The organism is Halobellus inordinatus (genome assembly GCF_024464655.1).
Taxonomy (GTDB): Archaea; Halobacteriota; Halobacteria; order Halobacteriales; family Haloferacaceae; genus Haloquadratum; species Haloquadratum inordinatus.
Genome location: NZ_JANHAV010000010.1, coordinates 57,672 through 115,342 on the forward strand (window position 1 = coordinate 57,672; position 57,671 = coordinate 115,342).

The window sequence follows — 57,671 nt, forward strand, 5'->3', positions numbered from 1 at the left end:
GCCATAGCCACGATACGATACTACGCCTCCGTCGTTAGGGCTCAGACCGGCGAGCAGATCCCCGTCGATAGACAGTTACACCTGTACACTCGCAGCGAACCGTACGGGGTCGTCGGGCAGGTGACGCCGTGGAACTTCCCGTCGTGGGCCGCGGCCTGGAAACTCGCCCCGGCGCTCGCTGCGGGCAACTGTGCCGTTCTCAAACCATCGGTGCACGCCCCGCTGAGCACCCTTCGAATGGTGCAACTCTCGAAGGGAATTCTCCCCGACGGGGTCGTGAACGTCGTCACCGGGCGGGGGTCGACGACCGGTTCTCACCTCGTCGAGCACGGCGACGTTCGAAAGGTCTCTTTCACGGGGAGCGAAGGGGTCGGAGCCGAGGTGATGCGTGCTGCCGCCGGACGGATCGCGCCGGTGACTCTCGAACTCGGCGGAAAGTCGCCGCTCGTCGTCTTCCCCGACGCCGACCTCGAAACGGCCGTCGACGCCGCCGCCGACGGCGTCTACTACAGTAGCGGCGAGATCTGTGACGCGCTCTCGCGGGTGCTCGTCCACGAGGAGATCCACGACGAGTTCGTCGGCCGGTTCGTCGAGCGATCGCAGGATTACGTTCTGGGCGATCCCTTAGAGGAGTCCACGACGATGGGGCCACTGACGACCGCCGAGCAGTTCGAGACAGTTGTGGAGTACATCGAGACGGGAAAAACCGAAGGCGCATCCCTCGCGGTCGGTGGTGGACAGCCCGACGACCCGGCGCTCGGGGACGGGCACTACGTCGAACCGACGGCGTTCACCGACGTCGACAACGGGATGCAAATCGCACGCGAGGAGATTTTCGGCCCCGTCCAGACCGTCCAGTCGTTCGAGACCTACGAGGAGGCGATCGAACTCGCCAACGACACCGAGTATGGACTCGCCGCCGGAATCGCAACGGAGTCGACCGACCGCGTCCACGCGGCGGCCGCAGACGTCGATGCGGGCGTCGTCTACGTCAACGGCTACGGTCCGATCCGACCCGAGGGACCCTACGGCGGGTTCAAGCGGTCCGGAATCGGCAGAGACCTGGGGGAAGAGGCGATCGAACACTACCGGCAGACCAAGACGGTGTACGTCAATCTCGACGACCCGTCGCGGTGACCGCCGAAACAAGATACCAACAATGCTAGACTACGATTTCAGCGGACAGGTTGCGTTCGTCACGGGTGCGGCCCGTGGACAGGGACGCTCACACGCAGTCGCGTACGCAGAACACGGCGCAGACGTCGTCGTCACGGACATTTGTGAAACCCTCGAAACATCAGACTACGAACTCGCGTCAAGAGGCGATCTCGACAAGACGGCCGAATTGGTCGAAGAGACTGGACAGGACGCGCTCAGAATCGAGATGGACGTCCGCGACGAGGCGCAGGTACAGGCCGCCGTCGAACAGACCCTCGAGGAGTTCGGCCGGATCGACATCCTCGCGAACAACGCGGGGATCTGGAATCTCGAATATCTCCACGAGATGAGCGAACAGACGTGGGACGAGATGATCGATACGGATCTGAAAGGCGTCTGGCTCTGCTCGAAGCACGTCGCCCAGCATATGATCGAGCGTGGCGAGGGCGGGAAGATCGTAAGTACCGCCTCGACGGCTGGACACGGCGCGAGCTATCGCGGCGGTCACTACACGGCCGCGAAACACGGTGTAGTCGGCCTGACACGGTCGTTCGCTATCGAACTCGGCGAGTACGGCATCAACGTCAACTGCGTCTCACCGACCGGGATCGACTCCCCGATGACGAACGGCCTGATCGAGAAGTACGGCGAGGAAGCGATCGGAGAGTTGAACGAGTACACCGGCAGTTGGAACGTGATGGACGACGGGCCGGTCACGCCCCAAGACGTGACCGAAGCCTATCTGTGGCTCTCTAGCGACGCCGCACGCTACGTCACGGGGACGGCGCTGGCGGTCGACGCTGGTCTGATGGCAAAGTAACGAGGCCTGTCGCAACGAAGCGGTCAAATCCCCAGCAATTTTTTCTGTGAGAAGCGAGATAGTTCGATGGGATCGACAATGAGTGTCATTAACACGCTCAAAGAGAAGCTCAATCAAGAGACATCCACAGACGAGGACGCTGGAATGGAAAAGCCGCAGGGTGTGACCAGGCTGTTCTTCGCGACAGACGTCCACGGATCGACCGCGTGCTGGAAGAAATTCATCAACAGCGCGGATTTTTACGACGCGGACGTGCTGGTCCTTGGTGGCGACACGACCGGGAAGGCGATTTTCCCGATCGTCGACGAGGGCGACCGCTACACCTACACGCGACAGGGTGACGAGCACACGATCACCGAGGAGAGCGAACTCGAGGATCTGTTGGAATCGCTTGAGAACACGGGCTATTATCCGTACGTGATGGATCAAGCGGAGTATGAACAGCTCCAGAGCGCCGACGATGATGAGCGGCAAAACGAGATCTTCCTCTCGGAGATGAAAGCGCGAATCGAAGAGTGGATCGACTTCGCGGAGGCACGATTGGACGACACACCGGTGTACGCCTGCCCGGGCAACGACGACCCCATCGAGATTGATCAAGTGTGGGAATCCGCGGGCTGTATCGAACTCGTCGAGGGCGACGTCGTCGAGATCGGGGACCGATACGAGATGGCCAGTTCCGGGTGGACCCATCCGACGCCCTGGGACACCGACCGAGAGGAATCCGAAGACGAACTCCGCGAGCGCTTAGAGGCCGTCGTGGGGAAGGTCGACGACTACGAGCACGCGATTTTCAACTTCCACGAGCCCCCGTACGATTCACAGTTAGACGAGGCACCAGAGTTAGACGAGGACCTCCGGCCGAAGTTCGGTGCACAGTCGACCGAGCCGGTCGGGAGCGAAGCCGTCCGCGAAGTCATCGAGGAGTACCAGCCGCCGCTGTCGCTACACGGGCACATCCACGAGTCACGCGGACAGACCGAAATCGGCGAGACGACGGCGATCAACCCGGGGAGCGTCTACTCCGAAGGCTCGCTCCAGGGGGCCGTCGTCGATTTGGGTTCGAACGTCGACGTCGTCGGGCTCGTTCGGGGATAAGTTTACGTTGCTTGATGAGTGTTATCACACCGAGAGGTGAAAGCCCCGTGAACGAGCCCGAACCGCGGCCCGATCCGATCGAGGAGGGAAAGCGCGTCGTCGAAGCGGCCGACGAGCGGGACCTGACGGTCAGGTTGATCGGCGGAACGGCGATCAATCGCCACGCCGAAACCGCACGTGAGGAGCCGTTCAAGCGGGGATACAGGGACGTCGACTTCGTCGGAACGCGCGAGGAGGAACCGGAGATCGTCGAGATGATGCTCGGTCTCGGCTACGAGGCGAACGAGCGCTTCAACACGATGCGGCGGTTCCGGCTCGAGTTCTTCGATCCTGTCAACGAGCGCAAGGCGGATTACATCATCGACAAATTCGACTTCTGTCACGCCTGGAGCCTCCGCGACCGGATCGATCAGGACTACCCGACGGTTCCAATCGAAGACCTCCTGCTTTCGAAGCTCCAGATCGTCGAAGTGAGCGACCGCGACGTCCGTGACATCCTCGCGATGCTCACAGATCACCCGGTCGATTCGACCGGGGACAACGAAGCTATCGACCCGACCTACGTCGCTGAACTCTGCAGCAGCGACTGGGGACTGTGGCGTACGGTGACGCTGAGCCTCGATCGGGTCAGCGAATACGTCGAGACAAACGACCTGCCGATCGACGAACGCGAAGTGCTCTCGCGGGTCGAAGCACTGCGAGACGCGATCGACGACCGGCCGAAGACGCTTCGATGGAAGCTCCGTTCGGTCGTCGGCGAACACAAGCAGTGGTACAAGCGCCCAGAGCTCGGGTGACCGGCACGATTCGAGAAACGCCGGTCACCGTGAGGCGTCGTCAAAAAAAGAAGACACGAGTTTTCAGTGGCGTCATAGGGATTATCGTAAGCCCTGCTAGATGCCTCGCCGGACGGTACGGCGAGGATCTCCGAACAGTGACGATAATCCCTATCAGTCTTTGGGGATTTCCGCGTGGAGGGTGTCGAGGTCGACGCCCTCCTGTGCGCGGTAGTACTTCATCCCGACGTAGAGGATCGCAGAGAGCAGATAAAGCACGCCGAGGAAGCCCATCGATCGTAGATTGTTGAGGCCGTAGACGCTCTCGGTCGCCCAGAGGTAGAACACCGACAACAGGATGGCCGCATACACGCCGGCGACGATCGAGATGACTGGAACGCCGGCGACCTCGTACTTCGAGACGGGGTTTTTCGAGAACAGCTCGGGTCGACGCCACGGGAATAGCATACACGCGATCGTCGTCCCGAAGAAGGTGACGGCGATCGCGAAGGTGGCCGCGAGTGTCAGCGTCTGGAAGCCGGGCGCGAAGAAGTAAATCACCGTGAGGATCGCGGCGGGGATCGCCATCAGCAGGATGGCGTTGAGCGGCGTGTTGTAGCGCCCTCGGACTTCGGAGAACACCTCGGGGATCGTCCGGTCGAACGCCGTCGCGAAGATGACCCGCGTCGACGAGAGGAAGACCGTTCCGGACCACGCGAAGAACCAGCCGCCCATCAGAATCGCCATCAGTTTCGCGAGGACGCCGTTGCCCATCGCGATCGCCGCGATCGTCGTCGGGGCGGACAGCCACTGCTGTGCGCCGGCGCCGACGAAGTAGTTGTAATTCAGCGCCTGATAGAACGTGTAGCCGACGGCCGCGTCGAACAGCGGCCAGAGGACGATCGCGAGGCCAGCGGCGGCGAGGAGCGCGCCCTCGAAAACGCCGAACATCTTCTTGACCTCACCGGCTTCGCGCACCTCACCGAACAGCGTGGAGCCCCACACCGTCCACATAATCCAGAACAGTAACATCGGGAAGAGCTTGTACGATGCCCCCCAGTTGAGATTCCACAGCGGGGCAAAGCTCACAGAGGTCCCCTGGATGATGCCGTTGTAACTGGTGCCTGCCATTCCCCACGCGTCCATCTGGGTGTTGAATGCAGTCTGGAACTGCGAGGGCGACGTGGTGAGTAACCCGCCGATGAAGATGAGCAACCCGAGGACGCCGACGTAGAACAGCGCCTGTTGGATGCGCGCGTACCACTTCATTCCGAGGCTGACGTAGACGAACACGAACGCGACGACGACCATCGAGGAGACGAACAGACCGAGACTGGAGTTCCAGAAGTTCGCCAGTTCGACGAATCCGAACAGCGCCGAAACCGGACCCAACACGAGCCACGAGAGGATCGATCCGTAGATCGGGACCCACAGCCACAGAATGAATACCCAGCCGGGCCACGAGAGGAAGAACCCCCAAAAACCGCTCAACAGCCGGCTCTGCCAGACGTAGTCGCCCCCGACACGGGGCATCGACGCGACGAGTGTCGCGTACACGAGGTTCTGAAGCGTGAGCGCGACGACAGCGATGAGCGTCGCCAGTATCGGGCTTCCCTGGGGAATGAACGCGTTGAACGTCCAGATGTAGAAGCCCAACGTGACGATGTTCACTGACAGGAACGCGTAGATTCCTGCGTCGTACGATGACCAGTCTCTGACCAATCCTGTCGCTTCTCGGACGAATAGGGTATCGTCCCCTGACATTTCTCGTACCTCCGTGCTACAACTACTCACGGCAATACTTAACATTAAGGGAGTCATTTATATAATTGAAGCTGCTTGCGGGCGCTCGACCGGAACCGCACACCTTGCAATAACACGCCCAAGCCGAAGCGAAGTGGTCGAACGCGGCAGTGGTGTGGCATCTGAGCGGAGTCGGGGCTGCAGTACGCCAACTTATCGGCCTTCAATATTACCTAATATTATGATATTATTTTCCGTTCGAACTTGAGTTTTCAGGTCGCAGTTAATGTACAGTCAGCGCTAGCACCGTACTATCTACGCTAGAGGCTAGTTGTGGGACTCAAATTTCACCAAACTCTACGTATTCTAATAGTAGAACTCACATTTTAGAAATCAAGTCTAGGTATTCATAGCTGTTCTGAGTAATATCTGATACGCAAGAGCTCTTTCGCCTCGGCGGACGCATACATTGAACGGCGACAGGCGATTCCCACCGCTTATATCAGCTCAGGAGAATGATGCGGTATGGTACATCGCTGGCGGTGTCCACACTGCGACTTCTCGTCGTGGGCAGCGAGTCGGGAGCAAGCGGCCGAGTCAGTCAAATCACATCTCCTCAGCCACTACCACGGGAACATCGGGCAGGAGGATTTCAGTTACAGATGGTCGTGTCCGTACTGTGAGGGGGAAAATCACCATCACGAACGCGATGAAGCAGTAACCGAATTCAAAGACCACCTCTTCGACCACGTCGAACCACACCTCAAGCCCGACGTCCACCTCGCGGACGGGATCGACAGAACTGGGAGCATCTTGGTCAAGGCACCACTGGAAAGCACCGGAGCGAACGGCGCTCGGATCCACTTGCTCACGCCGGCGAACATCTACATATTCGTCACGCGGGATCCGAAGCAGCGGATCGAACTCATACGGGACCAGTTTGCAGAGTGGCCGGCGTCGACGATCGTCATCACGACCAAATCACAACCGTTCTCGGGAGTCGACGGCATCGACCTCGAAACGATTCCCCTCGAGATCGTTCACTTGAACAAAGGTCTCGGCCTCTCCAGCCTGGGCGAAACCGTCTCACGCGTCCTCAGCGAACACGAATCGACGGGAAAGGTCTCACTCGAGTTCGACATCCTCTCGGAGATCATCAAGAAGTTCGAGGTTCAGGACGTGCTCCAGTTCCTCCGTGGGTTCACCGCTCGATGTGATCGATCAGACGCACTATCACACTATTACGTCAACCCGAAGGCACAGTCGGAGTCGGTGATGAACGTCTTCGAACAGATATTCGATCTGCAAGTCGAAGCGAAAGGCCTGGTGTTCGAGTCAGAAGGCTGAACTGTGCGTGCGGGACGGGCCGTCTCATAGGGCTTATCGTAACTGTTCGGAGATTCTCGCCGTATCGTCCGGCGAGAAATCTAGGACGACGTACGATAATCCCTATCAGTTCCCTTCGTTTTTCTTTTCCTTTTCTTTCTGTCGGGTGTAGTCTGCGGGGTCCCGAACGTAGGTGTACTCGACGGAGTCGCGGACAGAGTCGTCTACTCTGTCGACATCGATCCGGTCAAGGAGTTCTTGGGCGCGTTCTTTTGCCTCCGTCGATCCGTCTTGTTGCCGAATGAACGCCAGCAGGCGGTTCTCGAGGGTTTTACTCTCGAGTTCTGCGAGGCTGTCTGCAGCCTCATCGGCGAACGCTTCCGCATCGAGCAGGCCCAAGAGGGCCTCGTGGACCGCATCGATGTCCGCCGCCGTGGGATCGACGACGCGTCCGAGTAGCCAGACGACAGTTCGTTTGATCGACGTCCGCGAAGTGTCGGAGAGGATATCGAGCAACCGCGGGATCAGTTCCGCGTCGTCGATCGTGCGCATTTGATCTTTCACGGCCTGGCGGACCTCGTCGTCGGCGGCAGTGTCGGCAGCGATGAGTTCGATCAGCGACAACGTCGCCGCTTGCCGGACATCCGAGGACTCGTCCGTGAGCCGTTCGACGAGGACGGTAAGCGGCTTGGCGTTCCGGAGTTGGCTCAGTTCGGAGACGGCGATGTAGCGGACGCGTTTGTTGTTCGACTGGGCGGCCGGAATCAGTCGCTCGAGCGCCGCTTGAGTGCCGATCATCGTGAGCGCCTCGGCCGCCGCCTGTTGCACGATCCGCTCGCTGTCGTCGAGTCGGTTCGCGAGCGCGTCAATCGCCCGTGGATCGCCGATGAGTCCGCAGGCACTGACCGCCCGTTCCCGGACACGGGGATCTAGATCGTCGAATGCCTCAACCAGGTACGGGACCACGTGCTCGTCACCGATGCGCCCCAGTGCCGACGCGGCGACCAGCTGGAACTCCACCTCCTCCGAGTCGAGCCACTCGACGAGCTTTTTGCTCGTCAGCCAGTCCGGCGCCTGTCCCGCGTCGAAGTCGGCGATCTCGGTGATCAACTGGTCGATCGCCTCCCGACCGTGCCGATCCAGGGAGTCGACCGCGCGGGCGCGGACGTCCGACGATTCGTCCTCGAGGACAGCGGTGATGAGCGCCCGAATGATCAGCGTCTCATCACCGCTCCGAGCGATGTCCGCGAAGTCGCCGAGTCGCTCCGCCGCTGTCTCTCTGGTTTGTGGGCTGTTGGATCGCTTCAGGTACCTGATGAGGGTTTTCGTCTTTCCGTCGCGGACGAGTTCGTAGAGACTTAGAACATCGTCTTCCGGCTCATTGGCCATAAACTGTCTTATGAAAACCAATACGGCGGGGTGTAATATTCGTTACCCAAGAGAGGTATATCGCACCTAGAGCAGCGTTTGCAGTTGCGTGCACAGCCGAACACACATCGTCAAGCGGCCACGTGGGGACTCGAAGGTCCTTGTACCCGTGCTTGCTCAGCACCCGGAAGGTCGCCTCCATAAGCAGTTCCTCGAAGTCGAGAAGCCCTAACAACTGCCACAATTTCTGGGTCCGCTGCTCGTCGAGAAGTCCCCGTCTTCTGGCTTCGTCGAGCGAGACATCGTAGTCGGCGAGAGTCCCTGAATGATACTCACGGGCGAACTCGTCGTACTCGGCGTATTCGGTAATCAGGTCAGCCACTCCATCATACGAGGGGCCGCACACCCATTACTCCCCCCGTCCATCCGATCACTAACCTCGAACGTCCTGTATCGAGCGTCGAGAAATCACTTGGACGCCCTCCTCTGCCGAGCATTGATACCCTCGCCTAGCCCAAAACATCCGACACGCAATACCAGTGTTTGGTGGGAGCTTAATATCGGTCTCGTTGGGAGCTTTCTGTCGGGATTGTTCCGATAGGCTTGGATCTGCCTCCTAAAGTTGTGTCAGAACCATTCACGGGCCTTCAGGCGGGCCGTCAGTTGTACACTCTTGCGAAGTCCGCGGCGGACGACACCGCCCGAATTCGGCACACCCTCTCCATCTTCGTACTCCAGCCCTCGGACGACCGTAACGGGGATCTGTTCGTCCGCCTGTCCGAACAGTAATGCTGACCCGGCTGTGAGCTCGTCTGCGACGAGGTCAACGCCCCCAACCTTCGGCTGATCATACAGGTCTGTTTGTCCGAAATTGCTATCGATCGCTTCGATTCCCGAACACCCGATCGCCAGGTCCATCGAACCTGGGCCAGCGATTTCCGAGTCAGCCAAAACGACGGCCACATCTGTATCTGTCCGTTCTTCGATCCCCTCGCGGAGACAACGGGCACTCTCGTCGGGATCTTCAGGCAGCAACGTCATCATCCCGCCTGGACTGTTCGACCAATCGACACCCGCGTTTGTACAGAGCCGTCCGTTGCGCTCGGTCACGAGCATCGCTGGGACCTCCTCAAGTGCTTCCTGCGCTGCCTCGGGGTCGACAGCGTGTTCCAACAGCAGGTCTTCGCCGATCTCTGCGATCGGGATCGCACCGATAACCTCGCTTTCATCGTAGATCACGGAGACTTCCCGCGGATCGATGCCGGTGATATCGGCCACTCGCCGATCGCGGTCAGTAACTTCGACCTCGTCGGCCTCGACAAGTCGGTTCTCGGCGAACGATACGACCTTCGCGGTGACGACGACGATATCACCGTCTGACAGGGGATACTCTTCAGCTGTCGTTTCGACGATTCGATCGACGAGGTCGTCGTTCGGCTCAACTCGCCCGATGTTGAGTCCGTGGAATGTTAATTCTGGCATCAGTTGAATATTAGAGCTATCACACTTCAACGCCGGGACTATTGCAGATCGAGGGGAATAGATGAGGTCTTTTACTGCATCTAAACGACCGACTCGTTCCTCGTCAAGTGGGGTTTCGTCCTACTACGCTATGATTTTAGTGCGTGTTGCGGGAAGACGCAGATATGCTTGCCCTCCAAACTACGCCGATCTCCCTTAGTGCTGCTAGTGTTGCACTCGTGGGACTCGCGCTCATCGGAAGTCTCCTTGGCGCTACCGGTAGCGTTGTCGTTCGTCGGCTCAGAAACCCTGTTGGAAAGTATCGGTTGCTGTATGCAGGTGTTCTCTTCCCGTACACACTGCTCGCTTATGCTGTGTTCGCCCTGACCGGATTCGGTACGGCCCTCCTCACAACCCTGCCCGCCGTTCCGGAGCTTGTGACTCGGGTTCTCGCTGATTTCGTCACATTCCTCGCAGCCGGCTGTGTCTGGATTATCTCGTATCTTCCGACGGTACGGGGAATCCGCGACGTGCGTGACGTCGATCTCGCCACCAGTACGTCGATCCGCAAGATGACACGGTATGTCATCGGGGTAAGTGCTCTTCTCACCGTGGTGTTGGTACCACTGCAGGTGGTCTCGATCGAGTCGTCACCGCTCGCCCTCGCTGCCGGACTCGCAGCACTCGTGGTCGGGATGCTGTACGCGGCACCCTGGCTCATCTCAATCCTTCGTTCGACATCGAGGCCGACTGGAGACACTGCTGATCGAGTGGAGAGACTTTGTGATCGCGCAGGTCTCAGCGTTCGAGACGTGCGGATCCTCGATACCGAGAACGGGGAAACCGCGGATTCGCTCGTCCGCGGTCCGCCGAACTACCGGCGTCTCTTCGTTACGAGCACGTTTCTCGACGCCTTCGACGACGAGACCGCCACCGCGTTGCTGGCGGTCGAGGCCGGAAAGCTCCGGATCCACGTCTTCGAGGTCAGGGTCGTGTCGGTGCTCGTGGGTGGTATCACACTCATCGCATCCGTCATCGGGAACGGTCCACAGTGGCTGTTACTCGGGGTCGCACTGACATCGGTTCTCGTGGGTTTTGCCCTCTCGCAACGGCGGATTCGCGCGGCTGACGAGTACGCTGCCGAACAGGTCGGGCGGGCGACCGTTGCCGATGCGCTCACCGAATACGCTGAGGTACACGCGCTAGAACCGACACGACGACGGATTCCGAACCCCCTCTCGATCAGGGTCGCGCTCGGAGATCGAATCGATCGGCTTCGATCCTAAAACCAGATTTTTAGCCTGAGATACACTTTTGATGTGGACGATTGAGTACTGGATATGCCCTCCCATCAAGAATCCATCGAACACCCGTCTCGCGGTCGATTATACGAGAGAGCACACCTATGTAGCCCTCGTTCCTGACCACTACGGAGCAGCTATGCCGGCCCCTCACCCACCGCTGTCAGGGACTGATCAGCGAGATTCACTGCCTCCAACTCGAAGAACTAGTCCTCGGACCCGGTCGGACGCCGCGCCGGCGTGTGGTTCATCGTGAACCTTCCGTCCGAGATTTCAGCTGCGTTGGAACCGAGACGCGGACGACGAGTTCGTGCAGCTTTCGCTGGGCTCGGGATCACCGTCGGTGCGTTACTCGCCGGATTAATCGGCGTCATTTCGATGGGAGGTCTCGTATCGGTGTTTGACCTCGGTGAGTCACCCGTCGTTCGCGTTCTCCAGGGGAACTATATCCAGGTCGGATTTGCTGGCTTCGCCGTTGCGTACCTGTTCTGGCAGGGCGATTGGGACCGGTACGTCAAGATCCGATGGCCGACGCTCGAAGATGTCGGCTGGATCGTTGGGTTACCCCTCCTCTTCGCAGCCCAGGGAGTCGTTCTCCCTCCGGTATTGGCTGCGGTCGGACTCCCACATCCACAACCGGGGACTGGAATGGAGCAACTCGCGTTAGAAACACGGCCCTTGCTCTGGCCGGTCGCATTCATCGGGATGTATCTGTTTGCTGCACCGGCTGAGGAACTCGTCTATCGCGGAATCGTTCAAGGTCGGCTTCGCGCTGCCTTCGATACGTTCGGTGTTGTGATCCTCGGTGGGCTGTTGTTCGGTGTGATGCATTTCCTCGTCGGACTGATGACTCAGGGTGTAAGCTTCGGTGGCAGCCTCTACTGGGGAATTGATACGGTGATACCTGGGTTGGCTTGGGGATACGCATACGAACGCACAGAGAATCTCTTGGTACCCGCAGTCACACACGCGATGGTTTGGACCATTGCACTCCACGAAATCGTACTTCACGTCCTTCCGGTGTAGTATACGGCAGCGCTCCCGGAATTCAAGATGTAACAGGTTATCTGATTACAGAGACACCTCGAGAAATGCCATCGAGATCGGTAGCATCCGATTGCTGAAATTGTGAGCTAACAGAGTGTCTCAGGTGCTCAATCATACAGAAAGTGACTGTTTCGTGGTGTTCAGGCAGCACTCCCTCGGCTTGTTCGGGAAGTAACGACTATGGGCGGTCAGCCTGGGCTTCTGAGTGGTGCCTTATTTAGGACTGACACGCTATGCTGACGCTTCGAGATACGTGATGAGTGCTGCTTTACTGATCCGGATTAGCGATCCCACCTTACCAAGCGGTTGGCATGCTTCTTCGAATTACTTGGTAAGGTAGGCGCTTTGGAGGCCGAGATCGCAGATTCCGCGGTCGCTTCGTCACCGATTTCCTGTTGACACCTGTTGCTTTTTCTACCCGCATGCGTAGCCCCAGCTAATGAGCGACTGTCGCTACTGCGAGCAAACTTTCGAGGAGGAGACTGCGCTCCGAGAGCATCTCTACGAGTCCCACGAACGTGACGAACTGAGCCGAATCGACCGAAAGCGTGTCGAGCAATACGTCGACGAACACGGCGTAGATGAGAGCAGTAACGACGCAGACACGGACGGCAACCAATCCATCCAGCGTGAACAACGAACAGTCAATACATCAGACGGCACCTATCCTGCTGATGCGTGGGAACTCAGTGATGTCGAAGCACTCTCGACGGACGAAATCGTTGAGAAACTCGCGGACCACGGCATCGAAACAAACGAGACGGCGTTTCGGAACCGGGCAGAAGACCTCGATTCGGCGACGACACTCTCTGAGCAGTGGGAAGCCGAATACGAGGTCGATGCCACGGGCTACGATCAGGACTTTATCTGGATGGCAGCACAGGAACTCTGGGAGCGCTGGATACCCGAGGTTCCGAATAAAGAACGGATATACGACTTCGTACAGGAGGGTCGCGACCTCCGGGAGAAAGGAAACCGCGCTGAGGCCTGCGAGCAGTGGCTAACTGCCTGGGAGTACATCCTCGCCGTCATACCCGACGACAGTACGACCATCGAAGAAGCAGACCGAACATTACCGACGTTTCTCTCGCTCAAGGCGTACATTCGAACGCTCGACAACGATCTTGCCACCGTCGCTGAGGACGATCCGGCGTATCATAAGCACCGACTCGAGTTCTGTCGAGAGGTCTGCGAGCAGTTCCCGGATGCAGACGACGAGTTTCTTCTCGACTTTCGCCACTTCGTCGCCGATTCGCTCGCGGAGCTAGACAGAATCGCTGACAGCAGGGCCGAGTTCGAGGCGCTCATCGAGGAGTATCCCGAGGATCCCTGGGCGTACAAGAAACTCGCGGATAGTTACTGGCTCGATGATCCCGACGAGCTATCGATGGAAGAGTTGGAGCGTACTGCGGAACTGTACCGAGCGGCGCTGGAGGTCGAGGGTCCTCTCGAAGGAGCGTCGATGGTAGCCGACTGTCTCGAGGACGTCGAAAACCGACTGACTGACGCGAGGGCGTCCGACGAACGGGGAGGTGAAAAGCCATGAAGCTTCGCTACTATGCTGACGCACCAAACTACGACGATCACGAGCAGATCATCGATCTCTTGTACACGATCTCCGACAAGTACGGCATCACAGTCGAGATCGAGCGGGTGAACAATCGGTATGGATCGATCCAGGTCTTTCCGGGGGATATACGTGAAAACCCGCCGGAAGACGTCTACGACCGGGATTTCCACTACAACCGGACGCTCGGCTCGAATATCGACGAATCGCCGTCACAGGCATTCAAAGCCAGTGGCCGACACGTCGACATCGATGGGTACGTTGGCATCATCGACGACGGACTCGTCTGGGCGACAACCCACCGTGGTGATCCAATCGGCTATGGGCCGGACGTCGACCCTACGGATACCACACTCGGATTTCTCGATCAAGCCGCCAATCATGGGCTGGAAGCGATCGAGGAGAAGTACATGGATGAAGACGAACGCGAGCGAACCGTCATCGAGCAGTTCCTCACAGCAGATGTCGTTGACGGCACTGTTCATCGAGATGTTGTTGTCGGGACATCACAACTCCCCGACTCGCCCGCGCACAGAGTGGACAGTTCAGTCGGCGAGATAATTACTCGGACGGTCGATGCCATCATCGAGACGGACGAGAGTGACTGGATCGTTCAAACGGCGAAAACGTTCGAGGCATCGGCGTTCGACACCGCTCTCGGCCAAGTCCTCGTTCGCGATCGACTCCATCGTCTCGATACAGGCACGAATACAGACACGACTCTCGCAATCGTATTCAATACGGTTCCTTGGGAACTGGATATCGACGCTGTTCCAGCGACTGTAGATCAGTTGACCACGATATCAGACGGACCAGACGTTCGAGTGTTTGCAGGTCGTGATGGGGAGTTCAAGGAGGTTATCGAGTGAGTCAAAACCCTGCCTTCTCGAGTTCGTCGAGGAATGCTGGCCGATTCGAATGTTCCTCCTTCAGGAACTCGACGAACTCTTCGAACTGGGCGTCAGAAACCAACTCCTGCATCGACTCCAAGTGATCTGCAATTTCCCGGTAATGACGACGCCCAGTATCACCGGCTGCAAACGGAATCAGCTGTTCGCGGTACATCTCGAAATACTCGATCGGATCGACCGTTGCGACCGGATCCTGATAGCGACGAATCCACGGTAGATTCTCGGCTTCCTTCAGTTCGAAGAATGCCTTCTCGAGATCCATCTCGTGGACGTACATAGAGATCAGCCGTTGTCGGTCACGCTGGTCGAGTTTACGCTCGAACTCTCCGTATATCGACGCCCATTCGCGACCGGTACAGGCCTCCTTTAGCTCGTCGTAGGCGTCCCACTCGGAGTGATCGAGGAACAGTTGCTTCAACAGCGCCTTGTATTTGTCCGGCTCCCGATTTCGGTAAAGATCGACGGCGAGCCAGCGCAGGTCAGTCGTCGAACGGAATGTGTCAATTCCGTGTTCGACGACCTCAAGTGCACGCTCTTCGTCGTCTTGTTCGATCAGCCGCTCGGCGTACGCCTTACAGAACCGCTTGTCTTCAAGGTAGATCTCTTCGTACAGCGTATCCAGAACATCTTCCTCGCCAAGTTCCTCCAGCACGTACACGTAAGTCGAGAGAACACGTCGTTTCTGGAACTTCGAAGCAAGATCTGACTTGGAAGCACTGGATTCGGGCGATTCGATTCCAGCAGTGTGCCGTTCGACGGTTGTTGGAGCGTCCACTCGAAGCTCGTCAAACGCATCGCCGACGAAGTACCCGATCTCTAGTGGTCCGACTGCTAAATGCTCGACATCAAGCGTTCCGCCAGTAAATTCGTCCGTAGAGAGCGGTCCGGTCGCGAAATCCGAAGTATAGAGGACATTGTCGGTCCGCCCGTTTTCGCCAGTTGTGTCTGTCTCGTCTTCCGACTGCGCGTTCGAACCGTCTGTCGGTTCGCTTGATGAGATGTCTTCTTGAACGTCGTCCTGAGTCGTCTCCGTCGAAGAGCCGACCGATGCTTTGAGGGCCTCTGGCTCGAGATCGACACCCGAAACGTGTGCATCCAACAGCTCGAGCCAGTATTCGAGGTCCGCCCTCGTTGTGCAGATCGTCCGTAATGCTTCGGCGTAGTCCTCGCTGGCAAACCCGTAATCCGCATCGATGAATTCCCCGAAGAGATATTCGATGTGCGGTCGCTTTTCTGGGTGTCCATACCCTTGTTCGGTGATCGTCTCAGCGTACTCCTCAATAGCACGGCTCAATTCGCGACCGTAGTGCCCGCTACTGTCGTCGATTCGATTCATGTTTTCGCGGATTGCCTCCGCCAGCGCACGGTAGATATCGGTCGCTGTGCCAATGTTTCCACGGCCTCGGTGCATTTCCGCCAGGTCGTGATACTGGGAGAAGCCGATACGAGTATCGTATTCGATCATGCCACCACGACCGGCTGCATCCTCGAACAGACGGTCGATTTCTTGTTTGTAATCGTAGACGGTCTTACCTGGCTCTTCGCCAGCAAATGCGACGAAGCGCTCACGGATATCACGGTTGTCCGCGATGATGTCGAGGAGAAACGTTCGAAGCTCGTCGTCAGGCGTCCGATCGATCAGGGCTTCAACATCGACCGTCTCGGAGCTATCTGATGAATCGGCTGTCTCAGCAGTTGACTCGGATGAGCGATCTTCGACGGCCAAGAGTACAGCGACGATGTGCTTGCAATCTCCAGCATAGTCGTAGGGGCAACTACAGACGGTCCGAATCGTGTCGTCGTCGATATCGATTGAGATGTCGTAATCGCGGGATCCACGAACGATTGCAGTAATGTCTCCACCCTCGACCTCCAGTTTCTGAATCCGATCCTGCTCGTAGTACTTGACCCCCCGTTCGAAGGACTGTTCCGTACAGAGCGAACGAATCTCCGATCTAGCCGGATACTCCATTCCTGGGCTATCTTTTGCTATGAAATGCACTATTGAAGAGCTACTGGTCTGATGTTGCTTCTTGAGCTCGCCCTCTTTGTTGAGGCCTGTTATCGGTTATATTGTTGTTTCCTATACGGATCTCGATAAAATCGATCGCACTCACACGTCTCGGTTGTTCGGATTGGCAATTCGTCAACTCCTACTAGGGCTCCACCCGAATCGTGCAGTCACAGTAGACGTAATCCTGATTCTTCACCCACGATCCACAGTCGCCACAGTACAGTAGGTCATACGCACGCCTGAACACGTCACGCTCATTCTTCAATTCCTCCCCAGTATAGAATGCCGCTTCGGCATCGTTGTGGTGTACGTTCCGATGAAGCAAATTCAGATGTCGGTCCAAATCCTGTTTAAGCTCCTCAAGGGCATCAAGATCGTTGTCAATCTGCTCTCAGTCGATCACATCGGGTTAGAGGAAGTGTCTGCTTTGGGAAGATGTGCAACAACCCGAAGCAGACAGCGAGATAGAGGAAGAGCACCTGCTTAATTTTGTCGTCAACAGCCTTGACGAGGAACTTGCGATAGATCTCGGCGAGAACGTCGAAGTCACCACAGAGAAACTGTATGAGGTCCTCGCCGGCGCCAGCGCCGGCGGGACCTCAATCAACCACGTCTGCGAAACGACAGACGACTCACCGCACGCCAACACCGTTCGGGGACATCTCACCGACCAGTTCGACCTTGACACTGTTGAGGCGGTTGGAGACACGCTCCTCCAACGAGATGCGGTTGAGACACTGCCGGATCGACCGGTGGAGGTCGTCGCCGACCTCCACCTCGATCCCTATTACGGCGACGAAGACGAGACAGAAGCGCTGTATTTCTCGGAGGCGAAACGGGGAACAACCGCTTTTCACGCGTATGCGACGCTCTACGCGCGGGTACGCAACAAGCGGTACACGCTGGCGGTGCGCCAGCTTGTCGCTGGCGACACCACCAGCGATGTCCTCGCTGAGTTTCTTGAACTCCTCGACGGCCTTGACCTCGGCGTCAAGGCCGTCTACCTCGATCGCGGATTCTACAACAGCACCTGTCTCAACCTACTGTACGCGCACAACTACGCCTACGTGATGCCGATCGTCAAGTGGGGCGAGACGATTCAAAACGAACTCAGCACAGGCTGGAGCCGCGAGATCGAACAGGATCTCGCCGGCGAGGTGACGTTTCCTGTGTTCATCGATTGCGTCTACCAGCAAGGACGATACGACGAACACGGGGTGGCGCGTCACGGCTACGCCGCTGACGCGCCGTTTATCGACACGCCGCGGGATGCACGAGAACACTACAGCAAGCGCTTCGGCATCGAGTCAAGCTACCGCTTAGCCAAGCAGAGCCTCGCGTTCACCAGTTCTCAGGACGCTGGGCTGCGGCTGGTGATGTTTGTCGTGAGCCTGCTGCTGCAGAACAGCTGGCGGTATCTTCACTGGCGGTACGTGGCGGCGCCCTGCCGCGGGGGGCGCCGCCTCTGGCAATGGTCGTTCACGGAGTTCTGTGAGATGGTGCTGCGGGCCGCTTGGACAGCGCTTGGTGTGCGCAGGGCTGTTCCAGCGAACCAGCCACTCGACGACCGGTTCTTCCGGTAGGGTAGCTGTCCACCGGTCCGGACAGCAGTCGTGAGTGGCGACGCTGTCGCGTCGGCGGCAGTCCGCCGCCGACAGCGACGTTCCATCCCGAAAATGACACTCACCAGCGCTTCGAAGACGCTCCACAACCAGTTCGATCTGATTCACCGCCATCAGACGAGATTGCGCGGCTGTCGATGTGATCGACTGATTCTTCACCGCATCGACTGCACGATTCACCTGGTCAGACTCGCCCGATGACAGAGCATCGGCGAATGCTTCGGGTGTATGCTCCATAGTTCGTAGTTCCATAGCCAGTCGTGTAACTGCTCGGAACGAGCCACGCGAAGAGTGAGCGCCATAGATCTCAATCCATCAGTGTCGTTTATCCCGGGTGCGTGCGTGAATCATCATAAATGCGGATCAAGTTCGACGATGGAACACTCCTACTCCGTAACGCCCCGGATGACGTTCCTCATGCGGAGTGGGACGACCGTGTCGACGAGTACCGAGCGCAGGCCTATCGGTATCGTGCTCTCCTCGAATGGGCCGGTACATGGACAGGCAGCGACGACCAGGCCACGCTCCGCGATGGATTCGGTCGGTCCTGCGAGGATTCTGCTCGGGCCTACCCCGACCTGAAGCTCACGACGGCGCTCCACATCGAACCGCGTGACTACCAGCAGGCCGCCCTCGACGCCTGGATCGATCACGATCGGCGAGGGAGTGTCGTGCTCCCCACGGGCAGCGGGAAGACGTTTCTCGGCCTGCAGGCGATCGCCGACGCCGGCGTCAGCACGCTCGTCGTGACGCCGACGATCGACCTGATGAACCAGTGGCACGCCACCCTCACCAACGCCTTCGGCGACCAACTCTCGGAGCCGATCGGCGTCCTCGGCGGTGGCAGCCACGACGTCACCGCGATTACCGTCACCACCTACGACAGCGCCTACCGCTACGTCAACGAGTACGGCGATCGGTTCGGCCTGCTCGTCGTCGACGAGGAACACCACCTGCCAGCTCCGACCTACCGGCAGATCCCCGAGATGATGATCGCCCCGTATCGCCTCGGGCTGACCGCCACCTACGAGCGGCCCGACGGCAAGCACGAACTCCTCAAGGACCTCCTCGGCCCGGTCGTCTATCGGGAGGACGTCGACGAACTCGCCGGTGAATACCTCAGTGAGTACGAAACGATCCACATGTCGGTCGAGCTCACGGCCGATGAGCGCGAGCAGTACGACGAAGAATATCAGATCTATCGGGACTACGTCGACAGCCACGAGTTCGATCTCTGGAAAGAAGAGGGCTACCAAGAGTTCCTCAAGCGCACCTCCTACGATCCACAGGGGCGGCGGGCGCTCATCGCCAAGCAACGCGCCGAGCGGATCGCCCGAACAGCGGAGAAGAAGCTCGACACACTCGACAATCTCATCAAGCGCCATCACGACGACCGCGCGATCATCTTCACCGCCAACAACGACTTTGCTTACGACATTTCTCGGGAGTTCATCGTCCCCTGCATCACCCACCAGACCAAGACCAACGAACGCACCGAGATCCTGAAACGGTTCCGGACCGGCGAATACTCGATGCTCGTGACCTCGCAGGTTCTCGACGAGGGGATCGATGTTCCGGCGGCAAACGTCGGGATCATCCTCTCGGGGAGTGCCTCGAGACGCCAGTACGCCCAGCGGCTCGGCCGCATCCTGCGCCCCACGGACGACCGTCAGCCCGCGCGGCTCTACGAAATCATCACCGAGGATACGATGGAGACCTACGTCTCCCAGCGCCGCCGGGAGGGGGTGAGTGCCAGTGCTGACGGCTGACCTCGCACGCTCGCGAAGGACCGACGAGACGATCACGTCGCTGTTCATCGATCCCGACGAGGAGCGCTACCGACAGACCGCGCGAGAACTCATCCAGCTGTTTGAGAACCACCTTGGCGAGCCGAAAGGGGACCTCGAGGACGCGATTGACGAGCTGACCGTCGCAGATACCGACTACAAGATCGTCCAGGGCCTCGCGAAGCTCCTCAAAGACGAGTGTGAGTTCGAGGTCGTAGCCTCCGTCGAACCGCGTGAGATCCGCCGACGGTTGTTCGAGAAAGCCAACAAGCGCTATCCGATCGTCCGCCAGCCCACGCTCGGCGAGGACACACAGAAACTGGAGGTGTATAGTGCGGTCGCCGACGACCTCGGGGTGTCATTGGAAGAGTGCTATCGCGGGATGTACGCCGATCTCGAAGACAACAAGCGACTCATCCGAATCGGCACGCGCACGGCCAACCAGTACGCTAGTGATGGCGATAGATCAACCTCGACGACCAACCTGACCGGCAGCAGCGACGCGGAGTACGAACACACGGATCTCACCGTGGACTGGCTGATGACGCGTTACAACCTCGCGCTTGCCCAAGCGGTGCTCTACGACGCCACAGAAATGCGGATTCGGGTGTGGGACCACTTCGGGACGGTGTTCAGCTACATGAAGCTGTTCGGGTTGATGCACCGAATTTATCCGATCGACGCCGACGGTGAGCGCGTCGCGAGCACGAACCAAGCCGCCGGCTACGAGGCCGTACTGGACGGCCCGGCATCGCTATTCTCGAAGTCGCAGAAGTATGGAATCCGGATGGCGAACTTCCTGCCGGCGTTACCGCTCTGTGACCGGTGGGAGATGACTGCCGAGATCCTCGTCGACGAGACGACCGGCGGTACCCGACAGTTCGCGCTCGACCACACGGAGGATCTCGATTCGCACTACAGTGCCGGCAAACGGTTCGATAGTGACGTGGAGCGGACGCTCGCCAATAAATGGGAGCGAGCGAATACGGACTGGGAGCTGGTGCGGGAAGACGATGTCTTCGACCTTGGTGCAGAGGTGATGATTCCCGACTTCGCGATCGAGCATCCTGATGGTCGACGGGCAATTCTCGAAATCGTCGGCTTCTGGACGCCCGAATATCTGGACACAAAGTTGGAGAAGATTCGAAAGGTTGAGGCCGACAATTTCGTGCTGGCTGTCTCGGAGCGGCTGGATTGTGCGAGCGAGGAGTTCGGGAGCGCCGCCGATCGAGTGCTGTGGTTCAAAACTGGGATGCACGTCTACGACGTAGTCGATTTAGCTGAACAATACGCGACGGGGATGCCATAGAGTCAAGAGCAGGCGTCAACTGTCCCGTGCACGGTGGCGCGAGGCTTGTCAGTGAACTCGGCCTCTACCGACCGTGGTTAGTCGGCCGGGACGAATCCCCGGTTCGGCGTCACGATTCCTGACTTCAGGGCGAGTTGAAAGATAGTGGATCCAGTAAGGCTTTTAACTGTCACCGGATTATTGGTAACTACCAGATGTACGAGGTTTTCGACGACACGGCGGCGCAGCTCATCCTCGCCATCGAAAGTGGTGACTCCATCCGTCGTGTCGCCCAGCACCTCCACACGCCGTACGAGACGGTACGACAGGCCGTCAATCGGCTGGAAGACGCAGGCTACGTCACCTATGACGACGGCCTCTCAGTCGTCGACGAGCGCGTAAGAGACGCAGCACGAGAGTTCGTCGCTGCCAGCGCCGGCGTCAGTCCACCATCCATCGAGGAAGCCTACGTCATTCCACAGTTCGGTGACTGGCCGTTCGCATTCACACGAATCGACGCCGTCTACGTGTGGACCCAAGGAGGCTACCAGGTTGGTCGCGAGCCCGACGACTATCCGCTGTTCCTTGCTGTTCGTGAGCAAGACGTCGACGCCTGGGAGGCGTTTTTTGAGTCGTTCGGCCTCCCTACCGCATTCGAGCGGCAGCCACGAATCGAGCTGGACGGGGCGCTGCAGATCGTCCTCGATCCACGCGCCTCACTTGACATTGAACACATCGAGGGGTACCCAGTGATCCCGAGAGACAAGACGATCGAGTATATGCGTGAGAACTACGCCCAGTTCCAGTCGGCGCTCGCGATGCTCGACCGAATGTACGAAGACATCGACCTCGGCGTCACGTACCGGGAGACCGAACGGGCACAGCTATGAGCTTCAACAACCGAAGTGACGCGCTCATCGAACTGCTCGAGGAACTCACCCGAGAGGGCCACAAGTACGTTCTCGTCGGCGGTTACGCTGTCTCAGCGTTCAATGCTCGCTTCTCCACGGACCTCGATATCGTCGTCGCGCCGGACTCCAAAGCTGACTTCGTCGAATTCCTCGAACGTCGGGACTTCGAGGAAACGGACAGCCACGCCAAGGAGTGGTTCTACGATACAGAGGTAATCGAGTACGAGAAGCGGCTCACGCCGCAGCAGCCGATCGGCTCCGATCTCCTGGTTAACGGACTCGGGTGTCGCCAGACGGAGGCACAGTGGTCGTTCGACTACCTGTACGAACACAGCCACCAACAGGAGGTGAGCGGGGGCACAGTGACGACGACGGCTAGAGTCATCGATGGGGCAGTCCTCGTCGCGGCAAAGCTCCACAGTGGCCGAGAAACGGACCTCCGAGACGTCCTGGCAGTGGCAGAAGAGATCAATCTCGACGCTGTCACGCCCCACCTGCAGCGAGGGGACGACGATGCGCTACGGGAGCAACTTGAGCGTGGTCTGGAGATTTTGGAGAGCGAAGAACTCAAACACGGCTTTCGGAGTGACTTCGGGGCTTCAGCTGTCTCAGAAGAGACGGTCACCGCTCTTCAAGAGTATCTGTCTTCGCAGATTGACCACCTGAGCTGAAGCGGTCGGGATCTCGTGGATTTCACCGTCTGCTTGCTGGGTATTGGACACACCGTCAGCAAGCAGACGTCTCAACTAACCGGCTTTGTGAAGTACTGACACTACAACTGACGTGACGAGTCCGTGAGGCTTAAGGAACCAGCGCGGTGAGGGTGGAAAAATCGTGAGAGACGATATCAGCACCAGTAGCAGCCGCGTGTGTATCGTCCGTGTGTGGGGCACCTCTGTCCGGTCTCTCGCTGAGCAACCGACAGCGGCGCATCTCATACAATCCCCAGTCCGTTTGCCAGCGTGAGGCTGGCGATAACCGCAAATCCACCTGAGGCCAGTCCGTACTTTAGAAGCTGCCGGCGAAGACTACTACTTAATTTATCAAACCCTTGATCAGAAAGTACTAGCGGCGTCTCGTCGCTCCCCCGGAGCACGGGGGTGCCCCGGTCAACCGTGACTTCCCCGCAGACGGCCAGCATCTCACCGTCGAGGATGGCTCTCGCCTCAAAATACTCGTCGTCTCGGCTCTCGGCGTCCGCATCTGCACCGAAGATACCCTCCACATCGGCAACGGAGGTAACGATCCAGTGGTCCTCCAGATGGACGTACGGAGATCTCCAAGTGCGCTTCGACAGAAAGGTCGATACCGTCCACTCCGGAGACACTGTTGTGATATCGGCGCTGTCGTGGGTCTCGGCCAACCAGTCTGTGTCGATACGAATCTCACGCCGACCGTCGTCGACGGAAAACGTCCCGGACTCGATCCCAGATGCATACGTAATCATATTCATATCCGCTCCGGGCTCTTCAGCATCAAGATTGTAGTTATACGACTCGGATTCCTTGAGCCGCCACACGTACGCACCAATCGACTTCGCCTCATCGATCGGGACCGAGTTGTTTAGTGGCGGTGAGTCCCTGACGTTTACCGTCCCCTCTATGGCGATGGTCTCGCCACCGACGAGTGTCGATGGATTCTCGTCTTCGGATGCCGACATCGATTGGTGGAGTATCCCGGCGGTGATGGCTCGGTAGCCCAACCACAAAGAGCTAGCAAGTAGAATTATTCCGAAAATAGTACTCACCGCTTCGACCATATTCGTCTGCACCGGTTGGATATACTTTACATATTGGAAGAAGAACCCCCCTCAGAGAGAGCCTGTTCGGCCAGTTCACATCACCCGTCCTTGCCACCGCCAGCGTTACAGTCATAGCTCAACGTGCAACCAAATCCTCACGGCTAATTCAGTTGTCGAGCCGTGAAATAACGGATAGTCCGCCCAGACTTATAGGATACTCATCGAAGTATGTTTATCTATCGACGATTCTCTTCTCTCGGGAGCGGTAGCTACATTGTACCATTGTCAGAATGCGATACTGAATGATGGCAACGGAATCATCCACAAGTGGCAGTTCGATCGTCAGTCTTCCATCCCACCCGGTGGGATATGTGACAATCCTCGCGGCACTGGTAACCGGCGTGGTCCACCTGCTGTTAGGGCCCCAAGTGATGGGGTTCAGTCAGACGATGGGAATACTGTTTATACTGAACGGACTCGGATTCCTCGGTGGGGTTGCACTCTACCTGAGCCAGTACTGGAACCGTCCACTCTATCTGGTCGCCGCGGGCTATGCCCTGGTTACAATCGTCGCCCTGTTCGGATTCCAAGGCTTCAGCGTCGAGGCGTTTTATATGCGGGGTGAGCTCAATCCGATGGCTGTCGCCGCCAAAGTGGCTGAGCTTGTCGTTGCTGCAGGCGCGCTGTTCCTGTACTCAGACGCCGGCGCCTAACCCACTTCGCCCCCGCGTACTTCGACAAAACCCCCACAGCAGTACTCTGAGCCCCTGTCCAGCGTTCTCTTCGGGCGAGTCGCCGTACGAGTGCCTAAGTCTTGCGCTAGCTTGACCGAAACGACGATGCGGAGTCGAAACTGGTGAGCTCGTCGATCCGTTGCTCTAACTCTTCGATCTCCTGCTGTAGGTCTGCCGTATCCTCGTCGGTCGCGGCTAGTTGATCTTTGAGCCCCTGGAGTCTGGTCGCTTTCGTCTCTTCGTCGACGTCGGCTTTCTGCACGTAGGCACTCTCCTCGATCTCGTAGACGTCCGACTCCGAGGGTTCCGTCACTTCGAGCGCGTCGTCGACCTTGCTGGCGCCCACACTGGTCACGCGCTCACGGTCGATCCCGGCCGCTGTCAGTGTCTCCAGTACTTCGTCGTCATCTTTCAGCCGTCCCAGCCGCCATATTCTGTGGCAAATTCACGCCCGGTGCAATTGTCGGTAGCCAAGCCAAACAAGCGGAACTCAACGTCCTCGAAGGGAATCCCCCAGACACCGAGATCTGGTGGGAACTCTGCGTTTGCGGTTAGGCTGGCGTATGCTTGCTCTGTGTCGGCGTCCTCGATCTCGTAGATCTCGCCCGTCACAACGACACTCCGCCAGATCGCCGGGTCGTCTGTGTCTTGCTCGTACACTGTGAGACAGACGTTCGGGTTGGATTCGATCGCTTCACTCTTCCGGCTGCTGTAGCCACCGCCCCACTGCATCGGAAAGACCATCTCTTCTGCATCGTAGCCGAAGGAGATCGGGATTGCATACGGTTGTGTGCCGTCGACCAGTGCCAGCACGCCGATGCCATTTCGAATGAGCACTTCATCGATTTCCGTCTCGTCGAGGCGTCTCACTATATCAGAGATCCCATTCCACTCGCCTAAAGGTTTCTCGCCGACTGGCTGGTTGCGGGTCTGGCGTCGGGGTGCTGTGGGCGAGAAATAGGTGCACGATAGTGTTACGCACGCGAGAGAGGCATCCACGCTCAGTGTAGCTTCAAGCTTGGAAGTGTGAGTCCTCGTGGCTGATATCGCCATCCAGAGACACGGTTGACCGGTTTCTCACCGACCTCGAACACGTTATTGACGATGTCTTCAACAGGCTCGTCGAGCAGGCCGCCCCCCGCGGCCTGCTCGACTCTACGTACTCCATCGATTCGACCCACATCGAAGCGATCCAATACAACGACGCTGCGTCGTGGAACTACGATCCAACAGCCGAAGAGTACTACTACGGCTTCGGCTGTACGATTGTTTCCACCGGCTCAAAGATGCCGATAGCAGCGGAGTTCAAACAAGCTAAACAAGCGAATCAGGAGACGGCGATGCGCGTCACACGTGACGCGCTCGCCATCGATACACCAGTCTGGATGCTTGGAGACAGCGCCTACGACATCCTCGATTGGCACGACCACCTGCTGGCCGCAGGGGTCGTGCCAATCGCTCCATACAATCCGCGAAACACTGACGACCCGAAAGACATCAAGTACAGAGTCGAAAACCGCATCACAGAACACAGCGAGGACGTCCAGCTGAAGCAGTCTATCTTTGAGACGTACAACAACCGAACAGGGGTCGAACGAACCAACGACGCAGTCAAGGACTGCGGCCTCGGGCACGTCCGCGCCCGAGGCCGCGTCCACGCACGAACAGAAGTGTTCCTTGCGCTGTGCCTCTGACTCGTCGTTGCAATCACCAATTACGAGCGGGGAGACGATCCCGGCCTTCTATGCAAAAAGAATTGCGTACAGTACGACACAGAGACCGATTACTGTCACGAGGCCCCGTACAAGTAAGACAACGCCATTCCCCGCGCCAGCGATGTCCGTAAGCAACACCGCCACGAAAACAACAGTTGTCAACAGACCGATCCCGAGAGCAAGCGCCCGCATCTTTGTGGAACCATTCCGACGATATCCCCGATACGCCAGCGCAGCGACAAACAGTCCAACGATAGCAGTCACACCGCGCGCAACTAAACCCACAGTGAGCAGTTCGATCACCAGCAGACTGTCTATTATCACTGCATCCCACCCCTGTACACGGTCCACAGGATCGTCCCAAGGCCGAGCAACTCACACCCGCTGACAAGCACTGAACGACCGACGTTCCCGATGTTAGTAGCTGTTGGCAGCCCAACCCGAAGGACTTCGGGAACGGTTATCAGGAAGATGAGACCGACTGCAAGCCAAAGCATCCCCCGGTGAGCCGGTCCGCGACGATATCCACGAATCAGAACCACAGCGATTGTCAGCGACAGCACTACTGAGACAATAGAGAGAACGAGTACGCCGAGTGCTATCGAGGGATTAGTCCCAGTCGTATTCAATTGTACTTGGAGCATCTCAGGACAACCCCTCGAATAGATCCGTGAACCGATCGGCAGGGTCGGTTCTCGACCGCGTCACCTCTACCTTGTAGGCCCCATCAGCGAATGCGATGGTGACAGCCTCGACTGTCGCCACGTACCGCTTATAGTGGTGGCCATCGGGGTCAATTTCTTGCTTCTCAGTCACGAGATCAACCTCCTGCAACCGATTGAGACGGCGATATGCCGTCGCATCGGACATCTCACAGGCCGTACAGAGTTCATCGACTGACATCGGTTCAATCGTGAGGTGCGCGAGGATCGCCCGGGCGTACTCGTCATCGAGTAACGCCAAGACAGCATCCTCGTCCTCGTTCATATCTATGCCAGGCCCGGGCACCAGTAAAAAAACCCGTCACAGCTTCTGACCCGGAAGCTGTGCTTGGGGGGCTACTTGTACTGGTCCCCTTCTCTCGTATATGTCGTTACAATCGACGATTGCTCGTATCCTCACGCCCTCCCTTCGTGAGAGGATCCTGCAACTCCTCTGGCCGGTCTGGAATACTGATCACCACCGACTCCGTGCACCGCTACGCGCGCTACTACCGGTGGTGCTGACATTTCTTCTTCTTGCATTCCTCCAGACTGCGATCCAAGCGAGATTCGCCCATCCAGTACGAGAACTCCTCGAATTGACTGCAATCGCGGGGATTCTTACTGGCGCAGTCATTCTCAGTGCACGCGTTATCGACCGGCGGCCCGTGAGCGGATTCGGTCTCTCGTCCGATCGAGAATGGTGGCACTCGGTTGCTGTCGGTGGGCTCGTCGCCACAGCAATCAACGCAGGTGCACTCGTTGTGTGCCTCGCTACCGGCTGGGCCACGTTCGATGGTGTACTGCACGGGTCCGGCGAGCTACCGTTCGTGCCCGCGATGGTGATCGTGTTCGTGTATATCGCCTTCGCAGCTACTTGGGAAGAATTCATTATCCGCGGTGCGATGCTGACGAACCTTGCCGAGGGAGCGGCCGGATTCGTCCCCCGGTGGATAGCTATTGGACTCGCAGTCACGATCAGTACACTCGTGTTCGCGTTTCTACACGGCGCGAAAGTAACACATGTGAGCCAGTACGGGTACTACCTGATAGCTGGACTCATACTGAGTGGCGTATACGTTCTGACCGGGGAACTCGCTCTCAGTATCGGCTTTCACGTGTTCTATAATTTCACACAAAGCGCGATATTCGGACTCGGACATTCACAGCAGACCCCGGAACTCCTCGCTGTCGACATCGTCGGCCCATCGCGGTGGGTCGGAGAGGAAGGACTCGTCTTCGTCGGATTCGCCATCCTCGGCGGCCTGTTGCTACTCGCGTATATTCGTTGGCGTGATGGACCACTCGAACTCAACGACCGCATTACCACGTACAACACCCGATAACTCACCTCAACCAGAATTTATGCCAACTGCATTCCCCCACCATACCCCCGTCGACCACACGCCGCGTGGACGACTTAGTGTCGTCGTTAGCAACGAACAACCGACTGACGTGCTCCAAACAGTTTCCTCGGAGACAGCACAGCAGATACTAGCGGCGCTTGATGACAACCCGGCGCCGGCCTCAGACATCGCAGAGGCTGCCGACACTTCCGTGCAGAATGCCAAGTACCACCTTGAGCACCTCTGCGAAGCCGACCTTGTTGAAACAGTAGACACGTGGTACTCCAAAAAAGGGACCGAGATGACCGTCTACGCACTCTCCGTCGAAGAGCTAGTTATTCAACTGAGGCGGTAGCGCGGAGTCCCCTTCCTCAAAGCACGAGCGGAGCGAGTGAGTAGCGTCGACGTCGTCATCCGAATCTGTGTTCTCGTTGGTCTCCTCATCTCCGGCTGCATATTGCAGACTAGGAACCGTTTCCGCTGCCTGCATCGTGCGAACAAAAGATCGTGGTTCCCCAACCGCCTGTGAGGCGTGTGATTGAATGCTGCTGCCGATGATGAACGCGAACGCAGCAAACAGGGCGACGCCGCCGATTGTCTGAGGTATTGGGGGATTGTTAGTGACCCCGAGAACAGCTAACAGGCCCACGACACCGGGGAGTAGATTCCCAAGGAGATCATACGCAGAAAGTCCCCGAAAGTAACGTCCAATGGCCATACCTTGGCTTTGCGTATCTGAGTGATGTCATTTTCGCTCCTCGGATGGTGGTTTTCTCGTCAAGCACTTTTCCCGGACATCTCACATTGCACACCGGCTCTTCCTTTGGACGATTTTCGAGGTACTCAAGCCGATCTGGTGGGTTTGTAGGCCGTTAGAACCGGGTCGGGCTCTTTTGCAGCCGTAACAGATACCTCGACGAGGTCAGTTCTGGACGTCGAACCGAGAAAATGCTCGACGAGGGGGTGAAACCCTGGAAATCGACAGATAATCGCACATTATGACGTTGTAGACTGCCCGAAAGAGCGTCAAGCACATTCAGACCGAGATCTCCCTCGATGTCACCGGTCAAGCCGAGATCTGGTCACGATCTTCTTTGACGTGCACGGCTTTCGAATATGTCTTGCAGGCGGATCTACCTTGCTGCCGTCGACGGGCTTCGGAGCCGTCCCTGAGTGTCCAGGTACTCGATCGCCCCACGGATAGTTGCTTCATTGTCCGTGGCCATATCGACTGTCGAACTCCCGCCACTGTAGAGCGCGTCGAGCTGCTCGAAGTGGTCATCACCAGGAGTCAAAAGTCCATAGTGAGCCATTTGGACGCCCTTCAATAGTTTCCCGTCGATTGGGCGGAGGGTGGCGCAGTTCGGCTCCCACTCCCCGACCGTAATGATTTCATCCTCGTCGTTCGGTGTGCGGATCACTCCGAGTCCGCCGACGTGGCTAATCTCGATGATTCGATTGAAGGCACTGCCCGCGGCCCCCCGCCGGTTTTTATCCGGGACTTGGGCACTGTCGAGGGATTTTCCAGAGTCGTAATCTGCGACAAACAGTCCTTCGGTGGTGAGCCGAGCCTGGACGGCTGGCGGGATGCCGGGTTTGTTGTAACACCGGATTACGGGCGGATCTGGTAAGTCGAGTACACTCATCTACACCGAGGCTGTCACGAACCAGTCACTAAACTGTCTTGGTGGGTGGTATAGGCGTGAGAGTGCGCACGCGCACAGACCGAAGCAAGAGTAGACAGCAGCTGGCCGGCCCTGATGCCGACTTGGATATCGAGGGCGGGTATGTCATCCATCGCGTCCCCGAACACGGTGGCAATCAGTATCGGTCAGTCCTGTACTGTAGTACCGGCCGCTTCCAGGATGCGATGGGCGAGCTCTTCAGTGTTGAGGAGTAGGTGTGAGACCTACTTGTGGTACAGTTGGACCGCGATCGGTGAGGCCCGATAGAGATTTGCTGGCGTCCGGAAGATGATCTTGCCGTAGTTCCCCTGCGTCACGTGCGAGCCTTTGATCGCGTTGGTCAAGCTATGGGCCAATCGTACTAGCGTGTGCTCCCCACGGTAGGAGCTATATCGTCGCTGGTTGGTATGACCAATATCAACTCTCCGAGCAGAGGTGCGATTTTGGCACTCGGGTTAAACTTATACGAGAGGGAAATAACAACATACTGAACGGATGTTAGGATCAGATTACTGCGGAGGTGACTGAGTGCGGATACTCGTCCGCTTGCAGGCCCGGATGGACGCGGCCTACGACAATACATATCATCACAAGCTCCGTGGGCGTCTGTGGCAGGCGCTTCAAGAAAGCCCCTACGAAGAGACTCACGATAAGAACCAGCCGAAGCCGTTCACGTACAGTAATCCGTTCCCACCAGGAGAGATGAGCGAGGGCGATAGCCGTAGCCTCCTTGTCGCTTCAACCGAAGAGTCGCTACTCGCGCATATTGCTGAGGACCTCACTCACGATCGCGAACTGAACATCGGCGAGATGCCGTTCCACGTTGAGGAAGTGACGCCACTGTCGCCCGACGTGGGCGAGCCTGGCACGTCAGGTACCATTGAGACGGGGACTGGCGTACTCGTGCGCATTCCCCCGTGGCGGTTCGATGAATATGGCATCGACACCGATCACGACGAAGCGGAGTTCTGGCGGCCCAAGCATACGATGGAACCGTTCCGGAATCAGATCGAGGCTAATCTCGACAAAAAGCACGATCTGTTCTGCCCCGACTATCTTCCCGGGCCGTCTGAAGTTGGTGGTGATCTGTTTGACGGGGCCGACCTGATCAAGACGTTCTCAATACCGGTGACCGTGACGCAGGGTCAACGCGAGACGTGGGTGTTGAGCAAGTGGCGGTTCGACTACACCGTCCGCGACGACCACCATCGACGGCACCTGAATCTCGCACTCGACACCGGCATCGGCGAGCGAAACTCACTCGGGTTCGGTTTCGTCAACATCACCGAGAAATCGGATCGGCGACCGGGCCGGGAGGACTCAATCGATGCTCGATCCTGACGAGTTCTACGAGGAATATCCACCCGAAGAACTGATAGATAAGCTCCCAGAACGGCCGATATCGTCGCTCCGAGACATCCAGTACCTCTATGGTCGCCTCTATACGCTAGCGACAGCCGGTGGCGGCGAGTATGCGGCGTACCTGACACCCGACCAAGCCAACGATCTGATCGGGGCCGAAGAGAGCTTGATCGTCGTCCGGGTGGATCTGTCGGGGGACCGTCCCTCACTTGACGCGGACCAGCCGGTCAAGGTCACGCAGTACACTGAGGACCTCATCCAGAAAGTCGCCCACTGTAAGTACAATGCTGCGCGGGGAATTGACCACAGCGTTACTCATCGCTCAGGACGAAACAGCGACCCTGAGAAGTTGGCTCGCTACGCTTGTGAGCGATTAACCAAATGGGCGGTTGATGACGTGGTACAGGGCGTGGCCGATGACCACCCAGACGGCGACGTCATCCGCGGACTGGAAACAGTCGGTGAAGACGAATCCTCACTCGACAGAATCCGAGAGGCCGTTCAGGCCGAACTCGGCGGGTCGACGACCGCACTCCTGACCGTGCAGATTCATCGGGGAGCGGACGCGGGTTACGAGTGGCCTGGCGATGTGCCGGTGTTTAACGAGGCGATGCGCGCCCGAAAGCTCTCGAAGCTGGTCTCGAAGGGACAGGCAACAAACTCCGCTGGTCAGGCCACCGATCTGATTAGCGGCGAGCGGACTCGAACTGTCGGTACAGCTGAAGACCCACTCAACTACTTCCTCGGCAAGCAGATGGAGAAATTCCCGGGACTCGATCCCGACGAAGCTTGGCGGAGCCACCCTATCTCCGAGGACGGGGCTGTCACGCTGATGAATGCCGAGGAGTTCGTCGACGCCTGTTCTTACCGGACGTTCAACGCCGACGTGTACTACCTCCCGTACTTCCTCGGTCAGCCGACCCCCGAGGAGGCGTATCTGCTGTACTCGGCGCTCTACCAAGTCACAGAGGTCGAGGATATGAACCCCGTTCAGGAGTTCTACGATCGGTTCGGGAAGGACGAAAACGACTACGAGGGACGGCTCCGGTTCTACGTCGCGGCGGTGATGAAACACCAGATGTCCCGCTACGACGTATACGGCGAGACGCTCAACGGTCGGCTCCACTATCCGACGGAGGTCGGCAAGCAACACGAACGGGTCACCGGTAGCTGGGTGTTCGACGAGGATCACGAGAGCAATGGTAATCGGACACCGCCGATGCCGTCCTACGAAGAGTGGCCGCTGACGGATCCGTTCGCACACGAGCAGAGCATCCACGAGATGGTCGCCTCGGGTAGCTACCTCTACAAGACCTTCCCGTATACCGACGAGGACACCGATGCGACGGTCGACGACGAGCGCATCGACGTGCACGTCTCGATCCTCGCCGGCGACCCGGTGCCGCGAAGCCAACTCGTCAGTGCCTACGTTGAGCGACTGATCGACCTGGACAGTGAGGGGGTCCCCGAACTCCTGATCGCCTCCCAGTTCGCACAGCTATGCGCGCTCGAAAACGCTGATCTCGTGACGGCGGACAGCGGTACGGAATCGACGTTGATCGACGGTCCCAGCTACGACACTATGCAACCAGAGACAGCGCGAACCGACGGTGGAACGGCCGCCCTCGGTCGCACCGAGAAACTCGAATCGTTCCTCGATCAGACAGATGGCCTCGACAATCCCGAACGGCGTGGCGCGTTCTTGATCGGCGCACTTGTCGGCCAAGTCGGAACCTACCAGCAGGCGTACCACGACCGGTCGACGACCGTGATCGATCAATATCCCATCAAGTCGATGACCAAGACCAGGGTCAAGCGCATCACTCAAGAGGTGATCGACAAGGACGTCGTCTACTCCCGGGAGAGCGCCAAAAAAGGATCGAACATCAACTCGACGATGTACAGGGAAATTACTGATGGGATCGTCGAGACAATGGCCGAGAAAGATCCTGAAAAGTGGGAGATCAGTACCGACGATCTCCGCTTCTACTACGCGCTAGGCGTGACCTACGGGATGAACGACCGTTCGACAAACGGACAGAACGCGGAGCACAACGACGCAGACACAGACGACACTTCCGAAACCAATGAGTGAACACTATCCCACCACCTCGAATCGATCAGAGATCGTCTTCGCGTATGACGCAGTCGACGCGAACCCGAATGGCAACCCGCTCAGCGGCGCGAACCGTCCCCGGATCGACCCACAGACCGACCAAGCCATCGTCACCGACGTCCGCCTCAAGCGGTACCTCCGCGACCAGTTACAGGACGACGGTCACGGCGTCTACATCCGCAACGTTATGCAGGAAGGCGAGCAGGCGACGCGCGAAGACCTCCTCGAAGACCGTCTCAAGGAAATCGAACTCGACGACGTGGACGAAGACGAGATCGAAGAGGCGGTCTTCCGGCAGTTCCTCGAAAACAGTGCCGACGTGCGCTACTTCGGGGCGACGATGAGTATCGATATGGACGAAGAGAAGTACGGCGATATCGCTGCGGAACTCCCGGATCACTTTACGGGTCCCGTTCAGTTCTCGCCCGGGAAGTCACTCCATCCTGTGACAGAAAACGAGGAGTACAACAGCCTCACGAGTGTCATCGCGACCGGCGAGGGCAAGGAGCAAGGTGGCTTCGATCTTGACGACCACCGCATCCAGTACGCGTTCATCGGGTTCCACGGTCTCGTCGACGAACATGGGGCCGAAGACACGCTACTAACCAACCAAGACGTTCGCCGGCTTGACACGCTATGCTGGCGTGCACTAAAGAACCAGACTATCAGTCGCAGCAAGGTCGGTCAAGAACCACGACTCTATCTCAGAGTCGAGTACGATGGTGAGAGCTTCCACCTCGGAGGCCTCAACCAAGACCTCGCACTCGACGAGGACGCGTCCGAGCCGGTCGAAGAGCTTCGGACAGTCCGTGACGTGTGTGTCGACGTGACGAGCCTCATCGACCGTCTCGGCAACGCATCAGACCGGATCGATACGGTTCACGTCGTTGCCAGTGATGTCCTTGACGTGTCGGTAGACGGGGAGGTTGGCGGCCACACGTTCCTCTATGAGGCACTGGAAGATGCCCTCGGCCCCGATTCCGTCCGCGTCGTCGACGTATATGAGGACGCGACGGCGACGATGCCGGAGGAGTGACCTGTGACTGAGGACGCCTCTACCGCGCCGAATTTCCCCAACGGCGCGGACACGTGCCTTTCGTTCACGATCAGTGGCCCGTGGGGACACTTCCGGCGTATCGAAGGTAACATCGTGAAACAGACGTATCGAGTCATTCCGCGAACAACCGTCGCAGGGCTCATCGCGGCGATGTTGGGGATTGAGCGCGACGGCTACTATGAGCTGTTCGCACCGGGAGAATCTCTTGTTGCCATCGAACCGGTGAGCAAACTCCGCACTATGAAGCTTCCGATGAACACGCTCTCGACGGCTGACGAGCACCTAGCGTCACTGAACCCCCGCGGAAAGCTCTCGATCAAGCTGCCTGATCCATCGAAACCGCGCCAGCAACACAACTACGAGGTCCTCGTGGATCCGGCTTATCGGATCGACGTGTGGCTCTCCAACGACGAGCGATACGAACAGTTGCACTCGCTGCTCGAATCCGGAGAGTCGTACTACGTCCCGAGTCTCGGCCTCTCCGAATGCCTCGCGACGGTCGACTATCACGGGGAATTCCCGATAGAGCCGGGGGCGGACAGTGAGACGGTGACCGTTGATTCGACTGTTCCCGAGGCGGTCGATTCGGTCGTTCCCGAACCGGAGACGCGTTATCAAATCGAACAAACGCCCGCGTTTATGGAGCGTGACGGAGACGGCCGAACAACCAGCGCGTTCGTCTCCTATGTTTACAATCCCGACGGCGGGTCGCTACGGCTGACGGAGGTGTCACCCCGGAGCGTCGACGGCAGGAGCGTAGTCTTCACTTGATGACTGACGCCCCAATCTCTCATCCGCCGGAGGGCGAAGACGGAGCAACACTGCTCCGCAATCATCTCGACGCGGTCGCCGATAGAACGCACGAGGTACTCCCGTCGGACGCCACGACAATCGGCGGCGATCCGCTTGTTGAGGTCGCAGGGATCGTAGCCCAGTGTCACGACTTCGGGAAAGCGACGACGTGGTTCCAGGCCTACGTGGTCGGCGAATCGACATCGAGCAAGCGGACAAATCATTCCCTGCTCGGTGCCTATCTCGGGTACTATGTTCTCGACAGATTGGGCTATGACAGCGAGGATTGTCTAGCAGCCTTCGTTGCGATCGCGAAACATCACGGTCGCCTCCCGAACGTCGAGGAATACGTGGACGGCGTCTCACGGTTCGAGAACGAGAGTGAGGCGAACAACGAGCGCCAGCGAGTCGTGATCGAACAGGTCAGGAACGTCAACGACCATCGCCGAGCGTTCGCACAGTCGTTTGTTGCTGACACGACTGACGGTGCCGGATCGTGGGACGAGTTCGTCGCGGAAATCACAGATAAATCGCTCTTCGGGACCGTCTACGAGCACTTCGATCGATTCAGCTTCGGGAGCGACCGATCCAATCCGTCCGAAGCGTTCTATCAGGTCCTTCTCCAGCTTTGGAGTGGGCTGATCCTCGCCGATAAAACGACCGCTGCCGGGGTCGAAAATGGGAATCTCACCGCCTCCGAACCAGACTTGCGGGTCCTCTCGGAATACATCGACGACCTTGGCGGAAATAGTCCCAACGACAGTCAGACGGAGGCCCTCAATCAGCTCCGCGAAGAGGCGCGGAAGGGTGTCTTCGCCGGTGTCGAGACGTTTCGTGATTCAGAAGGCTCGACCGCGACACTGACCCTGCCAACCGGGATGGGAAAAACCCTGACCGGGCTGAGCGCCGCCCTCGAACTCCGCGATGACGGGGGGCGGGTCATCTATGCGCTGCCCTTCACTTCCGTCATCGACCAAGTAGCGAATGAACTCACGGAGGTGTTCGACTCCGATGGCCGCGGTGACTTGTTGACGATCCACCACCACTTGGCTGAAACGGTAACAGAGCTTGACGAGGATGAGAACGAAGGGACCGACGAAGACGCTAGACTGGCCGAGATGGTCGCCGAGAGCTGGCGGTCCGGGCTGACACTCACCACGTTCGTACAGCTCTTCGAGAGCCTCGTCGGTCCCGGGAACACCCAGTCGATGAAACTGCCAGCTCTATACGGTTCCGTAATCGTACTGGACGAGCCGCAGGCCCTACCGATGAAGTGGTGGAAGCTCGTCCGACGGATCACGACGATCCTCACGGAGGAGTACGATGCGACAGTCGTCGCTATGACGGCGACGCAGCCGGCACTATTCGACAACGCGTTCGAACTGGTCGATGACGTGGATCGGTACTTCGATCACTTCGAGCGCGTCGAGTACGAAGTGCACGATTCTGCTCTGGCATTCGATGATACCGACGCGCCCGTGGACTACGAGGTTGCTGGCAGCACGATCCTGGATGAAACCGGCAGGGTCGATTCGGCGCTTGCCATCTGCAATACGATCGATAGTGCGGCAGCGCTCACCGACACGATTGAGGAACAAGAGGCGGTCGTCGACGTGGGGCACCTCCTCACAGAAACACTTGAAGCCAGATCGGTCGAGAGCTACGGTGTTGCGGGCGAGGGACTCGGTGATGATGGAACCGCTGAGGACAGAGTCGACGTGGACGCGCTCGTTGACCGCGTTGAGAGTGCCCTCGGTCCAAACGAACGTGCGCTGGTCCACCTCTCTACTCGGCTCCGTCCCCGGGATCGGCTCGCACTGATCGAAGCAACGAAACGCCTCACCGAGCGATCAGTCCCGCTCATAGCGGTATCGACGCAACTCATCGAAGCTGGCGTCGACATCAGCTTCGATCGGGTGTACAGGGACATCGCACCCATCGACAGTATCGTGCAGGCGGCAGGCCGGTGTAACCGATCGTTCGAACGTGACCGCGGGACTGTGACGCTTTGGTGGCTCGCCCCGCCAGAGGAGACGACCAAGACCCCATCACAGGCCGTTTACGACTCTCGTGGGGTGAGTACGATCTCGTTGACATCGAAGACGCTCGACGCTATCGGGGCCGGCGATGGAACCGTTGCCGAGCGGACGATGACGCGTGATGCTGTCCAGCACTATTACGGTCTTGTCTCTGACCGCAATCCAGGTGATCCACAGTTCGTCGACTGGGTTAATGAGGCGAAAGCTGCAGAACTTGGCTCTCTCTCCCTGATTGGCAACCGAGACAGCGTCGACGTGATCGTCTGCCGGACTGATGCTGAGGTGGCACTCGTTGACGAGATGGAGACGGCGATGCACGAGTTCAACTACGAATGGTTCGACGATCTCCGTGACGAGGCTAAGGATATCACGGTCTCAATTCCGGTATACAGACAGGACTCGCGTGAAGCCGAGACGGTGCGGAATCTCGAACCACTCGGCGACACTGATCTCCGCGTCCTCCGGCATCCACGGAGCACTTCACACTTCGACGAGACGAAGGGACTCGCCGTGAACGATCCCGGTGTCGACGACCGATTCCTATGACCGCTCCATCGGCCGATCCAGTCGATCAGTTTCTGTCCGCGGCCAGAGACGAGGCCGAGGAACTACCATTTCGTCTCACAGGCGTGATGTTCCAGTACTACGTTGTCTGTGAGCGAGAACTCTGGTTTCTCAGCCGCGATGTAGAGATCGACCGGGACACGCCGGCCATTGTCCGCGGGACTGGAGTTGACGACTCAGCTTACTCGGACAAACGCCGAGACGTCCGCGTCGATGGGATCATCGCGATCGACGTACTGGATAGTGGTGAGATCCTGGAGGTCAAGCCCTCGTCGTCGATGACCGAACCGGCGCGGTTGCAGTTGCTGTTCTACCTCTGGTATCTCGATCGGGTCACCGGCGTCGAGAAGACCGGCGTCTTGGCACATCCAACAGAGAAGCGACGCGAGACGATCGAACTGACCTCGGAGACCAGTGCCGAAGTCGAATCAGCTATTCGGGGAATCCGCGAGGTCGTCACCGCAGAATCGCCGCCACCGGCCGAGGAGAAGCCGGTCTGTGACTCGTGTGCCTATCACGACTTCTGCTGGAGCTGCTAAATATGAACGACAACTATCACGTGTTTTCCGACGGACGAATCGAACGCCAGGACGACACGGTGCGTGTCATCACCGACGACGGCGAGAAAAAGTACCTCCCGGTCGAGAACGCCGAGGCGATCTTCCTCCACGGACAGATTGACTACAACACGCGTTTCGTCTCGTTCCTCAATCAGGAAGGCGTCGCCGTTCACGTCTTCGGCTGGCACGACCACTACGCTGGATCTATTATGCCCAAGCGGGGTCAGACCTCCGGTCAGACGGTCGTTGATCAGGTCCGGGCTTATGACGATCCTGAGCACAGGCTCAAACTGGCGAAGGCGTTTGTCGACGGCAGCATCCACAATATGCGCTCGAACGTAGTCTATTACGACGGGCGTGGCCACGACTTCGAGCATATCTTGGAGGAACTGGAGGACGCACGGGCGTCGCTCGGCAGAATGGGGACGATTGACGAGACGATGGGCGTCGAAGCGCGGGCCCGGAAAGCGTACTATTCGACGTTCGACGAGATTCTTCCCGAGGGATTCGTCTTCGGCGGCCGCCAGTACAATCCACCGAACAATGAGGTCAACAGCCTGATCTCGTTCGGCAACTCGCTGGTCTATGCGAATATTGTCTCGGCGATCCGTGCGACCGCATTAGACCCGACAATCAGTTATCTCCACGAACCTGGCGAACGACGATACTCGCTGGCACTGGACATCGCAGATCTGTTCAAACCGCTACTTGCCGACCGGATCATCTTCAGACTCGTCAACCGCGGCCAGCTAACTACTGACGACTTTGAGGACGAGATGAACTCCTGTCTCCTGAATGAAAGTGGGCGTAAGACTTATTCGAAAGCATACGAGGAGACGCTCGACGAGACGATCGAACACCCAAACTTGGGAAAGAAGGTGAGCTACCAGTATCTCCTCCGTGTCGAAGCGTACAAATTGAAAAAGCACCTCCTGACTGGAGAAGAGTATGTGCCGTTCCGACGGTGGTGGTGAAGGTGGTGTACGTTGTTGTAGTCTACGATATGGAAGCCGACCGGACTCACAAGATGCTGAAATTTCTCCGTCGGTATCTCACACACGTGCAAAACTCCGTGCTTGAAGGGGATGTCACCGAAGGCGATCTCGAAAAGATCCGATCCGGAGTGGACGAGCTCCTCAAGGCCGGAGAATCAACGATTATCTACCGTGTCTCCTCCGAGAAGATGGTCGACAGAACCGTCTTCGGTGATGATCCCGCCGCCGACGATCAGTTTCTTTGACCGTCTCCGATTAGTCCATCGACCCCCAGGAGGTCAAAAGGTTACCGCGGGTCGACGGAAACGATGAAGTGTGAACAGCCAATAGAGCTGTTTACCTGGCCAAATCGGCTATGGTTTCAGACGGACCCCTTGTGGGGTCGAAGCTGGACCTGAAACACGGCGAAGTAGTGATTTGGCTGCGTTTCAGACGGACCCCTTGTGGGGTCGAAGCCATTAATCCGCACGCGGTCGCCCGGCCCGACGACGCGTTTCAGACGGACCCCTTGTGGGGTCGAAGCCTCGAACTCGAACCGACGCCGAAACTCCTCGATGGTTTCAGACGGACCCCTTGTGGGGTCGAAGCAACTCTGCAGATTTATAGATGAGAATGGATGGAACGTTTCAGACGGACCCCTTGTGGGGTCGAAGCAGGAGTATCTTGCCGAGCGAGAGGAGGTTGAACCAGAGTTTCAGACGGACCCCTTGTGGGGTCGAAGCGGTGCGTGTACGTCTCCGATATTCGATCCGAGCCGAGGTTTCAGACGGACCCCTTGTGGGGTCGAAGCAAGCGTGGAATCAACTCCGCGCAAGAATCCGCCCAGTTTCAGACGGACCCCTTGTGGGGTCGAAGCGATGCAGGGAGTGTGAGGGAAACGATGAGTAATCCAGTTTCAGACGGACCCCTTGTGGGGTCGAAGCCGTGAGCCGCTCCTCTGGGAGGAACACGCGCGCGAGTTTCAGACGGACCCCTTGTGGGGTCGAAGCCCAGGCCCGGAGAACAGAATCGCGCTGCTGTATCAGTTTCAGACGGACCCCTTGTGGGGTCGAAGCTGCCGGCACGCCGGCCTTCGACGCCCAGTTTTGAATCGTTTCAGACGGACCCCTTGTGGGGTCGAAGCGCGGGAATTTAGGCCGTGAACTAACCAAAGCGATGGAAGTTTCAGACGGACCCCTTGTGGGGTCGAAGCTAGTATCTCTGCAGCTCTATCGGCATCGTCTTTGCGTTTCAGACGGACCCCTTGTGGGGTCGAAGCTTGCACCCCCGTCGACTCGCCGCCGCCGAAGTCAGCGTTTCAGACGGACCCCTTGTGGGGTCGAAGCCCAACTCAACAAATGCCGGCAGAAGGTCGATTAAGGGTTTCAGACGGACCCCTTGTGGGGTCGAAGCGGCCTCTATGCCCGAGGGTTGGCGGCGGCACATCCGTTTCAGACGGACCCCTTGTGGGGTCGAAGCGGTCCACCCAATGCTTCCTGACGGTGTTTCCATCGCGTTTCAGACGGACCCCTTGTGGGGTCGAAGCCGCACCTGCAACTCCGAGGGCGTCGCCTCCAGGCGGGTTTCAGACGGACCCCTTGTGGGGTCGAAGCTGCGGCGTCGGCGCCGTCGGGATGGCCGTCGATCTCGTTTCAGACGGACCCCTTGTGGGGTCGAAGCAGTACGGAGTGGTGTGATGTCCCGACTCCTCACCGGTTTCAGACGGACCCCTTGTGGGGTCGAAGCGTATCCGTCACTACGGTTTGTGCGAGATTACCAGACGGTTTCAGACGGACCCCTTGTGGGGTCGAAGCCCCTCCCCATCAGTTGGTTCAGTATTCCCTCCAACCGGTTTCAGACGGACCCCTTGTGGGGTCGAAGCCCGAGATAGAGACGCCCTTCTTTGTCTACGCTAGACTTGTTTCAGACGGACCCCTTGTGGGGTCGAAGCGAGGAGAGCGATGACCGGGACAGATCCGGCGCTCGGGTTTCAGACGGACCCCTTGTGGGGTCGAAGCACGCGCGTGAAGGCGTCAAGAACGGCTGGGAGTGCGGTTTCAGACGGACCCCTTGTGGGGTCGAAGCTCGCAGATGCCAACGGTGTTCGTGGTCATTGCGCTCGTTTCAGACGGACCCCTTGTGGGGTCGAAGCGAGAACCGCGAGCACGAACTGCAGACGGTCATCTCGTTTCAGACGGACCCCTTGTGGGGTCGAAGCGACCGTGCGGAGATGTCGCCGGGTGAGTACGAGAACAGTTTCAGACGGACCCCTTGTGGGGTCGAAGCGTGGAGTCGACGCGGTCGGATGTTGCCATCATAGCAGTTTCAGACGGACCCCTTGTGGGGTCGAAGCCGACGGCCGCCAGCGATTCACGCCCGCCGTCGACGTGTTTCAGACGGACCCCTTGTGGGGTCGAAGCGACGTTGACCTTCTGTGGGCGGCGGCCGTAGGTGTCGAGTTTCAGACGGACCCCTTGTGGGGTCGAAGCGAGATGCCCATCACCGACGAAGCAATCCGCTTCGGACGGTTTCAGACGGACCCCTTGTGGGGTCGAAGCGTCTAATGCTGCTGGCGATCGTGTGGTTCCTGATCGCGTTTCAGACGGACCCCTTGTGGGGTCGAAGCGCCGCTAAGAGTGATTGCGTCCCTCTCAGGGTCGGGTTTCAGACGGACCCCTTGTGGGGTCGAAGCGGCTATAGCGTCGGCTATCGGGATGCCGAAGAACAAAGTTTCAGACGGACCCCTTGTGGGGTCGAAGCGACTAAGCTCCAACTCGTCAATGACCGTTAGGTCGTTGTTTCAGACGGACCCCTTGTGGGGTCGAAGCGGCTACCTCGCTGACGAGTGGCCGGCGATCGACCTGGTTTCAGACGGACCCCTTGTGGGGTCGAAGCCGTCGTAGTGATAGGATCCGTGGCTGCTCGCGTTGGTTTCAGACGGACCCCTTGTGGGGTCGAAGCGTGGAGTAGTTTGTCGATCATTCCGACGCACCTTTTGTTTCAGACGGACCCCTTGTGGGGTCGAAGCGAGGACGTGTCGGGGGCGACCGGCGGCGGTGGCGGGTTTCAGACGGACCCCTTGTGGGGTCGAAGCCAGCGGACGTCGCGGTCGTCGTCGTAGCCGCGACACGTTTCAGACGGACCCCTTGTGGGGTCGAAGCGCCCGCACCTCCGTCAACGCCGCAGCGGTGAGCGAGTTTCAGACGGACCCCTTGTGGGGTCGAAGCTCGCCCTCCAGCGTCTCGGCGTCTTTGAGCAGCCAGTTTCAGACGGACCCCTTGTGGGGTCGAAGCACCTTCGCCACTATGCGGCCTCCTTCGGAGTGTGCGTTTCAGACGGACCCCTTGTGGGGTCGAAGCCGGCAGTGTGGGCCGGCGGGTTCGCTGACGTTACTGTTTCAGACGGACCCCTTGTGGGGTCGAAGCCTGGAAGCCTACGACGCCGAGACGATTCCCGAGGCGCGTTTCAGACGGACCCCTTGTGGGGTCGAAGCATAGTCATCGCGCTATCCGGTTCGCCGTCGTGGGCCGTTTCAGACGGACCCCTTGTGGGGTCGAAGCAATTGGCCGAACGAGCAGAAGCGTATCTCAAACAAGGTTTCAGACGGACCCCTTGTGGGGTCGAAGCGAGCGTCTGCTGGCCGCCCCGCATAATCGCCTGTTGTTTCAGACGGACCCCTTGTGGGGTCGAAGCCCGACCGACGTCTCCACCTCGTCGATCGCGACTTGGTTTCAGACGGACCCCTTGTGGGGTCGAAGCCGCCGGGTGCCGCCGCGGGAGGCCGCCCGCCGACGCGTTTCAGACGGACCCCTTGTGGGGTCGAAGCCTGTCATTGTCACTGATTATGTTGCTTATCCGTCTGGTTTCAGACGGACCCCTTGTGGGGTCGAAGCCAGTGTGACTTTTCACCGCATCTAAACTAATAATCGTTTCAGACGGACCCCTTGTGGGGTCGAAGCCCGGTAGTGAACCCCACCAATCAAAACCTCAATCAAGTTTCAGACGGACCCCTTGTGGGGTCGAAGCGACGAATCGCCTCGTCGGCCTCGTCGGCCTCCCGGTTTCAGACGGACCCCTTGTGGGGTCGAAGCGACAGTCGTTTCGTCGCCAGTCGTGCTCATAGCGTGTTTCAGACGGACCCCTTGTGGGGTCGAAGCGGTCATCACCCACGTCCAGGACACGCCGGACATGTTTCAGACGGACCCCTTGTGGGGTCGAAGCGTCATTGCCGTCGTTATCGACGTCTGCAGGCGGGAGCGTTTCAGACGGACCCCTTGTGGGGTCGAAGCCGCCTGCGCGACGTGCGTACGGTGAAGGAACTCCCGGTTTCAGACGGACCCCTTGTGGGGTCGAAGCAGTTCGTCATCGTCGAGGCCGTCTTCTGTTTCGGTGTTTCAGACGGACCCCTTGTGGGGTCGAAGCGTGCTCTCGGCAGTCGTCGGCCTGACGCTCACGGGAGTTTCAGACGGACCCCTTGTGGGGTCGAAGCCGCCGCGCCAGTAGATCACGCCGAGCAGTCCGATCGGTTTCAGACGGACCCCTTGTGGGGTCGAAGCGATTCCGACGCTCCAACAGGACTCGCCGAAGTGGTAGTTTCAGACGGACCCCTTGTGGGGTCGAAGCCGCTTGCGGAAGCGACTTCGTTAAGGCGGTCTAAATGTTTCAGACGGACCCCTTGTGGGGTCGAAGCGGGACTGACACCATTCTCGGCGAGACGGTGCCGGTGTTTCAGACGGACCCCTTGTGGGGTCGAAGCACGGTCGAACTCGCCGATGGATCTCCAAAAGACCGTTTCAGACGGACCCCTTGTGGGGTCGAAGCCGCACCACGCGGGCCTGCTGGGCCTCGATGGCGACGGTTTCAGACGGACCCCTTGTGGGGTCGAAGCACCGCGACGTCGATTACGGCCTTCAGCCTGGTGCCGCGTTTCAGACGGACCCCTTGTGGGGTCGAAGCCAGCAGCGCAGTCCAGAATCCTACCCAGCCCAAGTGAGTTTCAGACGGACCCCTTGTGGGGTCGAAGCTGGTACGTCTTGCATATTTTGGACTATCTCCGGCGGGTTTCAGACGGACCCCTTGTGGGGTCGAAGCCGCTGCGAGCGTGACGGGCGTCCCTTGCACGCCGAGTTTCAGACGGACCCCTTGTGGGGTCGAAGCGAGCAATTCGCGGCCGTGATACAGCGCGATTGCCGGTTTCAGACGGACCCCTTGTGGGGTCGAAGCCATCAGCCGGCACGACCACTTCAGGCCGAATGTCGAGTTTCAGACGGACCCCTTGTGGGGTCGAAGCGAATTCAGGAGCCTCCGTGCTTGTGGCCGCGTGATTTGTTTCAGACGGACCCCTTGTGGGGTCGAAGGGGCCTCGCGGGCCCGCTGGTAGAGCCGCTCGTAGCGGTTTCAGACGGACCCCGAGCGTGTCATAGAACTCTTCACACACTATAGTCAGTCTGTTTACTGTTATAATAGGTTATTAGCTTAGAAGTACGTGCACTCAGTGCACGAAGTTTAAAATCAGTTAGAGAGTGCCCTTTCGTTTCCGAATAATGATTTCTCGCACCCGTTCAACGTGGTCCGTCTCGGATTGAACGAACGCTGTGAGGATGGCTTCAACAATCTCGGAGCGACTGGCTCCGAGATCGTCACACTCAGCGACCAATTCATCCACTTCTCGCACGATTTCCTCGTCAACAGCGACGCCGAACTTCTCTTTCGCCATAGCTAAAACAACCTGAGAACAGCGTGCACCAAGTGTACGGCGGTTTCAACTTGTCTAAACTGACTCAGGAACTATGTGAACTCTTCTATGACACGCTCGGACCCCTTGTGGGGTCGAAGGTCGGGCGTCTCGTCCTGTCCCATCTGTGGTACGACGGTTTCAGACGGACCCCTTGTGGGGTCGAAGGAAGGACATCAAAAAGGAGGTCCTGAGTCTCGTCAACGGTTTCAGACGGACCCCTTGTGGGGTCGAAGGTTGAACAGCTCCCAGATCCGGAGTACCGCACAATCGTTTCAGACGGACCCCTTGTGGGGTCGAAGGTCCGCTTTCGTACGTACAGGTCGGCGACCCCACGGGTTTCAGACGGACCCCTTGTGGGGTCGAAGGGGAGTTGACGCGACTCGGTTCGATCCGGTTCTCGATGTTTCAGACGGACCCCTTGTGGGGTCGAAGGGGGAGTCGCACCGCGCTCTCGGAGATTGCGCGCGTAGTTTCAGACGGACCCCTTGTGGGGTCGAAGGCTCTGGAAGGCCTACTGGTTGGCATCGTACCGCGAGTTTCAGACGGACCCCTTGTGGGGTCGAAGGACTCCCTGCTGATACTATCGGCTGAAAGTTTTTCAAAGAGATATACGTTGTTCCAATATGGCGTCCCTCGACAACGTCTCTACCGAAGACCTCCGCCAGGTCTTGGCGGAGGTCGAGGGAAAGAAGCCGTCGCAAAGGCTCATGGCGGCAATCAACTACCTCGAGGAAGACGGTGCGACTCTGGAAGAAGTCGCTGAACGCTATGGATACACTGCTGGCTGGCTCTCGCGGTGGCTTGATCGACTCGAACGGCTCGCCGATGAGCCGTTCGAGGAGGTTGTCTATGATGAACCACGGGAAGGAAGGCCGTCCGAACTCTCTGAACAAGAGTACGACCAGTTCGTTGAGGTACTCCACGACTCACCCGAAGAAGTTGGACTGGACGCGCCCGCGTGGTCTGTTCCATTGGCTCGTCACTATCTCGCCGAAGAATTCGGCGTTGAGTACTGTGAACGCTATGTCCGCCGATTGATGTCCGAGGCCGGGCTGTCCTGGAAGACAGCCCGGCCAGAGTTCTACAAATCCGACGAGAGAGCCCAAGAAGCGTGGCAAGAAGGCTTCAAAAAAAGCGCGACAACTTGGACGACGAATACACGGTCCTGACTATCGATCAGACGCGGCAGGTACTTTCGACGCTAATCTATGCGTGGTTTCCGGAAGGAGAGCGCCCGTCACTGCCGGTGACGGGCGCGTGGGATAGCATCAAGTTGCTCGGAGCAGTCAGTGACGGCGGTGAGACGTTCTTCCTGCCGTGTGCAGAGAACTTCAACAGCGACACGACGATTCGTTTACTTGACGCACTCCAGACCGAGTTCGGCGAGAAAATCTGCGTTGTCCTGGACAACGCCTCGTATTTCACGGCGAATGCAGTGCAGGAGTTCGCCGAAGGTACACCGATCGAACTCTGTTACCTTCCGCGGGGTTCACCGGAGCTGAACCCCGCGGAAGAGTGCTGGAGACAACTTGATCAGGAACTTGGCAACCGTCTGTTCGATACACTCGACGATCTTCGTGATGCTGCTCTCTCTGCACTCGACCGGATCAAAATTCCAGATGTTTTTACGTATTTATGTCCGTGAGTATCAACGGCGCCGACTGTCCGGATCATCATCGAAGACAACGGCCCGGGGATCCCGCGGAACGAACGGCGAGTTCTTCGAGAAGGGGAGGAAACGTCGCTCTTGCACGGGAACGGGCTCGGCCTCTGAATGGTTTACTGGATCGTCACTCGTGGCGGCGGGGACATTTCGATCGAGGAGCGCGATTCGCGTGGGACACGCGTAATCCTTCGTCTCCCGCAACAATCAGCAGCAACCCATCACGACACCTGCGAGCATTGACGAGCACTCGGACCCCCTGTCACTACCTGACGCTACACAAGGTATGGTAGTCGAACGGCAGTCAGGTTTCCAGCGAGATCAGTACCACGGATTATACATTAGTGGTAACATATAGTCAGAATACGATGGCTACTTCGGAAGCCGGCTCAACCGCAGACGAAGATTTCTCACAGCAAATCGTCAACGGAAAGGAACTCCCCGAAGACGAACTGTGGGACGTCCTCACCAGCAATTTGCGCCAGGTAATGGAATCAACGGGTGCTGCAATGCGGATTGCGGACAACGGGGGCGGCAATGCGGATAGCGGACCTCGATTTCAACGTCGTCGTCGAAAACCAGCAGATGAAAGAGCTGGGCGGAGTCGACGCAGAATCAAGTGAGACGCTCAACTGCTTCGATCAGTTCTGCAATCCAGAGGTCTGTGGAACGGGTAACTGTACGCTGAAACAAGTCGTCGACGATCAACTCCAGGCTGATATCGCCAACGAAGTATAGTGTATATTGGGTCACTCGGTTGTTCTGGGGGGCTAGATCCACTCCATTCCTCAACAGAGACCGATCAGCTCTCACTCACACAGCCACTAGAAAGTCGAGACGACAGTGAATTTGGCCTACGACTGGCCGGGAGCCCTCCGCCCCGGAGAAGCTCCCTACCTCTATGCGCATCCGACGCTACCCACGACGTTTTATGCATTCACCGGAGTCAATACATGTGGACCCTGAATACGTCCGAGACACGTGGACAAACCGGCCAGGTGAATATTCTCCCGCCTACTACGCGTACTATGGTTCGGATGAGACGAGTACGTTGATTCACGATATCCTTAGTGGCTACCTGGACCGTGACGCAGCGATCCTCGAGCTGGGATGTGGTTCGGGCCGGCATCTTGCACACCTCGCCGACCACGGCTTTGAGAATCTCTCGGGTGTCGACATCAATGCCGAGGCATTCGACGTGATGGGGGAGCATTATCCCGGACTCGCTACAGACGGCACATTTCACTGCAGTCCAATTGAGGATATTATTGAGGACTTCGACGACGGAGAGTTCGACGCGGTCTACACGGTCGAAACGCTCCAGCACCTGCATCCCGATGTCGAATGGGTCTTCGAGGAGGTGGCCCGAATCACCGACAACATCCTCATCACGACGGAGACTGAGGAACCAGTTCACGAGTCCCCGTCGCCCGACATCGACGTGAATTATGTCGACGACGACACCCCTCTATACTACCGGGACTGGAGTCGCATCTTCACCTCGCTGGGGCTCGTTGAAGTTGATACGGTTCGTGGTGACAGAGACACCACGCGGACCTTTCGTGCATCCCGCTAACTGGTTGTGCCCGTTCTTCCGCGGTGAGTGAAGACTTGCAAACGTTACTATAGACTGACAGCGGCTATCAGAAACAAGTAACGCTGGCGGCTCGATTGAATACGGAGGGGCAACCGTAGCTATGGTCTCATAATTGTCGGAGCCGCCGACGAATGCGTGGGCGGATTGCGGTTCTGTTTCGGTTACCGTCTACAATTCGTGTAGCTATCGAAACACTGAGGACGGCGAGGACGACACCGCCGATCACATCGGTTAGCCAGTGGATGCCCAGATACATAGTGGACACCGCAATTAGCGTCGCGAGAACGATCGCTACGCTGTGCCACTGCCCGTACCTGCCACGGAATCGATAGGCAATTAGCGCAACAGTCACGGCTAGTGAAGCGTGAAGCGATGGGAACACGTTCGTATTGACGTTCACTTGGCTGGTCAAGAGTTGCGCCTGTGGCCAGCTCGTATACAGGAGCGATTCAACTAGTTCAGGCATATAATTTCGTGGCCCGTAGGCGACGAACAAGACGTAGCTCCCGAGACCGATCGCGTAATTCAGACTGTAGGCGACCAACGTGGTCAGTAGTGGCTTGGTGTCGTGGAAGACGTACAGTACAACGGGGAACGTCAGGATGAACACGTACCCAAAGATGTACGCGAAACTAAACAGCGCTGTAAGTTCCGGTGTCGCGTACGACTGGAGGGTCGCGACGAACTGTCCCTCGAGCGCGTGAATACGTCCGGTAATGTTCACGCCGATGAGCCAGGAAAGTTCCACGCCGGCATCTCGGATGAAGCCGTTCGCGAGTAGCACGATGCCGAATAGCAGCGCTGTTGGAGCAACGTCGCGGGCATTCGTCTGCGCATCGCTGAGCAGGCTTCGAACATCTCGCACCGGTACGAAGGTGTACAGCCCAATGATGTGCAGGAGTGCGACGACGACGACGACCTGCAGAACGACGTGAAGAAGTGTCATGTCCTCCCTCCGACGAGTTTTCCGTCTTCGTACCGATACCCCGCCTCACGGAACGCAGCTCGTGCCCGTGCGACGTCTATCTCGCCTTCTGATCCCAGAAAGTTAGCAATGGGATTTCTCTCCTCCCACTGAAGCTCCGAGGGATACCACTCTGTATCCCAGAGTGGACCAACTGCAGGACGTCCGTATCCGTCAACGATGGCATCCGCGATATACTCACCATCGATCAATCGAGCTAACGTGTGTCGAAATCGCGGGTTGTTCAGGTGCTGGTTACGCGTGTTGTACCCCAGGACGTACGCTGAGGACGACCGTTGCACGAGGAGTTCGGACTCAGATCTACGTCCGATACGAGGAATCACGTCGGCCCCCACGGGCGTTCCGGTCACGTCGGCAGTGTCATTAGCCACCATTTCAGCGGCCGTGACATCTGAGCCAACGACCTGGATGGAGAGTGTGTCGAACGCTGCGTCGCCAGCCTGATCAACGAGATCATTAATCGGGCTGTCTACCTGGTGCAGCACGTGGTCATCGAACCGTTCGAAAACGACCTCTTCCCGCGGTGTATTTCGAACGAACCGGAGAGGGCCACTCCCAACGGGGGGGATGTTATTCGTGACGAGGGCTTCGGTGACCGATCCAGTCTGGATACCTGCGATTGAGGCGACATCTGTCCGCTCTTTCCAAATATGTTCGGGGAGGATCGGGACGGTGAACGCGCGGCGAGCGACGCTTGGTGTGACGTCCGCGAACTGAAATTCGACCGTTCGATCCCCTATCGGGTTCACGTTCGCGACGAGGCTGCTACGGCCACGGTAGCGTGGCGACGGGAGCGGGGCAGTCTCCTCGTCTGAGTCCGAACCGAGCGTCGTATCCGAGAGTAGCCGATACGTGAATGCCACGTCGTCTGCGGTGAGTGCTTTGCCGTCGTGCCACGTCGCTCCCTTTCTGATCGTGACCTGTGCAGTGGAGGACCGGTCGTCAGAGAACTCCCACGTTTCCGCAAGCCAGGGCATCAGCCGGTCTTGGAATACGTATCCAAGTGGATCGTACACAAGTCCCGTCAGCGTGCCCGTCCGGCGAAATTCGACGGACAACGGGTTCAGGTTCGTTGTTGCCCGCCGATCGGTAATGGCTACTCGAAGTGTCCCACCGGTTTCACTATCGACATCATCCGAGCGCTCAAGTGAGAGATATCCGAGCGAGGAATCGAGACTCGATGCCCGCCAGTTCGAGTAGTTGGTCGTTCGAACTGCGCGAACGTCGTCGGGAACGGTCAGTAGCGTGAACGGTTGGGTTCGCGCGGCTGTCAGTTGCAGCTGTCTGAGAGCGTCTCGACGCTGCGAGCCATTCGTCCGACGCTGTGTTTCCAGATGATCGTCTACGTCAAGATTAGCGTAGCCAAAAGGGTTCTGCCATCCGGGATCCTCGGCGAACCGGGAGTGGAGGAGCGTGTAGAGGGCGTCCGGATCAGTGAATCGAGGGGGGAGACGCATAAGGAACAGGTCGAACTCGTTTCGCAACAGCGTCTGTCGGTGCAACTCCTGCTCCGACATAGGCGTGATACTCGTGTCGATTCCGGCAGCACGGAACCAGTCGGCGACAGTCCGCGCGAGTGTCAGCGCGTAGGGATCCGCATCGTCAGGCACCGTCTTGATGCGAAGCCGTACCTGTTGGGACGATTCCCACCCAGTGAGCGACCGGGCTTGGCGCAAACACCCTCCCGTAAGGGTGATCGTACCGCTACCGATGGCGCCAAGAAGTGCCCGGCGGCGAGCAGTTAGGTGGGTCATCTCTTGATCACTCGTCTTCGCTGTGATTCGTGTGTCTGTTCATAAATTGATTGCGTCTTTCTGGCTATCGCCCCGAACGTCCGGTAGGAAGGCTTCCGAGGGCGACGTGGTTGTGGGCATACGCCGGTTCGTCGACGACATCAACTTGATGAAAACTGCGGTACGACAACGATTGCCGAGGCCGTCACGCGGACGGTCGATACGTCGGTCGGGCGAACGAGGCCGAATCACCGCCGACTTCCTCACCAGGCACGAGCAATTCCTCCCAAGCATAGTCGAGGTGACACGCGGCCCGTTCAACAAGAGCCAGAATCACTACTGGCACGCGTGAGATCGGGTGCTTACCACAGAAAGATTTTACCGCGGCATCAATCATCCTACGTCGATGGCGACCTCGCAGCACCTGTCCCCGAAATTCGTCGTCGGTGTCGGGTCTCTACTCCTTGCGCTGGTCGCGATGTGGGTGGCTGCGCTAACGTCCGGGTATCCGGACCGGTATCCCCTCCATTCGTGGCCCGCCGTACTCACCGGCCGACTCCGACGCGAGCTGCCTCGCCGCGACTCGTTGACCGCCGCGTGGGGTGTACTCGCAGGCTGGTCGGTGCTCGTTTCAGTCCTCCACTTCGGCGGGATCCTCTACGACATCTACACCGAACTCCCGTGGTGGGACCTCCTCACGCACGCTATGGGCGGGACCGGAGTCGCCGCGGTGCTCGGCCTCACGTTCCGACGGTCGACGCTCCGTGCGCCGCTGTGGGTCGTCCCGGCGGTGCTCGCGATCGGCGCCGGCTTCGAGGTATACGAGTTCCTCTTCAAGCGGTTCTGGCACTACTGGACCCTCGCGTTCTACATCGAGGATACGATCGTCGACCTCGTGGTCAACACGTGCGGCGCAGCCGTCTTTGCGCTCGCGACGACGGTGTATCGCCGGCACGTCGATCCGGTGTTGGCTCCCCCCGACGATTCCGTGGTTGTTGCCGACGGAGACGGCGAGCCTGCCGGCGACGATCTCCAGCACGACGACGCTCGGACTGCCGATGCGGGCGATGCAGACTCCGAGTGACACGTTACCGCGACATCTTAGTGCCCTACTTTCTCGACTGCGCCGGAAAGCGTCGGGCTCTCCGACGTTTTATCCAGCCAATATACCCCCGGTAGGGGCGTAGATGGCTGCTCAGAGCGCTTCCGCAGCCTCGTGGGGGGCCGTTGGGATAGTACTGTTCTCACCTTCTTCTAGGTTTAGATTCGTGCACCGTCAGTGGGGTTCCGTGGTTGTATCCGATACCGACAGTCCGACACGGGTTGATACTGAGATTCACGAATTCGAAGCCAGCCTGCTTTTTTGGCTCTGCTGTCCCGTCACTCTCGTCCGAAAGCGAAGGTCCCGTGAGGGGCCAACACAGTAGGTTTTAGGCTGGCGACAGACTCCCTCCGGTAATGAGCTCTCCGCGGCGAACCGTTCGCATCGTACTCGCGCTCGTCGTCCTCTCTTCAGCGACAGCACTCGTCACTGGGTACGTGGAGGCCACTCGCACAGCCGACCGCGTGACGGGTAACCCGTCGGTCGAACAGGCGTTTCGAGAGGGGAACCGGTCTCCCGTCGTCGGGTCACGGGAGTCTATGACCGTCATTGCGACCGACTCGAACGCGTTCGTCACCGACGAGAACGACGCGCCGCGAGCGCAAGCGGAACTTGTCGCGTTCGCACCCGATGGGAGCGTCTATTACTACGAGAACGAGCACACGCGATACTGGGACGTAGACCCCGTCACAGGGACCAACGCGACCGTCGAGTTTGTCTTTGCGGACCATCTCGATCCGGAGGAGTGCGACGGGACGGTTTGCACCCGCAACGGCGTCGCCCAGGTGAATCTCACGAGCGGTGAGCGAACGACTGTCTATAGCCGGATTACCCCGGGCAAGCACTCGACCCGATGGCACGACGTCGACCGGATTGACGACGACCGACTCCTCGTTGCCGACATCGCCCGCGACCGCGTGTTCATTGTCAATACGACGACCCAACTCGTCGAGTGGGAGTGGGACGCCCAATCCGACTTCACCATCGACAGTGGCGGCCCGTTTCCCGACGATTGGACCCACCTCAACGACGTCGAGTACGTCGAAATCGATGGCCGGGAGACGGTGATGGTGAGCCTCCGGAACCAGGATCAGGTCGTCTTTATCGACATCGAACGTGGCCTCCGGGAGGAGTGGACTCTCGGGAGCGATAGTGACCACGACACCCTGTACGAACAGCACAACCCCGACTACATTCCGTCCGAATATGGGGGACCGGCATTGCTGGTCGCTGACTCGGAGAACGGGCGCGTGGTAGAGTATCAGCGTGAGGACGGCGAATGGGTTCAGTCGTGGACGTGGTCCGACGAGCGATTGCAGTGGCCTCGCGATGCCGACCGGCTGCCGAACGGCCACACGCTCGTCACCGACTCCAACGGCGACCGTGTCTTCGAGGTGGACCGTGACGGTGAGGTCGTCTGGACTGCGTCGATCGGCTTTCCCTACGAGGCCGAACGGCTCGGTACAGGAGACGAGAGCGCTGGCGGACACAGCGCTGCCTCGCTCGAACTCCCCGCGAAAGGCCCCGATTCAGCTGAAAACTTGGCTGACAGCACGCTCACGGTCCGACTTCCACTGAAACTAACGAATGCGATTTCCTATCTGTTCCCACGGTGGGTCGGTTCCATCGAACTGGTCTCGCTCATACTCCTCCTAGGAAGTAGCATCTGTTGGGCGGTCCTCGAATACCGCTGGTGGGGCGGCCGTATCGAACTTCGTTCGCCGCTCACCGTGAAGCGACCATGACCGAGGAATCCACGCCGGCCGATACGGGAGAACTCTCCCCTCGCGAGGTGCGAATGGTGCTCGGACGGTTGGCCCCAATTGACCGCGAGGACCTGCGGTGGCTCGGAATCGGGCTGGGAGCAGGACTGCTCGCTGTGGCAGTCTACCTTGCGACGAACCCGTACCCGGCGTACGGTGCTGGTCTCTACGTGCAGATCGCCACCGAGATCAGCGCGCACGGATACGGGCTCCCCGCGTGGATTCCCGGGTACACCGCGGACAGCGTCCCGTTCGCCTATCCACCGTTGCAGTTCTACGTACTCGCAGTGCTGCTCGATCTTGGTGGCGATCCCGTGGTGCTGGCGCGACTGCTCCCCTCGGTCGGATATCTAGCGTTGCTCGTTCCAGTGTATCTGCTCGGCCGCGACTATACGAACTCCCGACCGGCTGGCGCCGCCGCGAGCGTGGCCGTAGCGGTGAACCCACAGCTGGTGCAGTGGCATCTCTCGGCCGGCGGTGTCGTTCGCGCATTTGCCCTCCTGTACGCGCTGACAGCCGTCTATGCCGGCTACCGGATCTTCGAGACAGGCTCGACTCGTGCGGTCGCAGTCGGGACCGTCGCCTTCGGTGCAACGGTACTCACACACCCGACGTACGCACTATTCGTCGTCGTCACCTATCTGCTCCTATGGATACTTCGTGATCGTTCGAAATCAGGCTTCGTTGCGGGGGCCATCGTCGGAGTGGGGGGTACCGTTATCGCATCCCCGTGGCTCGTCTGGGTACTTACGACACACGGGATCGACGTGTTCGTTGCTGCGGGCGGAACTCACGGCGGGATCGGCGGCGGCATCCCAACGATTCTCGATGGTGCCTCGCTCACCCTCCTGCCGCTCGCCGGTGCAGTGTACCTCTACGTCGCACGCCGAGACGTGTTTCTCCTGTCGTGGACCGTCGTGGCCGAACTGGTGTTCGCACAGCCCCGATTCGTTTTTCTCGTTGGTGCGCTCGTCGTCGCTGCCGTCGGCGTTGACTTCGCGCAACGGGTAGAACCGCTCGACGGACACGTGAACGAAGCCATCGACAAGAAAACGGTTCTCGCCGCGGTCTGTCTCGTCGCCGGAGCTACTGTCGGTGGTGCGTATCTCGCTCACGAGATGACGCTCACGTCAGATCCGTCGACGCCGCAATTTCTCGATTCCGACGATCTCGATGCGATGGCGTGGGTCGCCGCGGAGACGCCACCGGATGTCACGTTTGTCGTCCTCGGAGACGCCGCCGAGTGGCTGCCAGCACTGACGGATCGGACACTGTTGGTTGGTCCCTGGGGCGTCGAATGGCGTGATTCGGAAATGTACGATCGACAGTTGACGGCCTACGAGTCGGTCTCGAGATGTCAAAGTGTTACCTGTGTCGAATCGATGGCAGGTCCGGTTTCCGTCTCGCCTGACTACGTCTATATCCCGAAGGGCCAGTACACGATTCGCGGGGAATCGACCGCACAGTTTGGGACCCTCGAACGGTCGTTCGAGCGGTCGTCGTCGTGGGAACGGTCGTACGAAAACGATGGCGTGGTGGTGTATCGGGCGTCTGGCTGAGCGTTCAGACGAGTCCCAGGAGTGGAGCAGCGAGTATGGCTAGCCACGCTACGACGCCGACGCCGACGAGGCGTCTACGCCCGCGTGCAGAACCGACCGCGATTACGACGAGGGCAGATGTCAGTGCGACGCGATGATAGACGAGCTGTGTCGGGATCTGCCAGACACCGACGAACGCCAAATCGAAGACAAGAGCCGTGCCGAACCCGAGTGCAGTGAGTAACCCGGCACGCTTAGCTGGGCGGTTGGCTGAAAGGACGGCAACGAGTGCTGGTGGGGCAGTTGCTAATATCGGGTATCCGACCGCGACGAACAACTTCGGTGTCACGCTGGGAAACACGGCTTCAGCCGCGAGCCCCCAGCCACGAACTCCCAAGACGATACTGAGAAGTCCTCCAGGGAGTGCGATATCGCCGAACGTCCATCTGCCAGTCCCTCGGATAGTGCTGCCAGCTATGACGAGCGCCGGCGTGAGGCCGATAACCGTCCACCAACCAATACTCCCACCACTGCGATGCCCGTGGTGGGTCCGGGTGACGTTGGTAACGAACAGTTCATCGCGCAGGTCTTCCTCGACGAATCGAGCTCCGGATGCCACGCTGGTGACTGTGTGACGGACGCGGAACCAGTCCCAGTATTCGGCGTGTGCCTGTATCGCCGTCCAATCGCCGGACCGACTTGAATAGGCTCTGAGGTGGGTTCGCTGTCCGAAGTACGTTCCCACGTGTAGCTGGTAATCTGGAGGAACCCATTGGCCCGATGTGTTCCGACCGGATGACACGTACGTATACCGGACGGATCCGTGGGTTGGTCGCCAGGGTGAAATTCGGATAGTCGTGTTTGGCTCCGTCATATTCCAGTCGGCATCCGATCTCGTCACGAGGACTCGTCGGACCTGTTCGGAATCGCCGAGAACGACGACGTTGAGCGCAAGGGTTCGCCCCGACACAGACCGGCTTCGGCTGGTGTATGGCCACACGTAACTGCCCGCTCCGTCGGGGCTGACGAGCGCCGTATTGTCGGGTGCCAGTGATTGCTCTATGTGATCTGCCTGCCAGTCAACGAGAACGGGAGCAGACGCGACCGTAAACAGAAGGATGAGAGACAGCAGTACACAACGCGAGCGTGCTGACATTCTTTTCGACTGCAACGACCGTCTTACCTCGTATTGATTGTGATGGTGTGCCCAGATTCACCGGCTGTGTTGAATCACTAGAGGGCGTCGGGGTGTTCGCACTGTGGGTTTACCCACGAGGACAATCGTGATGACAAGCAGTTCGCGTGTCAATCGTGTGCGTAGGAGGTGAACGCGAATTACAGCGCAGTCGCCGGATTACATCCGGCGGGCAGCAAAGTCACTGCGTGACTTTGCGACGGCGAAGAACATCGGAATGCGGTATGTCCGTCGAGGCCAACAGTCGTCTCGGCGGACGGGCAACAGTCAACTTGCCCTCATATCTGGGACGGTGAACGCGAGCGGCGATTATAACGCCCACCGAATTCGGTCAGAGCCGGAGTCCACGGACAAGCCCCGTCCTCAAACGCGAGCGTCAGCGAGCGTTAGGGCGGGGGAGTTGACGCTAGAAGGCGAATCGGACTGGTCTGAAGGGGATACCGAGGCAAAACAGAGTATCGAGTTCGAGCTCGTCTGGTGGCGTGAGGTCCAGACGGCAGAAGAAGGAGCATTGGATATCACTACTGAGGGCCAGTAGTACCAATCCGTTCTCTCAGACCTGTCCTATGTACGACCAGATCCTCTTTCCCACTGACGGGAGCGAGCCAGCAGAATCGGTCCCCGAATACGCCCCCTCCCCCAGATAGTTTGTTAACAAGGCACAACTAGACGCCTGTTACGGGCTGAGACGTACGAATACGTCTGAAACTGCGTCACCACTGATTCGTGAGAGCTACTTCCGCTACGTTACCGAAGAGCGTGCGAGTAAATCAC

44 protein-coding genes, 5 pseudogenes and 2 CRISPR repeat arrays (1 of these 51 only partly in view) are annotated in these 57,671 nt (G+C 58.6%); of the genes and pseudogenes, 35 read left to right on the forward strand and 14 right to left on the reverse strand.

The features are described from left to right. The 4 genes from NO347_RS15265 to NO347_RS15280 form a co-directional block, all read left to right on the forward strand. A protein-coding gene (locus NO347_RS15265; RefSeq protein WP_256290531.1) for an aldehyde dehydrogenase family protein crosses the window boundary here: on the forward strand, positions 1 to 1,137 show its 3' portion. It extends 378 nt beyond the left edge of the window; the window shows 1,137 of its 1,515 coding nt (coding positions 379–1,515); its start codon lies beyond the left edge, outside the window; its stop codon occupies positions 1,135 to 1,137. Positions 1,138 to 1,159: 22 nt separating this feature from the next. After that, the gene (locus NO347_RS15270; protein WP_121569574.1) at positions 1,160 to 1,978 is read left to right on the forward strand and encodes a mycofactocin-coupled SDR family oxidoreductase; all 819 of its coding nucleotides are present in this window, start codon (positions 1,160 to 1,162) and stop codon (positions 1,976 to 1,978) included. A gap of 66 nt (positions 1,979 to 2,044) precedes the next feature. Further along, entirely contained in the window at positions 2,045 to 3,076 is a 1,032-nt protein-coding gene (locus tag NO347_RS15275; RefSeq protein WP_256290532.1) for a metallophosphoesterase family protein, read from the forward strand. 47 nt (positions 3,077 to 3,123) lie between these two features. Then, complete coding sequence (locus tag NO347_RS15280; protein ID WP_256290533.1) at positions 3,124 to 3,873, forward strand: hypothetical protein; 750 nt, start codon at positions 3,124 to 3,126, stop codon at positions 3,871 to 3,873. Between the two features lie 153 nt (positions 3,874 to 4,026). Here the strand turns inward: NO347_RS15280 and NO347_RS15285 are convergent, their stop codons facing one another. Further along, positions 4,027 to 5,616: an APC family permease gene (locus NO347_RS15285; RefSeq protein ID WP_256290535.1), complete on the reverse strand. Its 1,590-nt coding sequence runs from the start codon at positions 5,614 to 5,616 to the stop codon at positions 4,027 to 4,029. 504 nt (positions 5,617 to 6,120) lie between these two features. On the opposite strand from NO347_RS15285, the gene NO347_RS15290 reads away from it, so the two are divergent. Further along, positions 6,121 to 6,942, forward strand: a complete 822-nt coding sequence (locus NO347_RS15290; RefSeq protein ID WP_256290536.1) for a DUF7504 family protein — start codon at positions 6,121 to 6,123, stop codon at positions 6,940 to 6,942. A 105-nt stretch (positions 6,943 to 7,047) separates the two neighbouring features. On the opposite strand, the gene NO347_RS15295 is transcribed toward NO347_RS15290, so the two are convergent. From NO347_RS15295 to NO347_RS15305, 3 genes are all read right to left on the reverse strand, one after another. After that, the gene (locus NO347_RS15295) at positions 7,048 to 8,310 is read right to left on the reverse strand and encodes a HEAT repeat domain-containing protein (protein ID WP_256290538.1); all 1,263 of its coding nucleotides are present in this window, start codon (positions 8,308 to 8,310) and stop codon (positions 7,048 to 7,050) included. After that, the gene (locus NO347_RS15300) at positions 8,300 to 8,671 is read right to left on the reverse strand and encodes a hypothetical protein (RefSeq protein WP_256290539.1); all 372 of its coding nucleotides are present in this window, start codon (positions 8,669 to 8,671) and stop codon (positions 8,300 to 8,302) included. The genes NO347_RS15295 and NO347_RS15300 overlap by 11 nt, the downstream gene beginning before the upstream one ends. A gap of 245 nt (positions 8,672 to 8,916) precedes the next feature. Continuing rightward, the gene (locus NO347_RS15305; RefSeq protein WP_256290540.1) at positions 8,917 to 9,771 is read right to left on the reverse strand and encodes a coenzyme F420-0:L-glutamate ligase; all 855 of its coding nucleotides are present in this window, start codon (positions 9,769 to 9,771) and stop codon (positions 8,917 to 8,919) included. 164 nt (positions 9,772 to 9,935) lie between these two features. Between NO347_RS15305 and NO347_RS15310 the strand changes: the two genes are divergently transcribed. From NO347_RS15310 to NO347_RS15325, 4 genes are all read left to right on the forward strand, one after another. Next, positions 9,936 to 11,036, forward strand: coding sequence for a peptidase (locus NO347_RS15310; RefSeq protein WP_256290541.1), 1,101 nt, complete (start codon positions 9,936 to 9,938; stop codon positions 11,034 to 11,036). A gap of 411 nt (positions 11,037 to 11,447) precedes the next feature. Beyond that, entirely contained in the window at positions 11,448 to 12,077 is a 630-nt protein-coding gene (locus NO347_RS17295) for a CPBP family intramembrane glutamic endopeptidase (protein ID WP_158599330.1), read from the forward strand. A gap of 460 nt (positions 12,078 to 12,537) precedes the next feature. Further along, on the forward strand, positions 12,538 to 13,644 hold the full coding sequence (locus NO347_RS15320) for a tetratricopeptide repeat protein (protein ID WP_256290543.1): 1,107 nt from the start codon (positions 12,538 to 12,540) through the stop codon (positions 13,642 to 13,644). Next, positions 13,641 to 14,534, forward strand: coding sequence for a DUF8045 domain-containing protein (locus NO347_RS15325; protein WP_121569561.1), 894 nt, complete (start codon positions 13,641 to 13,643; stop codon positions 14,532 to 14,534). The genes NO347_RS15320 and NO347_RS15325 overlap by 4 nt, the downstream gene beginning before the upstream one ends. Position 14,535: 1 nt before the next feature. Here the strand turns inward: NO347_RS15325 and NO347_RS15330 are convergent, their stop codons facing one another. Next, the gene (locus NO347_RS15330) at positions 14,536 to 16,548 is read right to left on the reverse strand and encodes an SWIM zinc finger family protein (protein WP_256290544.1); all 2,013 of its coding nucleotides are present in this window, start codon (positions 16,546 to 16,548) and stop codon (positions 14,536 to 14,538) included. A gap of 479 nt (positions 16,549 to 17,027) precedes the next feature. Between NO347_RS15330 and NO347_RS15335 the strand changes: the two genes are divergently transcribed. The 5 genes from NO347_RS15335 to NO347_RS15355 all read left to right on the forward strand — a co-directional run bounded on the left by NO347_RS15335 (position 17,028) and on the right by NO347_RS15355 (position 22,869). Further along, the gene (locus NO347_RS15335; RefSeq protein ID WP_256290545.1) at positions 17,028 to 18,173 is read left to right on the forward strand and encodes an ISH3 family transposase; all 1,146 of its coding nucleotides are present in this window, start codon (positions 17,028 to 17,030) and stop codon (positions 18,171 to 18,173) included. 395 nt (positions 18,174 to 18,568) lie between these two features. Then, positions 18,569 to 19,981 carry a DEAD/DEAH box helicase gene (locus NO347_RS15340; RefSeq protein WP_256290546.1) on the forward strand — a complete coding sequence of 471 codons (1,413 nt, stop codon included), beginning with the start codon at positions 18,569 to 18,571 and terminating at the stop codon, positions 19,979 to 19,981. Continuing rightward, complete coding sequence (locus NO347_RS15345) at positions 19,968 to 21,308, forward strand: DUF790 family protein (RefSeq protein ID WP_256290547.1); 1,341 nt, start codon at positions 19,968 to 19,970, stop codon at positions 21,306 to 21,308. The genes NO347_RS15340 and NO347_RS15345 overlap by 14 nt, the downstream gene beginning before the upstream one ends. Positions 21,309 to 21,502: 194 nt before the next feature. Next, positions 21,503 to 22,177, forward strand: a complete 675-nt coding sequence (locus NO347_RS15350) for a helix-turn-helix domain-containing protein (protein ID WP_256290548.1) — start codon at positions 21,503 to 21,505, stop codon at positions 22,175 to 22,177. Further along, a complete protein-coding gene (locus NO347_RS15355; protein WP_256290550.1) occupies positions 22,174 to 22,869 on the forward strand; it encodes a nucleotidyltransferase family protein in 696 nt (231 codons plus the stop codon). Before NO347_RS15350 ends, NO347_RS15355 begins: the two co-directional genes overlap by 4 nt. Positions 22,870 to 23,132: 263 nt before the next feature. On the opposite strand, the gene NO347_RS15360 is transcribed toward NO347_RS15355, so the two are convergent. Next, positions 23,133 to 23,957, reverse strand: coding sequence for a hypothetical protein (locus NO347_RS15360; protein WP_256290551.1), 825 nt, complete (start codon positions 23,955 to 23,957; stop codon positions 23,133 to 23,135). A 287-nt stretch (positions 23,958 to 24,244) separates the two neighbouring features. On the opposite strand from NO347_RS15360, the gene NO347_RS15365 reads away from it, so the two are divergent. Further along, the gene (locus NO347_RS15365; RefSeq protein WP_256290552.1) at positions 24,245 to 24,652 is read left to right on the forward strand and encodes a DUF7475 family protein; all 408 of its coding nucleotides are present in this window, start codon (positions 24,245 to 24,247) and stop codon (positions 24,650 to 24,652) included. Positions 24,653 to 24,758: 106 nt separating this feature from the next. Here NO347_RS15365 and NO347_RS15370 read toward each other — a convergent pair. Together NO347_RS15370 and NO347_RS15375 are read right to left on the reverse strand one after the other, a co-directional pair. Then, positions 24,759 to 25,088: pseudogene (locus NO347_RS15370) on the reverse strand (DUF7983 family protein); the annotation flags it as partial. After that, complete coding sequence (locus tag NO347_RS15375; protein ID WP_425492398.1) at positions 25,085 to 25,543, reverse strand: pyridoxamine 5'-phosphate oxidase family protein; 459 nt, start codon at positions 25,541 to 25,543, stop codon at positions 25,085 to 25,087. The gene NO347_RS15375 and the pseudogene NO347_RS15370, both read right to left, overlap by 4 nt. Before the next feature lie 179 nt (positions 25,544 to 25,722). Between NO347_RS15375 and NO347_RS15380 the strand changes: the two are divergent. Next, positions 25,723 to 26,484 (forward strand): annotated as a pseudogene (locus NO347_RS15380) (transposase); the annotation flags it as partial. Here the strand turns inward: NO347_RS15380 and NO347_RS15385 are convergent. Continuing rightward, positions 26,416 to 26,712 (reverse strand): DUF7521 family protein, encoded by a 297-nt coding sequence (locus NO347_RS15385; protein ID WP_390209180.1) that lies wholly within the window; start codon positions 26,710 to 26,712, stop codon positions 26,416 to 26,418. The pseudogene NO347_RS15380 and the gene NO347_RS15385 sit on opposite strands and share 69 nt — an antisense overlap. Positions 26,713 to 27,033: 321 nt before the next feature. Next, positions 27,034 to 27,375, reverse strand: a complete 342-nt coding sequence (locus tag NO347_RS15390; RefSeq protein WP_256290555.1) for a winged helix-turn-helix domain-containing protein — start codon at positions 27,373 to 27,375, stop codon at positions 27,034 to 27,036. Positions 27,376 to 27,928: 553 nt separating this feature from the next. Between NO347_RS15390 and NO347_RS15395 the strand changes: the two genes are divergently transcribed. Both NO347_RS15395 and NO347_RS15400 read left to right on the forward strand, forming a co-directional pair. Beyond that, a complete protein-coding gene (locus NO347_RS15395; RefSeq protein WP_256290577.1) occupies positions 27,929 to 28,435 on the forward strand; it encodes a CPBP family intramembrane glutamic endopeptidase in 507 nt (168 codons plus the stop codon). A gap of 19 nt (positions 28,436 to 28,454) precedes the next feature. Then, positions 28,455 to 28,790 carry an ArsR/SmtB family transcription factor gene (locus NO347_RS15400; protein ID WP_256290556.1) on the forward strand — a complete coding sequence of 112 codons (336 nt, stop codon included), beginning with the start codon at positions 28,455 to 28,457 and terminating at the stop codon, positions 28,788 to 28,790. Positions 28,791 to 29,568: 778 nt separating this feature from the next. On the opposite strand, the gene NO347_RS15405 is transcribed toward NO347_RS15400, so the two are convergent. Further along, positions 29,569 to 30,081: a hypothetical protein gene (locus NO347_RS15405; protein ID WP_256290557.1), complete on the reverse strand. Its 513-nt coding sequence runs from the start codon at positions 30,079 to 30,081 to the stop codon at positions 29,569 to 29,571. 597 nt (positions 30,082 to 30,678) lie between these two features. Here NO347_RS15405 and cas6 point away from each other — a divergent pair. The 12 genes and pseudogenes from cas6 (at position 30,679) to NO347_RS15460 (ending at position 48,560) form a co-directional block, all read left to right on the forward strand. After that, positions 30,679 to 31,461, forward strand: a complete 783-nt coding sequence (gene cas6 / locus NO347_RS15410) for a CRISPR-associated endoribonuclease Cas6 (RefSeq protein ID WP_305148905.1) — start codon at positions 30,679 to 30,681, stop codon at positions 31,459 to 31,461. Continuing rightward, complete coding sequence (cas8b, locus tag NO347_RS15415) at positions 31,448 to 33,577, forward strand: type I-B CRISPR-associated protein Cas8b/Csh1 (protein ID WP_256290559.1); 2,130 nt, start codon at positions 31,448 to 31,450, stop codon at positions 33,575 to 33,577. Before cas6 ends, cas8b begins: the two co-directional genes overlap by 14 nt. Beyond that, entirely contained in the window at positions 33,570 to 34,634 is a 1,065-nt protein-coding gene (gene cas7b, locus NO347_RS15420; RefSeq protein ID WP_256290560.1) for a type I-B CRISPR-associated protein Cas7/Csh2, read from the forward strand. Before cas8b ends, cas7b begins: the two co-directional genes overlap by 8 nt. Positions 34,635 to 34,637: 3 nt before the next feature. Then, complete coding sequence (gene cas5b / locus NO347_RS15425) at positions 34,638 to 35,426, forward strand: type I-B CRISPR-associated protein Cas5b (RefSeq protein ID WP_256290561.1); 789 nt, start codon at positions 34,638 to 34,640, stop codon at positions 35,424 to 35,426. Continuing rightward, positions 35,426 to 36,097: pseudogene (locus NO347_RS17405) on the forward strand (CRISPR-associated endonuclease Cas3''); the annotation flags it as partial. The gene cas5b and the pseudogene NO347_RS17405, both read left to right, overlap by 1 nt. A 57-nt stretch (positions 36,098 to 36,154) precedes the next feature. After that, complete coding sequence (locus NO347_RS15430; RefSeq protein WP_256290563.1) at positions 36,155 to 38,032, forward strand: CRISPR-associated helicase/endonuclease Cas3; 1,878 nt, start codon at positions 36,155 to 36,157, stop codon at positions 38,030 to 38,032. Further along, entirely contained in the window at positions 38,029 to 38,589 is a 561-nt protein-coding gene (cas4, locus tag NO347_RS15435) for a CRISPR-associated protein Cas4 (protein ID WP_256290564.1), read from the forward strand. The genes NO347_RS15430 and cas4 overlap by 4 nt, the downstream gene beginning before the upstream one ends. Positions 38,590 to 38,591: 2 nt before the next feature. Next, positions 38,592 to 39,584, forward strand: coding sequence for a type I-B CRISPR-associated endonuclease Cas1b (gene cas1b / locus NO347_RS15440; protein ID WP_256290565.1), 993 nt, complete (start codon positions 38,592 to 38,594; stop codon positions 39,582 to 39,584). A gap of 2 nt (positions 39,585 to 39,586) precedes the next feature. After that, complete coding sequence (cas2, locus tag NO347_RS15445; RefSeq protein ID WP_425492399.1) at positions 39,587 to 39,850, forward strand: CRISPR-associated endonuclease Cas2; 264 nt, start codon at positions 39,587 to 39,589, stop codon at positions 39,848 to 39,850. A gap of 113 nt (positions 39,851 to 39,963) precedes the next feature. Beyond that, a CRISPR array of direct repeats spans positions 39,964 to 44,943; the repeat unit is 31 nt; unit sequence GTTTCAGACGGACCCCTTGTGGGGTCGAAGC. 513 nt (positions 44,944 to 45,456) lie between these two features. Beyond that, positions 45,457 to 45,887: direct repeats of the CRISPR family, unit length 31 nt. Positions 45,888 to 45,944: 57 nt separating this feature from the next. Beyond that, a protein-coding gene (locus NO347_RS15450) for an IS630 family transposase (protein ID WP_425492400.1) occupies positions 45,945 to 46,966 on the forward strand; the annotation gives its coding sequence in 2 pieces (ribosomal slippage) (positions 45,945 to 46,449 and positions 46,449 to 46,966; 1,023 coding nt in all). Between the two features lie 555 nt (positions 46,967 to 47,521). Then, positions 47,522 to 47,722 carry a hypothetical protein gene (locus NO347_RS15455; protein WP_256290568.1) on the forward strand — a complete coding sequence of 67 codons (201 nt, stop codon included), beginning with the start codon at positions 47,522 to 47,524 and terminating at the stop codon, positions 47,720 to 47,722. 217 nt (positions 47,723 to 47,939) lie between these two features. Beyond that, positions 47,940 to 48,560 (forward strand): class I SAM-dependent methyltransferase, encoded by a 621-nt coding sequence (locus NO347_RS15460; RefSeq protein WP_256290569.1) that lies wholly within the window; start codon positions 47,940 to 47,942, stop codon positions 48,558 to 48,560. Positions 48,561 to 48,687: 127 nt separating this feature from the next. On the opposite strand, the gene NO347_RS15465 is transcribed toward NO347_RS15460, so the two are convergent. Both NO347_RS15465 and NO347_RS15470 read right to left on the reverse strand, forming a co-directional pair. Further along, the gene (locus NO347_RS15465) at positions 48,688 to 49,527 is read right to left on the reverse strand and encodes a phosphatase PAP2 family protein (protein ID WP_256290570.1); all 840 of its coding nucleotides are present in this window, start codon (positions 49,525 to 49,527) and stop codon (positions 48,688 to 48,690) included. Then, complete coding sequence (locus tag NO347_RS15470; protein ID WP_256290572.1) at positions 49,524 to 51,083, reverse strand: ABC transporter substrate-binding protein; 1,560 nt, start codon at positions 51,081 to 51,083, stop codon at positions 49,524 to 49,526. Before NO347_RS15470 ends, NO347_RS15465 begins: the two co-directional genes overlap by 4 nt. A gap of 622 nt (positions 51,084 to 51,705) precedes the next feature. Here NO347_RS15470 and NO347_RS15475 point away from each other — a divergent pair. The 3 genes from NO347_RS15475 to NO347_RS15485 all read left to right on the forward strand — a co-directional run bounded on the left by NO347_RS15475 (position 51,706) and on the right by NO347_RS15485 (position 55,723). Beyond that, on the forward strand, positions 51,706 to 52,383 hold the full coding sequence (locus NO347_RS15475) for a DUF2238 domain-containing protein (protein WP_256290573.1): 678 nt from the start codon (positions 51,706 to 51,708) through the stop codon (positions 52,381 to 52,383). Between the two features lie 374 nt (positions 52,384 to 52,757). Further along, positions 52,758 to 54,146, forward strand: coding sequence for an aryl-sulfate sulfotransferase (locus NO347_RS15480; protein WP_256290574.1), 1,389 nt, complete (start codon positions 52,758 to 52,760; stop codon positions 54,144 to 54,146). Next, entirely contained in the window at positions 54,143 to 55,723 is a 1,581-nt protein-coding gene (locus tag NO347_RS15485) for a glycosyltransferase family 39 protein (protein WP_256290575.1), read from the forward strand. The genes NO347_RS15480 and NO347_RS15485 overlap by 4 nt, the downstream gene beginning before the upstream one ends. Before the next feature lie 4 nt (positions 55,724 to 55,727). Here the strand turns inward: NO347_RS15485 and NO347_RS15490 are convergent, their stop codons facing one another. Continuing rightward, entirely contained in the window at positions 55,728 to 56,447 is a 720-nt protein-coding gene (locus NO347_RS15490) for a hypothetical protein (RefSeq protein ID WP_256290576.1), read from the reverse strand. Between the two features lie 640 nt (positions 56,448 to 57,087). Between NO347_RS15490 and NO347_RS17410 the strand changes: the two are divergent. Further along, positions 57,088 to 57,282: pseudogene (locus NO347_RS17410) on the forward strand (RNA-guided endonuclease InsQ/TnpB family protein); the annotation flags it as partial. Positions 57,283 to 57,303: 21 nt separating this feature from the next. Further along, a pseudogene (locus NO347_RS17415) lies at positions 57,304 to 57,435 on the forward strand (amphi-Trp domain-containing protein); the annotation flags it as partial. Positions 57,436 to 57,671: the final 236 nt, after the last annotated feature.

What these genes read in the sequence shown, in the direction of transcription:
- NO347_RS15270 (WP_121569574.1), top strand. Translation starts at nt 1,160, where the DNA reads ATGCTAGACTACGATTTCAGCGGACAGGTTGCGTTCGTCACGGGTGCG.
- NO347_RS15275 (WP_256290532.1), top strand. Translation starts at nt 2,045, where the DNA reads ATGGGATCGACAATGAGTGTCATTAACACGCTCAAAGAGAAGCTCAAT.
- NO347_RS15285 (WP_256290535.1), bottom strand. Translation starts at nt 5,616, where the DNA reads ATGTCAGGGGACGATACCCTATTCGTCCGAGAAGCGACAGGATTGGTC.
- NO347_RS15290 (WP_256290536.1), top strand. Translation starts at nt 6,121, where the DNA reads ATGGTACATCGCTGGCGGTGTCCACACTGCGACTTCTCGTCGTGGGCA.
- NO347_RS15295 (WP_256290538.1), bottom strand. Translation starts at nt 8,310, where the DNA reads ATGGCCAATGAGCCGGAAGACGATGTTCTAAGTCTCTACGAACTCGTC.
- NO347_RS15305 (WP_256290540.1), bottom strand. Translation starts at nt 9,771, where the DNA reads ATGCCAGAATTAACATTCCACGGACTCAACATCGGGCGAGTTGAGCCG.
- NO347_RS15310 (WP_256290541.1), top strand. Translation starts at nt 9,936, where the DNA reads ATGCTTGCCCTCCAAACTACGCCGATCTCCCTTAGTGCTGCTAGTGTT.
- NO347_RS15320 (WP_256290543.1), top strand. Translation starts at nt 12,538, where the DNA reads ATGAGCGACTGTCGCTACTGCGAGCAAACTTTCGAGGAGGAGACTGCG.
- NO347_RS15325 (WP_121569561.1), top strand. Translation starts at nt 13,641, where the DNA reads ATGAAGCTTCGCTACTATGCTGACGCACCAAACTACGACGATCACGAG.
- NO347_RS15330 (WP_256290544.1), bottom strand. Translation starts at nt 16,548, where the DNA reads ATGGAGTATCCGGCTAGATCGGAGATTCGTTCGCTCTGTACGGAACAG.
- NO347_RS15340 (WP_256290546.1), top strand. Translation starts at nt 18,569, where the DNA reads ATGCGGATCAAGTTCGACGATGGAACACTCCTACTCCGTAACGCCCCG.
- NO347_RS15350 (WP_256290548.1), top strand. Translation starts at nt 21,503, where the DNA reads ATGTACGAGGTTTTCGACGACACGGCGGCGCAGCTCATCCTCGCCATC.
- NO347_RS15355 (WP_256290550.1), top strand. Translation starts at nt 22,174, where the DNA reads ATGAGCTTCAACAACCGAAGTGACGCGCTCATCGAACTGCTCGAGGAA.
- NO347_RS15360 (WP_256290551.1), bottom strand. Translation starts at nt 23,957, where the DNA reads ATGGTCGAAGCGGTGAGTACTATTTTCGGAATAATTCTACTTGCTAGC.
- NO347_RS15365 (WP_256290552.1), top strand. Translation starts at nt 24,245, where the DNA reads ATGGCAACGGAATCATCCACAAGTGGCAGTTCGATCGTCAGTCTTCCA.
- NO347_RS15390 (WP_256290555.1), bottom strand. Translation starts at nt 27,375, where the DNA reads ATGAACGAGGACGAGGATGCTGTCTTGGCGTTACTCGATGACGAGTAC.
- NO347_RS15395 (WP_256290577.1), top strand. Translation starts at nt 27,929, where the DNA reads ATGGTGATCGTGTTCGTGTATATCGCCTTCGCAGCTACTTGGGAAGAA.
- NO347_RS15400 (WP_256290556.1), top strand. Translation starts at nt 28,455, where the DNA reads ATGCCAACTGCATTCCCCCACCATACCCCCGTCGACCACACGCCGCGT.
- NO347_RS15405 (WP_256290557.1), bottom strand. Translation starts at nt 30,081, where the DNA reads ATGAGTGTACTCGACTTACCAGATCCGCCCGTAATCCGGTGTTACAAC.
- cas6 (WP_305148905.1), top strand. Translation starts at nt 30,679, where the DNA reads ATGGACGCGGCCTACGACAATACATATCATCACAAGCTCCGTGGGCGT.
- cas8b (WP_256290559.1), top strand. Translation starts at nt 31,448, where the DNA reads ATGCTCGATCCTGACGAGTTCTACGAGGAATATCCACCCGAAGAACTG.
- cas7b (WP_256290560.1), top strand. Translation starts at nt 33,570, where the DNA reads ATGAGTGAACACTATCCCACCACCTCGAATCGATCAGAGATCGTCTTC.
- cas4 (WP_256290564.1), top strand. Translation starts at nt 38,029, where the DNA reads ATGACCGCTCCATCGGCCGATCCAGTCGATCAGTTTCTGTCCGCGGCC.
- cas1b (WP_256290565.1), top strand. Translation starts at nt 38,592, where the DNA reads ATGAACGACAACTATCACGTGTTTTCCGACGGACGAATCGAACGCCAG.
- NO347_RS15455 (WP_256290568.1), top strand. Translation starts at nt 47,522, where the DNA reads ATGCGGATAGCGGACCTCGATTTCAACGTCGTCGTCGAAAACCAGCAG.
- NO347_RS15465 (WP_256290570.1), bottom strand. Translation starts at nt 49,527, where the DNA reads ATGACACTTCTTCACGTCGTTCTGCAGGTCGTCGTCGTCGTCGCACTC.
- NO347_RS15470 (WP_256290572.1), bottom strand. Translation starts at nt 51,083, where the DNA reads ATGTCGGAGCAGGAGTTGCACCGACAGACGCTGTTGCGAAACGAGTTC.
- NO347_RS15475 (WP_256290573.1), top strand. Translation starts at nt 51,706, where the DNA reads ATGGCGACCTCGCAGCACCTGTCCCCGAAATTCGTCGTCGGTGTCGGG.
- NO347_RS15480 (WP_256290574.1), top strand. Translation starts at nt 52,758, where the DNA reads ATGAGCTCTCCGCGGCGAACCGTTCGCATCGTACTCGCGCTCGTCGTC.
- NO347_RS15485 (WP_256290575.1), top strand. Translation starts at nt 54,143, where the DNA reads ATGACCGAGGAATCCACGCCGGCCGATACGGGAGAACTCTCCCCTCGC.